A 57,671-nucleotide genomic window follows, 5' to 3' on the forward strand; every position below is an offset into this window, starting at 1 on the left:
GATGTCGCGATTGCCGGTGCGCTGGAACGGAAGTAGTGGTCGAAGACGCTGGCGGTGCGGGCATCCAACTCGGCCGCAGCGAGCCCGGCGAATGCGGCGACGTCACTCATGGCGGGCAGCCACCGGTTCTCCATCACCGCCCCCAGACGGTGCGCGAATTGCTGGCGCCGCTCGGCCTCATCGAGGAACGGCGGCAGGAAGCAGCCGAAGATCAGTCGCAGTGAGAGGCCACCCAGACCGAGGAAATACAACCAGTAGGGAAACTCACCGTCGAGCCGTCGCACGAAATGACGGACCGGTTCCATCTCGAACAGTTCGGTCGGGATGTGCTCGTAGCCTTCGATGACCAGTTCGACTGCGCCCATAGCGGTTCGGGCGCGTTCTGGCGAAACGAAGCACGAGTTGAGGGCCTCGAGGACGGGCCCCAGGTCCCCGCTTTCGATGTCCTCGCGGGGTATCACGACAACCAGCTGATCGGGAGAGAACACCAAGCTTCCTTATGGTTCGAGTGGTCCGCCGATCACCCTACCGAGGCTGCCGCGCATACGGATGCATCCGACGACCGCTGATTGGAAAACACCAGCTCGAGTGCCTTCTCGCTGAATCGGTCACTGTATCGGTCGATCTCGCCGACGCTAGTATTCGCACAGTTGTCCGGCCACGGAAAAGGTGAACATGGTCGCGGAGATCACGGTGCGGCACGCCGCCGAGAACACTGCGAGAGCAGCCCTGACGCGCCGGATCGCGGTCGCGCTGCTGGGCACGCCGTGCCAGTCTGCGCAACAACTCAGCGTCAGCCTTGGCCTGACGAACGTCACTCCCACCGTGGTGACCCAACTGCTCTACAGCGAACCGAATGTCTTCGAGATCCTGGGTCCTGAGCAGCCCGCGATCTGGGCAGTTCGTGAGGCAGCCGCCGAACTGGTCACGCAATGGGCGCAACCGGAGACACCGCGATCGGTGACACCGCAACCGGATTCGGAGCAGGCCACCCCGGCCGCCCCGCGGACCGGCTATGCCGGGCCGCCCCTACGCGCCTGGCAGTCGGAGGCCCTGGCGGAGTGGGCGCGGCGGGACCGGCGCGGAATCGTCGAGGCAGTCACCGGGTCGGGCAAGACCGCGGTCGGGATCCACGCTGCCGCCACCGCACTGGACGAGCGCCGGCAGGCAGTGGTCCTGGTGCCCGGTATCGACCTGCAGACCCAGTGGCTGGAACGCCTGCGCTCGGCGCTGCCCGGGCACCGGATCGACCGGGTCGGCGGCAAGGGCCCGGCTCGGCCGCCGGCGCAGTGGGATGTCCTGGTGGCGACGGTACAGACGGTGTCCAGCACCCCGCTCAAAGTGCCGCCCGGCGCGCTGCTGGTGGCTGACGAGGTGCACCGTTACGGTGCGGGAAGTTACGCGAAAGCCCTGACCGAGCACTATGAATGGCGCCTGGGCCTGACGGCCACGCTCGAACGCAACGACAATGCGGTGGAGCAGATCCTGCTCCCCTATTTCGGGGGCCTGGTACCCGGCTGCGATTACGCGCGCGCCCGTGCGGACGGCATTCTCGCACCTGTGCGCCTTGCGCTGGCGGGTGTCCATTTCACCCCGCGCGAACGCGCGAAGTACGACCGCGCGGACGAGGCGGCACGTAAGGCCAAATCGGTGCTCATCGACGGGTACGGCGCACCAGAGGATTCCTTCGGTGAATTCATGGCCTTCGCACAGCGCCTGGCCGAGCAGAAGACCGGTGAGGCGGCCCGCCAGGCGCGGCGCTTCCTGAAGTACTTCGCCGAACGCCGCGAGGTGCTGGCCGACTGCCAGGGCAAGCTCGATCTGGTCAGCGCCCTACCCATCGCGGAACTCCGTGCTACCCAATCGATCTTCTTCGCCGAGCGGACTTCGACAGCCGGGCATATCCAGTCCACGCTCCAACAGTTGGACCTTTCGTGCGGATTTGTCGGGTCCGGTCTGCAGCCCACCGAGCGCGAGCGGATCATCGCCGATTTCCGGCGTGGGGAACTCCGTGCGCTGGCCGCACCACGCGTCCTCGATGAGGGCATCGACATTCCCGACGCCCAGCTGGGCATGGTGTTGGCCGCCAGTCGCAGCAGACGGCAGATGATCCAACGCATGGGCCGGGTGGTACGCCCCAAATCTACTGGCAGTGCTGCACTTTTCGTGGTGGCCTACGTCTACGGCACGCCCGAGGACCCCGCGCTGGGCGCGCACGAGGCATTCCTCAGTGATCTGGAATCCGTTGCCGAGGAACGCGTCACGACTGATGCCGCCGGACTCCCGTCGATCCTGCGTTCCTGGCTGTCCGACCCGAGTGCCCAGCAGGCCGCTGCCACCGATTCTCGACACTCCTTCGAATCGGCCACGGCTACAACCGCACCCCAGCCTTCTACCGAATCCGGCACGGCCCCGGGCGAACCCCACCAGATCCCGCATCCGACCCCTGCCGACTTTCGCACACCGGTACGCGAAGTTCCTCGCAGCCCGCAACACCCGACGAGTGCTCCCTCGGAACAGGCGCCGACCCCACCCGCAGCCGATGTGTACACCGGCGTGCCCACACCGCTCGAGGCGATGGCCCAGATGCCGACGCGGCGGTACCTCTCCAGTGACCGGCAAGCCCCGCAGTCACCCGCAGCACAAATACCGAAGTCCCCGCCCACTGACCCACGTGCACCTGCCTTCATGCCGCCACTTCACCGGACCGAAACCGGGGCTACGACAGGTGTTCCCGGGACCAGCGAGGTCGAGGCACTGGCCGCTGGAACCTCCGCTGCCTCGTCTTCCGCAGCCGCCGACGCCGCCGGTGCCGCTGCGGCGGCGTTCGAAACTCGGACAAACGCGAAGACAGCCCCCGCAGCGGAGTTCGAATCCCAATCGGGCGCCGAAATCTCCGATGCCGCGTCCGCCGATCGGGCCGCCGAACCGACCGCGCGTCGTTCCGCAGTGAGTCCACCCACTACCGGCGACACCCCAGCGCGACACCAGGCCGACGCCGAGAATGATGCGGCAGATTCGGTTCCGGTCGTGTCCGATTCGCACGCGTACAGAGGGTCTGGACCATCAACGCAGCCCACTGCTCCTGCCGGGCCGGTGCCTTCCGGGCCCACATATCGCGAGCGAGTGGCCGAGCTTCTGGGCGCGCCCGACGTGTCCGGCTACTGGAAAGATGCGGGCCACTCCTTCTCGAAGGCAGACTTCGACAGCTTCGTGGAGTGGCAGGCCGACACCCTCTATTACCTGTCGCGTCCGTGGGATGGCGACACCGCAACCTGGCGACGGACCATGCGCGCCATCATCAATTGGGCGGCCTCGCCCGACGACCCGATCGACACCTTCCTCGAGGTGTCCCGGGCCGTGAGCGAGGTCGGGCCGAATCGGACGGAGCTGCTGCGGTTCGCGGCCACCATGCGCGGACGCGAGCTGGCGGACTTGCTCTAGTAGAAGCTCGATTCAGTCGTTCGCGCCGAGCCGCCGCGCCAATGGCACCACCAATGCGAGCGCGGCAATGGTGTTGTCGGTCAATCGTGTCTGCCCGACCGCGTTGATGACCGCGCGGAACAGCGTTGCGCGATCGGACCATCCGTGGCGCTCGGCCTGATGAGCCATCACCTCCGCCAGTTCGAGCGGCGGAATCTGCTCGACCTTGCGGGGACCCAGTCCACGCCAGCGGGATGCCGGCTGCTCGGGCAGCCGATAGGTCAGCAGCGCCGGGTCGTCCAGCTCGAGCGCGTTGTCCACCACCAGGTTTCCCCGGGCGACCGCCGCGCGCAGCGCGATATCCAGCTTCTTGCGAACGTGGTCCCGTTCCCGGGTCCGCGCCGAGGCCACGTAGGCAGCCCGCAACCGCGCTGCGGTCACCGGGCCCTCGACGGCCACGATGCGCAGGAAGTCCCCGACGATCGTGGCATGGTCGGCGATGGTCGGGCTCTCCAGCTGCTCGGCGAAGGCAACATAGGATTCGATGACGAACCGCCGCCCATCCGGCATTGCACCGTTCGCTGTCGACTCGAGACCGCCCGGACCGGCCACCGGCTCGTGGTCGTCGGCGAATCCGTTGTGCCCAGCCATAACCGGGTCGATCCTGCCGTCCAAAACCGGACCGTTGTGGCCGTTCGCCGCGGTTTCACCATTACGAACCGCAGCTCCGCCGTTTCTCGATGCTCTTTCGGGAAACTCATCCGTCGAACCGGCCCAGCCATTCGCCGCCAAGGGCACGTTGCCGAGCGCTGCGGCAACGATCGACGGTGCGGAATCGATCTCCGACGAACCACGGGCTGCCGCATATGTGCCGGTTCCGCTCGAGCCAGCAGAGGCGGATGCCGCGGATTCACTTACCGGCTCGGCGGTCTCACTCATCTGAAGCGCTGCCTCGGCAGTACCGCCTCCCACCGTCCCGGTAGCCGGTGCTTCTACCGAGGAGGGGATCGAATCTGCGTCGTCTCCCCAATCCCCTGGCCGGTTGGCCGATAGCGAACTCGCCTCTGGCACTGTCCAATCGCCAGCGAACGCGTCCAGCTCGCCAGTCCTCGGAGGTTCTGCATACCCGGTGGATGCCTCACGATGGAGTCCGGAAGGAGCCGGATCATCGCCCACCGACTGGTCGGCCTCCTCCTTACTTCCCAACCACACCGTCAGACGTGAATCGACAAGTTCCTCCGTCGTCCACACTGATTCGACCGGTACCAGCGACACTCGTTCTCGCAGTTCGGGACTTGCCGGTTCGACCGGCTCCGGACCGGCGGCGGCCAGCAATTTGGCCAGGCGACGCTGTTCCTCCTCGCCTATCGGATAGATCCCCTGGTCTTCCAGCAGCAACCAGAGCTCTTCCAAACAGGCATCCGGGTCGACGATGAAGTCCGCCAAGCGGATTCGATGAAACGGCCAGCCGCACCGTTCCAGATCGCGTTGCCTGGCAAGATCCTCCCGATACTGGTCGGGACCGTTCCAATGATCGCCGTCGCAATGCACGGCGAGCTGGCCGCCTCCGCCGGTGACGACCATATCGATGTCGTAGCCGGTTTCGGTGTGGTGCGGGGTGACTCGGTAACCGCGGTCGACGATGCGGTTGTAGACCTGCTGCTCGAACAGATACTCGAACGGCTCGACGAGGTAATCGTCGGAAAACCGTTGCGGCGGTTCGGCGTCCACGTGGGTGCGGGCTTCGATGCCCTGGCAGTATTCGAGCAGCCGCAGCCGGAGGTCTGCGCTGTTGTGCAAATGCTCTGCAGTCACAGAGTGGTACAGCCACAGCTGGTCACGGGCACGCGACACAGCGACGTTGTAGCGCTGCGCGGCGCTGTCGGTGGTCTGCGCCGCCAGCCGCCGGTCCGGGCCGGGCGCGGCCACCAGCGACAGAAAGATCACGTCGCGTTCCGCACCCTGGAAGTCGGCCGCGTCGCCGCAGTGCAGCTCGCGTCGCTGCATCTCCTCCGGGCCGATGCGCGCCACGAGTTTCTGCGTAATGTGCTTGGCCTGCGAGGTACCCAGCAGCGAGATGACGCCGAAGGATTTGCCGTCGTAGCGCGCATCGGCGAGGCAGTTCTCGATCTGCTCGACGATCCGATCGGCCTCGGCCGGATTGACCTGGCTGGACACCTCATGGCCGTCGGCCACGTGCACGGTGCGAATCGGGTCGAGCCGATCGCTACCGTAGCGGCGCACCGGCAAGAGCGGCACACCCTCATCCTCGTAGGCGATCTTGTTCGAGAATCCGATGATCTCGGGCACACAGCGGCGGTGCTCGATCAAGGTGAGCTTCGTCGGGTATCGCATGGAGGCGTCGTCGAACAAGCTGTGCTTGGGGTTGTGCCACGAGGATATGTAAGTGTCGTCGTAGAGGTACTGCTTGGCCAGCCGTTCCAGCTCGCCCGCGTCGACGCCGACCGCCGAGGGCGACACCTGCTTGTCATCGCCGATCACGACGATGCGCGGGGCGAGGTATTGCAGGAACACCGCCTCCGCCCCGGCCTGTGAGGCCTCATCGACCACCACCACGTCGAACATGTCGGCGGTGACCGAAAACTGTTCGACCACACGGTAGATCGGCATGATCCACACCGGCACCGCGGCACGGCAGTTGCCCAGCGCCCGCTGAATATCGGCCCGATCGCGGTCGGCGTACTTGCCGGTGCCGCGGCCGAGCCTCTTCACAAGTTGCGCGTAATGCCGCAGGTCCGCCCGGGCGCGATTGGTCAGCCGCCCGACCGCCAGATCCCACGCGGTGGTGGCCGCACGCGCGGCCGCCAGCTCACGTAGCTCGGCCTCGACATTGTCCAGGCTGCGGCACAATTCGTTGACTCCGCCGACATTGTTGGTAGTCAACCAGCGCCCGACCGTGGCCCAGCGCCAGGCCATCTCGAAGCCGGCGAGCCGGGCATCCCAGTCCGGGTCCACGGGATCGGCAGTGATCGCGTCGCGCAGCAGTGGCAGGGCGGTCAGGTCCGCATCGATCTCGTGCCTGCGAGCGAGCCTGCGGCGCAATTGATTCAGCTCGGCCAGCCGGTCGTGGGCCTGACGGTAGGCTGCCGTGTCCCGGTCGTGGGCGGCGACAGCGAGCTGATCCACGGTCACGGTGACCCGGGGATCCTCGCGCAGCGCGTCCAGCCGACGAGTCAGCTCGTCGAGTGGCACGACCGCGCGGTCGAGCACCTCCCGCGCGTCCACCGCGTCGAATGCTTCCCGCGCGCCGCGCACGCCGATCGGGTCGGCCCAATCCGGTACGGGCAGTGCGAGATCCCGCAGGCAGGTCGCGGTGTGATCGAGCCTGCCAGCGTAATCCAGCACCTGTGCCAGCACCGTGAATGCCGCACGATGCCGGGCGACGCGGTCGCGCAGCACACCCGGCGCGGTAGCCTGCCCGCCACCAGGCCAGGCCAGGTCGAGCTGCTCGAGGAGTCGCCGGCCAAGTTGTGCGTTCAGGAAATGGGTGAGCTGTTCGACGGTGACGGGGATGCGACCGTCGATCCGGACCTGTTCGAACAGCGGCTCGGAGAGTTTGACCACGCGAGGCGCAGTCAGCCCGGTCTTCGGGCGGCCGTCTGGATGGAGTTTCAGTGCGCCATGGGTTTCGATGTGCGACTTCAGGTTTTCGGCAAGGCCGAGCAGCGTCGCCGGGTCATCGACGGTCACCTGGACGGTCGCGTAGCCGAGCGCGGCCACCACCGCGTCGGCCTGCGTGAGCAGATCCGCGACGGCCGCGGCTCGGGAACGCCATTCGAAGTCACGTCCGCTGTGTATATCGGCGAGGGCGGTGGCGGTCCAGGGTTCGGTCCGGTGGCTCAGGTGCCGTAACCGGTCGGTGAGCTCGTCGAGCAGTGCGCACACCCGGCGGCGTTCGTCGCCGGACAGCCCGGCGATCCGCGCGGCGGCCGGGTCGGCGTCGTAGTGCGCGTAGCCGTGGCGGTATTGCGCCGCTTGCTGTTCGGCCGCACACCATTGGCCGAACAGATCCGCCGGCGGCAGCGCCGTGGCTGCGACGATGTCGGGTGCGGCGACTTCCGGATCGTCGAGACTGTTGTCCAGCAACAACGTTCGCCATTCGGTGACGAGCTCGCCGGCAATCGGGCAATCCTGCTCGACCTCGTCGACTACCAGCTCGGAAAGCCAGCCGAACTCCGATCGTGCCTCGCGCCAACGCAGTGCGATATCGGCGATGGTTCCCGTATAGCCCCCGACCGAGTGCGTGGTGACATCGCGCTCACGCAGCGTCAGCAGTTCCTGCTGGATTGCCGCCCGCTGCTCCCGTGCCAGCGCGATCGCCTGGTCGTTGGCAGCGACCGCGGCCGCACCAGCCGCCGGATCATGCTCGTCGGCGGCGTGTGAGATGCGATTGACCGAGGCCTTGAGGTCCTCGAGTTCGCGCCGCGAGTCGCCGACCACCGCGACGGACAGCGGTTTGATCTGCTCGGGCAGTTTGGCGCGCACCTCGTGCAGCGCGCGGTCGGTGTGCGCGGTGATCAGGACCCGCTTGCCCTGTGCGAGCAGGTGCGTGATGAGGGCCGCCGCGGTGTGGGTCTTACCGGTTCCCGGCGGACCCTGCACCAGTGTGTGCGCGTGCTTGTCCACATGCTCGAGGATCCGCAGCTGAACATCGTTGAGCTGCAAGGGCAGAAACTGATCCGAGCCGTCGCGGACGATCGCACCATCGCCCGCGGTGGGCGCCGGCACGGGCTCGAAGTTCGGGTCGACCAGATTGTGGATGCCCGAGGGCAGTTCACCGGTGGCGCGAATAGTCTCCGCGATGGTGCGCAGTGCGGTCACCATGCCCCGATTGCCACGTTTGCGGAGGATGACGGCCGGTGCATAACCGGCCGTCGGATGCGCCACTGGATCTCCAGGTCGAATGTCATCGGCGTACACCGCGTCCGGGTTGATGCAGTTGATGAACATGCGCACCAGCGCGCCGACGTTCTCCCGATCGAAGGGGTCGATCTGACCGTCCCGCGCCTCGGTCTCGGCACGCTGCAGATCGCCCGCGGCCGACATCTGCGACGGGTCGAGAATCTCCTGCAACTCTGCGGTGTATCCCGTGACGCCCGGATCGATCGACGCCGAGATCGCACCGTAGTCGGAATCGAACCCCAGTACCACCGGCATGGTGAGCACATGGCGGCGCACGAGACCGACCTCGCTGTTACGCCACGTCAGAAAGCCCAGGGCGAGAACGGCTTCGAGGGTTTCGGTGGCCCCGCCGTAGCGGGTGTACATCTCGTACATGGTCTGATAGAGACGCCGCACAGCCACTTTCGGCAGCGCCTCCCGCGCCCATTCCTGCCAGCGCGGCAACCATTCTCCGAATGCCTTGCGAATCTCCGGATGGTCATCGAGCCGAAGCACCTCGCCCGCTTCACCATTCCGGGTGAGGCGCAATCCCGGCTCACGTTCCGGGTTGTCCCATGCTTTGTCGAGCCAGCGGCCCAGTTGCGAATCCGGTTCCGGCGCGGAACCGATCGTCACCTTCTGCACCATGAGAAACGGCTTGCCCGGATCGGCCTGCTGATAGCTGACGGCCGGATGTTCGGGCAGGTCGGCAACCCAGATGACCTCGCCGTCCCGCTGATACGCGGCAATGTCCTGAATGCGGGACATGCGCAGCGTCTGGGCTTTCGCCAGATATTCGAACAATCGCGCGCCGCGATCGGCGAGATCGTTCATGACGGGCGTCCGGTCCGCTCCCATACTCGGCACCTACTCCTCCATCAACTTCCCTGAAATCGCGGCCACGGCAAGCTATCGACGGTCGCCGCGCATCCGCTACTCGGCATGTCCGCTCGGTCCGGAACTACCGAATTCACTGCGCTACGGCTTTATGTCGCTTATCTGCCCGGCGAGCTCGATCACCCGACGATCCTGTTCGCCGTAACGGACCGCCATTTGGCTGTGCAGCCGCTTCAATCGGGTCAGGGCATTGCGGGTGTCGCCGAGCTGCACATGACAGGTGGCGAGCTGCCGTTGGCAGTACATGACCTGGTCGTCATAGGGGCCGCGCTCGGCGGTCAGATCGTCGATCAGCGCGCGGTACATGTCGGCGGCCGACGAGTAGTCGCCGCTCTCGAAACGCAGATCGGCCAGTTTCACCCGGGCCTCGACCACATCCGCGTCGCGCGAACCCAGCAGCGGGACAGCCGCTTCCATCACGGTCTGCAACTCGTGGATCGCCGGGTCGTAGCGGGATTCGTCGGCGAAATCGCGTGCCCGGCGCACGGCCCGCTGCAGGTCGGCCCGGCTGAAATCGCCGACCGGGGCGATGAGGGGCTGGGGCGCCTCGGGTTTGGGCAGCTGGTGCGTGGGAGCGACGAGGGTCATGGCCGTGCGCGCGGAAACCATCGAGCCGACGGCGAGTGCGTACATTCGTGCGGGGCTGTGATTGTCGTTGACCTCGGGTAGCTCACCGAGATCGGTCGCGTACCGCACCAGCACCGCGTGCACCGACGCGGCGTCGTCGGGCCGCCGGTCCGGCGACTTGGCCAGCATGCTCATGATCAGCCGGGCCATCTCGACCGGTACTTCGGGGCGCTCGTGCCGGATATCGAGCGGTTGCAGTTGAACCTGGTTCTGCCACACCGCATACGGCGAACTGCCCGTCATAACCCGGTCGCCGGTGAGTAGCTCGTGAAGGACGAGTCCCAGTGCGTAGAGGTCGGTCTGTGGCACCACCTCACCGCCCTCGACCTGCTCGGGAGCCATGAACGCCGGGGTACCGAGGGTATGACCGGTCATGGTGTAGCGGGTCATATCCGAGTCGGGTGCGACCGCGAGACCGAAATCCAGCACCTTCACTGTGCCGTCGGCGCACAGCATCAGGTTGGACGGCTTCAGGTCCCGGTGAAAGATGCGGTTGCGGTGTGCCGCCGCGAGCACCGCCGCAGCCTGCCCACCCAGGTTGGCGACGACTCCGACCGGTTGTGGTCCACGTTCGGCCAGCAGCTTGTCGAGGGTCTTGCCCTCGATGAATTCCATGACGAGATAGGGACGTTCGGTCCCCCCCTGGGTCGGCGAGCCGGTCCCGGCATCGTGAATCACGGGTAGCCCTGGGTGATTGAACCTGGCCATCAGCTCCGCTTCGCGGAAAAAGCGCTTGTCCCAGTCAGGATCGTGGTCGAGGCTCGGGTGGGTGAACTTCACCGCGATGCGTCGCTTGAGGTGCCGGTCGAACCCCTCGTAGACCTGCCCCATGCCACCCGCGCCGATCTCGTCGAGCAGCTCGTACCGGCCGCCCACAACCTGCGGTTGTACTGTTCCTACCACCGTGACTCCTGACAAGCCGACACGCCAACCTACTTGTCGCCGACTACGGGACGAAGCTTGCCCTGAGCCAGCCCACCGAATCCGGTTCGCAGCAATTGTCCGATATTCGCCCGCTGCCTCTGCAAGGCGGACTCGAGAGCGGTCAACTGCTCGAATGCCTTGCCGTATCGATGTTGCTCGGCCAGCGGGATGCGCGGAAGGGCGACTTCGTAGATGTCGATGTGGTTCCCGTCGGCCGCTTCGACTGCCGCGCGCAGGATCCCGGCCAGGAAACGCGGATCGATGACGCCGGCGTCGGCGCGCACAAGGCGGATGCCCGGCCCGAGCAGCACACCGTCATCGGCGCAGACCCGGACCGCTGGCTCGGTGCTGATCGCCACCGCGACGTCACCGGCGCGGATGATGATCGCTCCCGGCGCGGTGGCATCGCCACAGCGGGATGGCGCGCGACCGAGACGAACATCCTTGGCGGACAACATCGGAGTGTCACCACCGGTGGCGCCGACGGTCGGTGGGGCCTCGCGGACAATGATCGCGCCCGCTTCGACGAGATCCTCGAGGGGGATCGACGGGTGCGAACAGGGGTCGGGCTCCAAAGCCGGTGGCTTCCACTCTGCTTGCGCGAGTAGCGCCGAGCAGCATGTGGCGTATTCGTCGAACGGGTGCGGGCGGCGGGCTATCTCGGGTGCGTCCTCGGCTTCGCCCCGGTCGACAACGCCGTGCTGCTGCCCCACGGCATCACGCATCATGACCCCTGCTCTCCCACCACCCACATCAACTCTCCGACCGGGAGCAACCCTAGCAGCGCGATAGCCCGGACGACCCGGTGCGCACGACAAATGGCACTTATTGTCGGTCTTCGCTGTCTTCGGGAACCAGCGCGCCGGCGGTGAGTCCCGTGGTCACGAGTTCCGCGACGTTCTCAGCAGCGTAGGCAGCACGCCGCGCGGCGGTGCGCAGCAGGAACAGTAGCCGGAACATCTCGCCGTAGCGTTGCTGCTCGGCCAGTCCCAGCACCGGGATGCGCAGCCGGGACGGATCGAAACGAACGGTGGATGTCCGTGTCGCCGAGACATTCTCGGCGCCGGTCAGGAATCCGGCGAGGAACCAGGGATCGAGCCGGTCCGGATCAACTCGCAAGGTGTGGATGTGCGGGCCGCGGATCGACCCAGCATCCTCCGCGGTTGCCACCCGGGCGCTGCGCCCGCCGGTGCGGTCGCTCCGCACGGTTGGAATCAGGACGTCGCCGATTTCGACATCAATGTTGGTCGCCGGTGCGGAGGACGCTGCGGCACCCGAGGCTGGGACGCCGGTTGCGATGTCCGGAGCAGTGAGAATACGGCGCTGATCGTCCGGCACTGCAGGTTCCGCGCTCGGCGGCTCGGACCGAATCCATTCCAGCTGACCGTGATTCGACAGGTCGGCAATGGTCATATAGCGCCACGACTTGCCTGGCGAGGCCGACCATCCACCCAAGTCGCCTGTAACCGAGGACAATTCCGACGCCGTGCTATCGAGTCGGCGAATCGCCTCCTCGACCTCATCGGAGACGGTGTCCGCGTCCAGCGAGGATCTCATATATCTGGCGGGCGTGAGGTCGACCTCTTCGGTCAGCACATCCACCAGTCGGACCGGCACAGCCAAACCCGATTCGGTCGCATCCTCTGGCCTCGGGCCGTCGAAGGCTCGCCAGGCCCTGAGCACTGCGTCGCCGAGCGCACGGTCCTCACCATCCGTGCTCGAGGGAAGGCCGGTGGTGTCGACGAACAACACCGAATCCGGCACCGGCGCCCCCGGTTGCGGGCGACGCAGGATCCAGATCTGCAGGCCCACATGCCAAGGCTGGGCGGCACCCGGAGCCAGGCCGATCACGGCGCGCAAGGCGCCGGTGCGCACCAGGTTGGCACGGATCTTGCGGCCGGATCCACGCGTCGCCACAGCGGGCGGGAGCAATAGGACGGCGGTCCCGTCCGGACGTAGGTGCGCGAGCGCATGCTGAACCCAGGCGAGCTCCGACTCCGCCCGAGGGGGCAGACCATAATCCCATCGCGGGTCGAAGGCCAGCTCCGCTGATCCCCAGTCACGTTGACCGTACGGCGGATTGCACAACACGGCATCGGCGCGCAGGTCGGGAAAGGCGTCGGCGGTGAGGCTGTCGCCCGCTCGCACTACCGGCCGCGCGCTGGCTTCTGCCTCCAGTAGCAGCCGGGTGCGCTGCACCTGCACCGGCAGGGTGTCCTGCCCGTACAGCTCACTCGCACCCGCCTGGGCGGCCGCGAGCAGTACCGAGCCACTGCCGCAAGCCGGATCCAGTACGACGTGCGCGGCACCCGCTCCTGGGGAATTCGCCAGTGCTGCCAGCAATTCCGCCACCCGCGGCGGGGTTACATACAGGCCGGTCGCCGTGGTGTCCTCGAGCGCTCGCTCTCCCAGGATGTCGATGGCCGTTCGGGCGCCTTCCGTGTCCGCCGCGCGCTCGAAGACATCCACCGCCTCGTCAGCGAAGTCCTCCGTGAGATCGGGGGCTGCCCAGCCTGCCCCGGTAGGACTCAGTGCTTCCAGCACACGCATGGCCGCGTCGGGTGTGGTGCGTGCGCGGGCAAACGCGCGCAGCTCGTTCACCGCCGACGTTTCGGAGCCGAGCCGATGGTCGGCCAGCCATTGCTGGACCTCGTGCAGGTCGAACTCCGGACGAGCCTCAGTGCCCGCGATGGACTTTGGAAAGTCGGCGTGCCGTCGACGCCAGTTGCTGACGGTGGCGCGGGTGACGCCCGCCAGCCGGGAGATCTCCGCAGCACTGACTGTTGACACGGGCTTCGGCATGCCCCTCCTCTCGTGTACCTTCCTCCACCCTGGTCGACCGATGAGCAAAAATCAATCTTGGGATTCTGGTTGACAATGCTTTCACGTCATTTTAGTGTTTTGCATCGCACAGACATCGAGCTCGGTGAAACCACCGCTCGCCGATCGGGGAGGAAGACATGACTCGGCAACGCCATCTCCGCAACCGCTCTCACCGCCGAGTGACCCGGACCCACGGCCGCGAGCTATCCCTCCGAGTTGCCGGCACTCACAACGTTCAGCCCGACTACACCGCGATCCCCCGCTGCGCCGACTGCGGCAAGATCCGCTACGCCACCCAGCGCGAGGCCGATCTCGCCCTGGCAACCTTGGACCGCACCAATCCGGCACGGCGGGAAAAGAACTCCTACCGCTGCACCGCGTGCGACGGCTGGCACCTCACCAGCTGGACGACCACGGAGCACGGGGACTACGTGGCCGTCGCATTCTCGACCGCGGCTTCGCACTACCGGGTATTCCCGCTCGCGGACTATGTCCCAGCGTCGGAAATCACCAGGGAGCCACTGGATCTGAGCAGCATCGCGGCCGACAGTGCCGCCGTCCCGACACCGGCCGAGGTAGCTATGCGGACCGCTTCCGCGCCTATCGAGGCACAGCTGGCGGAACTGCTCGCGCCCGAACACGCCGCAACGCCCATGCCAGCGATAACCGCACCGCCTGGGTCCGTGACAACGGAACGGCCCGAGATCGCGATGACTGCATCGCCCGAGGTCACGCCGCGTACGCCGCTCGAGACCGTGGTGCAGGCGCTTGCCGTGCCTGCCGAGGCGTCGCCCTCACCTGCGGAGCCGCGCGCACCGCAATCAGCAATGCCGCTACCGAACGCGGCGCCAGCGCTCGGTGCTCTGCCTCCGCGCACCGTGCCATCACCTGCCGAGGTGGCCGCACGCACGGTACCGATCAAGCGTGCTGAGGCGGCCCGCCGACAGGCCGAGGCGACCACAAAGGCGAACGCTGCTGCCACACAGCGGAACCCGGCTCCGGCTCCCACCAAGCCTCGAAACATGCTGCGCGCCATGCTGCGCCGCCTCGTACGGCGACTCCGCCGCAGCTGAATCGCGATCTCACGTCCCGGGGCCGGCGCTCCCGGCCGCGGCGACCCCGCACGCCCGTCGGGCGTCGCGATCCCCCATCAACCCCGTTTCACGAAGGAATCATGCGCACCCTCTCGACCTTGCTCGCCGCAAGCGCCACCGCCGTCGCCCTCTCCGCCGCAGCGCCCGCCGCCCTGGCCGCTCCCGACACCGGCTCCGCAAGCGGCTCCTCCAACGGCTCCTCGAGCCCCGGCTGCGGCCCCCGCAGCGCCGCCGACCTGCGCTTCCTGCGCGCCTCCCACGAGAACGAGCACACCTGTGCCGTCCAGGATGCGGCAATCGGCCTCGCACAGTCCCAGTGCCAGTGGCTCGATGCCTACGGCAACTCCGCGCACAACCAGATCGTGCTCGCCGAGAAGGCCCGCAACACCTTGAAGTACCCCTACACCTTCCTCGACGCCGCCATCAGCGCGTACTGCCCGCAGGACAAGCTCTGACCCTCGTCACCCGAAATCACACGAAGGAACTGAAACACCATGCGCCACAACTTCATCGCCACTCTCGCCGCAACCGCTATCGCCGCGACCTGCACCGTCCTCGCCACCACCGGTACCGCCAACGCCGACCCCGCCACCCGGCTCCATGAGGGCATGCAGGTGGTCGGGCAGGATGTCGCGCCCGGCACGTACTCCACGCCCGGTCCCCGTGACCAGGACTACGGGGCCTGCTTCATCACCTGGCTGCCCTACAAGGGGGCCAAGGACTCCGAGGCCACCGATATCCAGGCCTACTCCGGCGCGTCCTACGTGCGCCTCAAGGCCGGCGACGTCATCACCGTCCAGGGTTGCGCCTGGACCCTCGAGTAACCGGCCCTGCGTAGCGAGGCGACTCGTTCGCCTCGCAGTAGCCGCCCAATATCCGACTTCTCGACGGGACAGTCTTCAGCCACCTGTCCCGCCAAACCCGCACCAGCGAGACACCAGGAACGCCAATGACATACCAGCCCCCACCGCCGCCCTACCCCCAGGGCAACGTCCCTCCGCAGTACCCGCAGGGCCAGTTCCCGCCCCAGTACCCCGTCCCGATTCCGCCCAAGAAGTCGAACGCCCTCAAGATCATTCTGCTGGTCTTGGCCGGCATCGTCGTCCTCTGCGGCGTCGGCAGCGCACTCGGCAGCAAGAGCACCAAAACCGCTCAGCCCCTGGCGACTTCGGCGACGGCCTCCCCCACCCCGGCGGGCAACGCCCCGGCCCCCGCCGCGGGCGCACCCGCCCCCACCACCGAAAAGCCGCCCGCCCCCGGCCTCAACGCTCCGGTCCGCGACGGCAAGTTCGAGTTCGTCGTCACCGACATCCAAACCGGCATCAAGCAAGTCGGCACCAACCCCTACCTCCGCAAAACCGCCCAGGGCAGCTACACCATCATCTCCCTCACCGTCCGCAACATCGGCAAGGTTCCCTACGGCTTCTCCCCCTCCGACCAGGACGTCTACGACGCCCAGAACCGCAAGTTCTCCAACGACGCCGCAGCCGCGATGAACCTCCAGTCCGACACCAGCCTCTACGCCAACCTCAACCCGGGCAATTCCATTACGGCCCAGGTGGTCTACGACCTCCCCGCCGACTCCACCCCGGACCACATCGTCCTGCACGACTCGATGTTCTCTGGCGGCGCGACGGTGTCGCTGCGGTAGCGGCAAAGCCGCAGCGAAATCACTCATCCGAGGCACTGGCGAATTCGGCTCACGACCATCGATAGAGCTGTTCAGAACGTGCTGCAACGCAGGCAGATTCATTCAGTCTGCCAGCAACTCTTGCACACCTTGACATTTCATGTGAGGCGCACCCGATGGATCATTGGGCAGACGTATCAGGTCCGGGTTGGAGACCTCCCGAGGATTGGGGCCCGTATGTGTCGGGACGGTGGGGCTATTCGAGACGCGACCCCGGAAACTACCGGCCCACACAAGCCAATCCGATCTCTCCCGACGAGGTGGTGTGGGTACTGGTAGCCCCGGGCTCTCCCGCCGTCGCTGTACACCATTCCGCTCGGGACTGCGATGTTCTCGCAGTCGACCGCGCCCTGGCTCACCGTTGCGGCGGCAGCCCAGCCATCGAACCTCGCCAGTACAAGAAAGTATGTTCTCGCGCAACACCGCTCGCCTGCCCCGCGTGCGACCGCAGTCGGACCGACGAATCCTTGCTACGGGACTGCACGATCGCTACCCACGAGGGCATGCGGTACGGGAGCATCGTGCGCTGGCGCGAGACGCCGGACCGTCGATGGTTCGCAATAGTCCGCTACCGCAATTCAACCGGAGACCTGATCGTCGGCGTGCTGCCGAGCGAACGGCTGGAACCGGACCCCGACTGAACAACCCACGCCGGCCCGGACCGGTGCACCCAATTACTCCCGAACGAAAGGACTCTCGATGACCGGCAACCCTATGGGACTGATGGAGCACGATGGCCTCGATCACGCACTGGCGGCCGCATCTGCCGATGCCGCCGCGGCCGGCGCTCGCGTCTTCCCGTGCACCGTCTTCCAGCAGGGCGCTCGGACAATGATCTCGACCTCCTTCCCGTATTCGTTCCTCACCCGTCAGGTGGTCGCCGAATCCGCCGACAAGGGTGGTGATCCCGCGAATACGACGAACCGCCCGCTGATGACCGACCACGTCAAGAGCATCAACCACTACGTCCGCGAGAACCGGGGCAACTACATCCTCCCGCCGGTCACCTTGAACGCCCGCCAGCTGCCGGCACTGCACGTACCCCGGGGCAACTTCAAGAATCGCCTCGGTTTCATGGTCGTCGGCGACAGCGTGCGGTTCTATGTCACCGACGGCCAGCACCGCATCACCGCGATCAAGGGGCACGGCACCGGCCGCAGCGCTATCCCCGGTCTGCTCGACCTGGAGATCGGTTTCGAGGACGACAGTCTCGCGGTGCTCATCGTCGTCGAGGACGATCTCAAGCGGATTCATCAGGATTTCGCGGATGCCGCACAGACCAAGCAGATTCCGGCGAGCCTGCTCGCGGTGTACAACACCCGCGAACCCATCAACGGCGTCCTCGCTGATCTCGTCGACCGGACCCGGCTGTTCCGCGGCCGGGTCGACGCCACCTCCAGCAAGCTGCCCAAGGCCTCGCAGGCGGTGTTCCTGCTCAACCAGGTTCGCCAGTTCGTCAAGGAACTGCTGTTCAGCGACTACGCCCTCAGTGAGGAGTCGGTCGCCAAGCAGAGCGCACAGCTGATCAATGACAAGACGGCACGCGACGAATTTGTCGCGGACGCAGTAACTCTCGTCGATATTCTCTCCGAGCACATGGATCCTTGGCGCGAGATCTGTGAGCTGCCCACCAGCGGCGGACCCGCAAACCAGGTCGCAGACTTCCGGCAGAAGTACATCAACCTGACCGCGACCGGACTCGTCGTTATCGGCCGGGTCGCCTACGAGATCCGCAAGAGCCCGGATCTCGACTGGCGGCTGGAACAGTACAAGCGCCTCGCCACGGAGATCGATTGGCGTCGGGGCGCGTCGATCTGGCTCAATACCATCATCTCGGCGGACGGCAAGGTCGCGACCCAGCGTGGTCCGGTCCGGGATGCGGCGAACCGCGTCATGGAACAGCTGGGCCTGCAGGTGGATGTGGGCCTGTAGCGAATCCGGTTCGGGAAACTGGATTCGCGGGTCTGACCAATGGGCGCCATCGTCGGTCGCGATGCCAGGCGAGCCCGGCGAATATTCCATTACGCCAGCACAGCGATGTTCAATGCCATACTGTCGCACCGTCGGTGGAGGAAGGCTGTGCCAGCAGAGTTGAACTCAATCATCCGGGTCGCTCTCATTGACGACCATGACGTAATCCACGAGGGCATCTCCAGTTGGTGCGCCGTGGCCGATCCACCCATCCGCGTCGTCGGTGAATATCAATCGCCGGCGGAGTTCACCGATGACGCGGGCTCGGTCGATGTGGTCATCCTGGACCTGCAGTTCGGCACCGGCGCGCCCCACCTGCGTTCGGTGACGGACCTATGTGATCGGGGGCATCGAGTCGTGATCTATAGCCAGTACACCGACGCGCGGCTGGTCGGCAACTGCCTGGAGGCAGGGGTTGCGAGCTATGTGGCGAAAACCGAGGGACGCGAACCACTTCTGAAAGCGGTCCGTGCTGCGGCCGGCGCGGAACTGCATATGACTTTGACGATGGCCAACGCGATGTCGTCGGTGTCGATGCCGGTGCGTCCGCGACTGTCCACACGCGAGCAGCAGGTTCTTCTGCTCTGGTTCCAGTCGGGATCGAAATCCCTTGTCGCCAAACAGCTATACCTTTCCGAGAGTGCCGTCGAAACCTACATCGCCCGCGTTCGCGCCAAATACGCGGCGGTCGGCCGGCCCGCACGTACCAAGGCCGCGCTTGTGACACGGGCCATCCAGGACGGAATCGTGAGTCCCGACGAATTGCCATGACCGGTTCCGCGGGTGGCGCGGTCGAACCGCAGCTGATGACGACCCGCCTCACCGATGAGATCGCGCTGTCCGCGCTGCTGCTGCGCCATCTACCGTTTCTCTTGGCTGCGGTCATCTACCCGCTGCAGCCGGAGCACACTCCGGTGGGATTGCTGCTCAACACCGGTTTCGGGAGTTGGTCAGCGTTTCGGCTCTGGACCCGGCGCCGCGGATCGGCCTGGGTTCTCGCTGACGTCATCGCGGTCCTCGCCTACCTGGTGTGCACCCCGTTCGTCGTCGCCAGTTCCGAACTGTCGGACCCGAACACCCCGAATGCCGCGCAGATCGTCGCCGGACAATCCGCGGTATCAACGGGGATCGGCATCATCGGAGCCGCCGGTGCGGCCACGCTCATCGCCACCGGTCTCGCTTGCCTGCTCGGCTACACCCTCGATGGCCTGGCCCACCCGTTCTCGGTGCTCTCGATCTATTTTCTCGCCGTTCAGTGGGCGTTGGCGGTTATCTTGCGCCGCTTGATGATTCGAGTCGCCCATACCGTCGATGACGAGGAAGACCGCCTTCACGACGCGCAACTCGCGGCGGCGGTGGCCGACGAGCTCTACAGCTATGACTGCGAGCAACGCCGGCTCCTGCACGACACCGCCACCGCGACCCTGCTGATGGTCGGTCACGATGCGGCGTCCGACACCGACCGGCTGGCTCGCCAAGCCGAGCGCGACCTGGCCGCTCTGGCCCGCAGTCCCGCGCCCGACAATCACACCGATGTCGAACTCACCGATGCGCTGGCACCGATCTGCGCCGAATCAGCACTACCCGTATCCCTTCTCGGTGCACCGGTACTCGTCGACCACCGCACGGCCCACGCGCTGACTGCGGCGACACGAGAAGCGCTGACCAACGTGGAACGCCACGCCAATGCGACCGCGGTCACCGTCACCGTCGAATCGGGGCGACTCGCCATCACCGACAACGGGACTGGGCTCACCGCATCCTCCGACGGCGCCCACGGACGTCACGGCGTCCGGCAGTCGATCATCGCGCGCATGCGCGACATCGGCGGCGATGCAACCCTCGACTCCTCGGCCGCTGGTACCAACGTCACACTGACCTGGCCGGCGGCAGCACCATGCCAGATCCCAGCAACGGATCCATCGCGCACAGCCCAAAAGATCGTCCGACTTCGCACCAGCTACGGGTATGGTCTGGTCGCCATCTCGATCACCCTCACAATCACCGCGATCGCGCGAATGCCGTTTGCCCATCCGCCGCACCTCCCCACACAACTGGCGTTGGTCATCGGGCATCTGGTCTGCGGGTGCGTCGCCGGACTGAATATCCGATGGAGAATCCCGTGGTCAGGATTCGCTGTCGCGGTGGTGATTGCCATCGCGCCGATCCAGATACTGATTCTTCCCGCCGGCGATGTATTCGGTGGCGTGAACTGGGCACTGGCCGATATCGGGTGGACGGTCGTCGCGCTGATGGTTCGTGCTCGCCCGGCGGTCCTCTACGGCACGCTGGGCCTATCCTGGCTCGTCTCGGGGACCATACTGCTGTTGCACAGCCCCACCGGCGAAAACCTGATCAGGCTCACCTATCTCGTGGCGAGCGTCGCGGTGATGCAGGCACTCGCGATCACATTCCTCACCTCGATCCGGCGGGCAACGACGGCTGCCCAGGCCCTCGCAGACGAACACGCCGAACTCACACGTCGACAAGCCGTCCATCTAGCATTGACCCGCCGATTTCAGCGGCGCAACGAAGAGATCATGGCGCGGGTGACACCGCTCTTGCGGGGCTTCGCCGCCCGGAGAGTCTCACCGAAAGACCCTGCCGTGCAGGCTACGTGCCTCGTGGAAGCATCCCGGTTGCGTCGGCTGTTCGTCCTGGCCGATGTCCTCGACCATCCTGTGCTGCGCCAACTTCACACCGATATCGAGTCCGCCGAGTACCGGGGCGTCACCGTCGATATCGCTGTCGCCCCCGGGCTCCCTGACGTCGCCGCCGATCACCATCTCGTGGCCTGCCCCCGAATTGTCTTGTCCACCAGCACGTCCACTGCCCGACTGGTGGTCTCGGCGAACGAATTCGATGTCATAGTGAGCATCGTCGGCGACCAGCCCGCCAAAGCACGCCGACAGCTCGACGCTCTCGGCAAGATCAGCGATCTCATGGTGCTCGACACCGACGACCAGATCTGGGTTCAGGTTCGCGCGCGGCGGCGGTGAGCTCCCCCGATCACGTTGCGCCGGCGTCAAACCGATGTCTGTCGGGTCAACACCCGACAGACATCGGCCCAGCGCAACAGCGACCATGGGCGCATGTGCGCAATCGAGGCGGCAGCATCCGTCGCCCTGTTTCAGGGACCTGCGGGTCGCAGATCGGTCGGCGCGACTCTGTGGGACTCGATAAAACTCATCACGCGAGGACGGTGAAGGAATGTTTGCCGTATTCATCTTCATGGTCACGTATCTGCTGGTAGGAGTCGTTGTTGCCAATAACAACTACCAGAAGCGACATGGCCTTCGGGTTCGCATGTTCGTGGACGCGAATCCTTTCAACATCGCAATCTCGATCATGCCCCGTGCGTTCATTTGGCCACTGTTGCTGGCGGTGCCTTCCATGGCGAACCCGGAGCCGTGCACTCACGAAAGGCATATCGAGGCCAAGCGCCGAGGCGTGCGGTTCATCGAGGACATATGAGCTTTGCATCGGAATCCCGGTCGATGCCCGACCCTACCGTAGGCGCGGGCTCTGACCGATACGTCGAGACTCATCGAAATGGACTGCGAAAAGGAGAGAATGAAGTGGCCCAATCCGAGCAAGACGTCCGCAACGCAATCGCTCGCGTGAAAAACTCACCCGCGAATGCGAGCAAGGAAGACTGGAAGGTAGTCAACGATTTCGCGCGCATTGCCGGCCCGCTCGGAAATCTCGCACGCGAGGCGATCAAGGGCCGCTGAGTCGCCGGCGGGGCGAGACCGCGCCCTGTCGGCATCTTCGACCGCGTCTTGCGGGTCGCGAGCCGGCACGGTGGCGGAGCCAACCTTCCGCGGTCGGTGAAGTTCATCCGAGACCACGCGGCATGATCAGGCCACCGAAAGCCTCAGCGGCTCCGCAGGATCGGCGGCGGTGCAACTGGTCCGACACCACGAGCCCACTGCCCGGTAGGGAATTGACACTCGGCCAGACCAGACAGAGGCTCTGGGTGATCGCTTCCTGGTAATGTTCCAGCTCGATTGATCTTGCTCATGCGTGAAAAGCGTTGCGGGTGAACTCAATATGACGAGGGGGCGGCATGGAGGTGTCGGCACAGGAGTTGCGGGAAGCCGCGACGACGATCGACGGGTTCGCAGACGCGGTGGGGAAGCTACCCACTTTCGGCGGTCTGTTTGCTCCCTCAGGGCTACTGGGTACCTTGGGCTCGGATCTGGCGGGATCGGCGACCGCGGTCCAGCTCGACAGGGTCGAGGCGGTCCGATCCAAAGCGATGGGTGTGGTGAAGGGCCGCTATCAGGAATTCGCCGGGCTGCTGCGCACGTCTGCCGACACCTATCACGGCACCGACGAGGATGCCGCAGCCCGGTTCGTGGCTCTCGGAGATCTCAACAGCGGGACGCGCTGAGCATGGCCACGCCCAGCAAATCTACGGTGATGGGCTGGATCGTCGACCTCGGGAATCTCGCGCCGACGATCGAGTCGATCGCGAAGGGCGTCAGGGACAACGCCTCGTCGATGCACAAAACCATCGACGGCATGAACTGGTCCGGGAAAGGGCGTGACGGCGCTGACGGGCGGGTCGATCGCGAACGCCAGCAGATGGGCGTGGTCGCGGACGCCTTCGACGATCTTGCGACGGCGTGTCGAAACGGTCAGTCGGCGTTGGAGCCGATGGTCGCCTCGGCCCGTCAAACGGTGACCCACCTGAACGGCGATTTCTACAAGGTCTCCGAGGATTGGTACGTCGAGGACACATACAACTACGCGGAAGCTCTGCTCCTGGCCGGAAGCGAGCAAGTGAAGGACCAGATCAACCAGTTGCAGATCGACCGGAAGAACGAGGCCGCGAATCAGACGGTCGCCCTACAACGGCTGGCGGCCGATATCGGGGCGGCCGATGACGCCATCGCCACCGCGCTGAGCACGGCGCTGGCCTCGATCGAGCAGCTGACTCCGGCCTCGGCGGGGCTGAATCCCGTAGCCGCACAGCAGGATCTGGACGCGTGGAAGAACGGGAAGGCGACCCCTGATCAGCTCGAGCGGTTGCAGCTGGCAACCCAGCTGACCCCGGACCAGCTCCAGGATCTCCTCAACGGCAAGGATGTGGATCTGCCGCAGGAGCGATTCGACTACCTGCGCAGCCTGATGCGAGGCATGGACGGGATGAGCGTCGCCGACATCTCGCAGCTCGGCGACAAACTACCGGCCGACCAGCAGGGAAAGCTCAAATCGGGCGCGGTCGACGCGATGCAGCTGATGTCCAACCCGCAGATCAAGACTGTCGGCGACGAAAAGGTCGAGGACCAGGGCGGGATGATCCAGTTGCCCACCCAGGTGCAAACACTGCTGAAGGAGAACCCGGTCCGGCGCAGCGAGAAAGCGCCGGCAAGCGAGTTCGCCGCCAACCTCATCGATATCCCTCACGAAGGCGACTTCAACACGTTCGTCGATCTGCTGGGCAAGGGGAATCCGGGACTGGCCCAGGGCAGCGACCTCGACCGCGGGCTGCTCAAACAGGGCGCGGAGATCGGCGCGGCGACCGCTAACAACCTTGTGCTGGAGCCGAAACCACACGGCGCGACCGACCTCGCCGACCGCATGCTGAATCAGGCCGGCGGTGACCGGCTGGCGGTCCACGACCTGCTGTACGGCACCAATATGCAGTGCACGGTCACCGACGGCGGGCACTACGACGCACCCTCGCACGTGGCCGACCTGCTCGGTCGGGACTGGCACGGTCACGAGGACGGCGTCAGCAAGGTCATCGAGACCGCCGGCCGATATGCCACCTCGGCTGATCCCACCCTGAATCAGCAATCGGGCGAGGCATCCTGGGCGCTGGCGAACTATGCGAGCACCCACGCCCACGACCTGCTCCACCTCGACGGCGGTGATCAGTCGATCGGGATGGTGGACCCGAAGATGACCAAGGCGCTCGGCCAAACCCTGGCGTCGTATATTCCTGACATGGTCGGCACTACCGAGGGCAGCTTCGGCACACACGGTTTCGGTGCGATCGACCAGGCGAATGTGAAGAACATCTTCGCTGTCATCGATTCCAACAAGGACGCCGCCGTCGACTTCAACCGCGCCGCGTACGTGTCGATCGCACAGATGAACCAGGCCTTCGGGGCGCACGGCGGCACCAATTACGCGCTCGGCGAATGGGCCGGAAGGATCGATGCCGCCGCCCAGTCCGGAATGCAGCTCGAACTCGACGGCCGGAAAATGGATCAGGCCACCCAGCTCAAATACGAGCAGACGATCTTCGATTCGGTGAAGGACATCGCCGCGTTCGGAGGCAAGCACATCCCCCGGCTCGGCATACCCGCACTCGGCGGATCAAATAGTCTGCCAATGGGTTTCAGTATCAGCGACTTCACCGAGCTGGGCGTCAAGGTCGCGGCTCCGGAGGTGAAGAACTGGTTGTTGGGGGCCGTGCCCGAGCTCGACCCGAACGCCGACCTGGACGGGTACGGCAGTCAGTCGAAACAGTTCTACAACATTCTTCAAGGCATGACGCTGACCTCCGACCACCCCGACTACTCGAAAGACCCGAACATAGGCCGATACTTCGACAGCAACGGCAATTTGATGTCATTCGACGACATCAAACGGCTCGATGGCATGAACGGAGCAAATAGCCTCCCCGTGTTCAAAGGGAACATGAAGAATTTTCTCCCGGGGCTCGTCGCATACGACGACGGCTGGACCGCAGCTCACAATAAATCGGAGTGGCATCCACGATGACAGCGTCGCGATTCAACAGTGCATGGAGGCTAGTAGGCGCGGCCTTGGGGATCACAGCACTGCTGGCTGCCTGCACGAACAGCGCACCGGCATATCGGATTCCAGACGAGCTCGAGTTCAGCTTCCTTTGGTCCGCCGAACCCGGGATAGGGCTGACGTCGGATGCTGCGATCATCGCTCGGGCATATATGGAATCGGCGTTCATCTCGTATCGGACAGACCGACGCGGTTGGCCGATGTCGATGCCGAGCAAGTACTCTTATCCCGGCTACGCTGCGGCTTCACCCGAAACAGGTGATCATTATATCCGCGGCGACGGTCTATCAATGGCATACCTCGAACCCCCAGGCACTCGAACCGTGGGAACCTTTTACGCGCGCTTGTTGGAGTTGAAAACTGGCGACTCCACACAGTCCGGGGTGCCGCAGACTACACCGCCCACATGGAATGCCACGATGTGCGTCTGGGTCGACGGACTGGACTTGAAATCGTCTCCAGCCGAGAAGGATCCGTTCAATGGTCAGTATCACCCATTCGTGAATGTCAGCGGTGCCGGGACCCTGCCAGATGGCGGCCGCACTGTTCGACTCGCCATGCAGCCACCGCCAACCGGCCAGCCGACACGTCTCTCCGCAGGTGAGGGTCCGGCACGGTATCCGACCACCGACGTGTTCGGCGACTGGAAAATCACCGACGCGAAGATGACCGACCCCGGAACCAATTCCCCTGGCGAACAGAACCTCTGTGCCGATCGCTTCGACAACCCCGTGCCGACCGCATTACGAGGCCGGGACTCCCGTAAGGGATCCGACGTGCCTGCGCCCACACTCGACCCGTATCCAGGCTGGCCGGGGAGCAAACAGTAGCCCATCAGCAAAGTCACTCGTTCGGAGCGTGCAGTGAGCTGGTTGAATCTACCGGAAGAGATCAGAGCCGCCCTCACGAAACCCCCTGGGGTATCGAGTAACTCGCCGAATACGACGGATACCGACGACGAAGACCAGAACGTGGCCGGGGCACCGGAATTCACCAACGCCATCAGTTATGAGGACTGGAAGCGCGACCGTGAGTGGACAATCCTGGCGCCGCCGTGGTGATGAGCATCCGGCGCTGGGACTGCGGCGCAGACTGCCCTCACATCCTGACCTGCGGGAACGGATTGCCGCTCGCGGTGGCGCTGTCGGGCGCCGATGTCAACGACCATCTGCTGTTGCCCACACTGCTCGGCCAGGTTCGACCCCCGTGCGGGCGTGCGGGCCGACCCAGACATCGGATCACGAACCTGATCGCGGACAGGGATACGGCTACCCCAGCGTGTATTCCGAACTGCGGCAACGACGTATCACCGGCTACATCGCGCGCCGCGGCACCCGCGACAACGTCACCGACCGGCCGCTGGATCGCCGAACAATCCTTTGTCTTGCTCCACCAGTACCAGCGGCTGGCCATCCGATGGGAACGACGCACCGACATCCACCACGGATTCCTCGACCTCGCCGCAGCACTGATCTGCTGGCGATGACTCAGCAACAGAACCCGATAGACGTCCCAGGAGCCTGAATGTCAAGCAGCAGATGGTTGAGCGGGACCTGGCCAGGCCGTGGCTTCGTTGTAGTAGGTTCCGGTTTTGAGGCAGCTGTGCAGGATGCCGACGAGTCGGTTGGCGAGCTGGCGCAGGGCGGCGTTGTGGCCGGCACCGCGGGCTCGGTGGTGGTCGTAGTAGGCGCGAGAGCCCCTGGACCACAACAGTGCGGATTTCGCTTGGGTGGTGAGGGCGTCGATGAGGCGGTCGTTGTGCACGAACGTGGGCCAGTGCGATCTTCTTCTTGCCCGAAGCGCGGGTAATCGGGGAGGTGCCCGCGTAGTTCTTGCGGGCCTTGGCGCTGGCGTAGCGGTAGGGGTCGTCACCGAACTCGGCGAGCACCCCGGCACCCAGGACCGATCCCAGCCCCGGCTGGGACAGGATGATCTCAGCGGCCGGGTGCTGCACAAAATGGGCGTCGACCTGCCCGTTCAGGATCTTGATCTGAGCGTTGAGAACGGCCAGCAACGCCTGCACCGCCGCGGCGTATGCCTCGGTCACGACGTTCGAGGTGCTCGCAGCGCAACGCGGCTCGGACACGGGCGGCCTTGTCCGCGACATTCTTGCGGCGCGCGCGTTTGAGCGCCGCGCCGATCTGCGCGATGGTCAGCCGTGCCGCCTGGGCCGGGGTGGGTGCTTTGGCCAGCAGTTCCAGGGTGTGGGCGGCGTCGAGATCCTCGAAAGCGACCAGCGCGGCCGGGAAGTAGTCACGCAACGCATGCCGCAGCCGCTGCGTGTGGCGGGTCCGTTCCCAGATCATCGTCTTGTGCGTGCGGGCCACGACCTTGACCGCCTCGGCCCGCGCGGAATCTCCTGCGACCATCCGCAGTTCGTGAGCGTGGGTGCGGACCATGTCCGCCAGGACATGAGCGTCGCCGGCATCGCTCTTGGCTCCGATACCCCCAGCCGGTCGCGAAACCTGGACGTCTGCAACGGGTTTACCGTCATCACCGAAAATCCGGCCGCGACCAGCGCCACGACCCAGGGACCCCCGGTCGGTCTCGATCCCGACGATCACCTCGACCTCGTCGGCGTCCTCGCCGACCAGATCCCCGACAATCGCGTGCAACCTCGCCATCCCGGCGACGCCATGGGGCAGTCGTGCCTTGGTCAGACGGCGACCGGACCCGTCCATCACCTCCACATCGTGGTGGTCCTCGGCCCAGCAGCGATCAACTCTCCCGACCTACCAGCAAGGGCACGGTCTATCGTCCGGACTCGAAGTCCAGGAGCTCGGAGTGCTCACCCGCCGGTCGGCTACCACAAGGAGTTTGCCGGATGGCTCACTCCCCGAACTGATTAGAAGTTCTGAGCGTGACTCTTCTCGGCACTGGCCCGGCCAGTCTCACGGGCCGAAGTCGAGATCGTCGAGCGCCGTCGGCGACGCACGATCACCACCTCGCACGCTCGTGCCCGGTCCTCACATTCACCTCGCCGGTGACCCCCGTGGCCCGGTGTCCGAGCTGGCGGCCTCCGCTTCACACCCAGCCGGGCTGATCGTGCCCGGCCGGGTAGCCGCCTACTCGCCCGACCCGTCGCCGATGGCGGTGATCAGCTGCGTGACGTCGGTGCCACCGAAGTTGTTGTTCGCCCCTGCCAGGGACGCGGCCAAGAAGATGTTAATAACCTGCTGCGCAGCCACATTCACTTCGTCCGGCACCCCCACCTCACCGACGTCCGGGGCCACAAGCTCCAACTCCAAGGCCAGATCCAGGGCCCTGTTCCGCACGGCGTCGAGCACAGTTTCGAAGGGCCGCCGACCAACTGCGGCCATGACTTTCGTGCAGTTGAGGGAGGGTTCGACCCCGCCCTCTTCTCGCTTGATACGCCCGTTGAACACCGCGACCGCCTCGGTCGTCCACCAGATGCCGACGCCACCGTCTGCGGCCAACACCTCGATCTCCCCGATGGGGTGCGTGCGCGGAAACTCGAACTGTGGTGCGGTACGCCAATTTTCCGGCATCGCATCACGGTGCACCGGCAGGTACAAGCCATCCGTAAAATACCCCAACGGATCTAGTGGGATCGGCTGCCGATAGTCGGGTACTTCGACGTCCGGTGGATAGCCTTCCAGCTCCCGAATCACCCAGGGCAGCAATGTGTTCTCCGCGCCGATGCGCTTGGCGGCTACCTTCAGACGGCGCAGAATACCCGACACCGACCCGTCCCCTGCCGCGTCCTCGATGATCTGTTGCAGCAATGCCACAGTGCACCCCGGTGTTCAGGTAGCCGGGAGGCCGAGCTGGGTGGTGGCGATACTCCACAGGCCGGTCAGCACCGTCGCTGTCACCTGCTGGCGCACCTCGGCCCACCAACCCGAAACAGCCGGGCCAGCACTACCATCGCCCGCCCGGCCGCCGTCCGCGTCCAACGCCGCCTCCAGGGCCTCGACCTGCTCATCGGACAGGCCAGCCTCACGCAACGCGTCGAACAGGTCCGCGCGGTCATCCTCCGAGCCGTTGTTGACAATGGACTGGGTGACGTTATTGCCGCCGAAATTGTTATTCGAGCCGGTGAAGTCGCCGCCACCGAAATTGAACGTATTCCCGCTAATGGTGCTCAACCCTCCGAAACACGCGAAACGCCTACCGAACGACAAGGCTATTCACGAGCGTACCGTGTGTCGGCGACAAGGGAATCCTGATTCTGTCAGGAAGTACAAAGTCGGCGCGGCTGATTCTGGCCGTGGTCGTCACCCCCGCATCGATCCAGGACCGCGACGCCGCGCACCTGCTGCTGGCCGCGGTGGCCGCCGCTTCGCGGCGATCACGATCGTGTGGGCTGGATGGCTGCTATGCCGGGCGACTGGTCGAGTGGGCGAAAATCGTTCTGGCACTGACGGTCCAGATCGTCAAACGCAGTGACACCGCCACCAGGTTCGAGGTCCTGCCGCAACGTTGGGCGGTAGAGCGAACGTTCGGGTGGCTGGTCAAACACCGCCGCTTGATCCCGCGACTACGAGACCCGCCCCGACCATCGCGAAGCCGTGGTCTACATCGCCGCCATCCACACCCTCACCCGACGGCTGGCCCGCGACAGCGGGCCTGCCACCTGAGTTCTCAGATAGGCTCTGAGACAAGGCAATCGAGTTCATCGAAGTCAGTGGAACCCAGGACTCGACCCGCACCTACGGGAGATCGAAACTGCCCGCCTTCACGGCGCTCGTGAAGCTGTCCCACGCCGGGCCATCGAAGACCAGGATCGGGCTGGAGTCCCCCAACTTCGAATCCCGGACGCCGACACCGCCCCCGTTTAGGTGTGCGGCTTCCACGCAGGTTTCCCCTCCCTGACTTCGGCTGCTCTTGAACCAGTATGCGTCCGATAGATCGTTCACGCCTCATACTCCTTTGCCACACACCTCAGAAGGTGTTTGGTATCAGCTTCATTCAACGCGATCCGCCCGATCCTCGTGTAGGCGTCGCGGTAACGAGAAACGTCGATCTCGCTGTCGTAGTAGATCCGGGAACCGTAGGACTCGACGTAGACGGTCGACGGCTCAACGGGCGTATCTGTCGCGGAGTCTGCAGGAAAGTCCAGGATGACGAACGGGCCGACATGCCCTCCCAGCGGGAAGCCGCCACTGAATGGGAGGACTCGCACCTTGACATGCGGCGGCGTGTCGGCCAAGCGGCGGAGTTGGCCGGCCATGACCCTTCGCGAACCGGCAACCCGCCTCAAGGCGGCCTCATCGATGAGCAGATCTACCTCGAGGGGAGACAACCGACGCGTGATCGCGGTCTGCCGTTGCATCCGAACCTGCACGCGCTGTTCCAATTCCATGGCCGTATCGGAGGTGAAGAACACTCGATTCAACTCCCTCGCGTAGTCGGCAGTCTGGACGATGCCAGGCACCGTGTCGGGTTGGTAGGTGATCATCCGCTCAGCCGCCATCTCCAACGACATGTAGGTCTCGAACTCGGCCGGAATCAGATCCTCATACCTTGCCCACCAATGCGATTCGTCAGTCGGCCGAGTGCGGCGATCCGCTTGCAGCGCAAGAGCCTTCATCTGCTGCGTGCGCTCCTCCGGCACACCGTAGAGCTTGCACAGCGCGTCGATGTCGAGCTGCCGAATCCGGGGATTCTCCCCCTTCTCCAACCGTTGAAGCGTCCCGGCGCCCCGCTCGATCAGCCTGGCGGCGTCGACCAGGGATAGACCCACCGCCTGCCGCAACTCCCGCAGTTGCCTCCCCAACTGCCGCCGAGGAATCGTCGTCGGGTTCTTGCTCATCAGCCCTACTCCCGATTTTTGGATGGCGCGCACGCCCGATCGTGGGTGACTGCTTGGCGAACTATGGATTTCATTGTCGCGCATCGTGGAACCGGCGCAGGAAGAACGGGCGGATTTCTTTGGTTCGCCCAATTCCCGCTGACGTCAGAGGCCATCGAGCCATCTACTGGGCCGAAACCGGACGACGCCGACCACTACTGCTCGGCACGATCACCAGGAGGTCGTAATGCCATGGGACGTATGGGCGATGCTGTCGATCATCGCGCTCTGCATCACCGTGATCCTCTGGTCCTGTTGGGGCTTTTACTCGGACAGCCGTCCGGAAAGTCGCGATTCCCTTCGACTTCCGCTCACCGGAGGCGGACATCTGGACGTCCCCCGCCCGAGCGGTCACCCCGCCGGAAGACACCGATCCCGAACTCGGAAGGTAGCCGCATCGTGAACCCCGCTGAAGTAGCCGTGCTGGCGGCACTCAACCCGGACCGTGCCCTGACCGCCGGCCAAATCCAGCAAGCCTCCGCCCTGACGAGCTGGCGCACCCGAAATGCCCTCGCACAGCTCGAATCCCGAGGTCTGATCATCCCCAGTCGGCCGCGCGGACGCTGGCGAATCACCAGCCGCGGCCGGATCACACTCAGCACGAAAGGCGACAGATTCGGGGGATAGCCGGAAGAGCCCGGCCACATGAGAACCTACGCGGGGCTGCCCAAGATGCCGCTGACGCACATCGATCGTCAGCGCCGCTTCCGTAACCGGCTGACCGAACCATGGTGCGACGCGCCCGTTGCTGGGACGCTGACCGACGCCGGAGGATGAGGGGCTCACTCGGGCCGGATGCGCGAATACCACCTGATAGACAGGTGCGATGACCATCGAATGCCTTCAGCAGTTGGTTGCCGATCTCGGGTCGAGGCGAAGCTGCGCAAGAACGAGCAGAGGCATCCGGTGAAGGCTGCGAGGGGCCAGGCGGTGAAGTGCACCGAATTGGGTCGGCCCTCAGTCACCTTGTGTCAGCGGGTGATTCGTTCCAGGAACTGGTCCGCTACTCCTCGGCCAGTTCCTGGAAGATCCTGGTCCGGTGCCATGCGAAATACGGTTCGCGCGCACTCGTCCACCACGGGCTCACCCGGCCGCGCAGATGATCGTCAACGTGTTGCCGGACATCGCCGGATCTCTGAGTTGCGTTGCTGACCAGGAGCTTCCCTCCGTAGTCCACCCCGATGTAGCCGTGTTCGAACAAGCTGTCGCAGCCGACCGCGCAAGCCAGCATGCCGATATTCTCGAGGTCCTTGCGCTCGTCCTCGGTACACTGCCCACGCCGTTTGATATGTGCCGCGATGAGGAGCTGATCAGGGAAAGCACGCCCGCACAGTGCACATCGACCACTCCCCAGCTGTCGTAGCCTGTGCTTGAGTGCCCGCTGTTCGCGACGAAAGGTCGTCTCGCGAGTCCCGTCCGTCGCCCCTTCGGGCACTGCCACCGACGACGGCACGCGCTTGGATACCGGGCTCTCCGAGTAGCCGAGGTCGGTCTCCAGATTGACAAGATCCGCGAGATTCTCGGCAGGAGCCCCCTCGACGACCGTGAACCCCGGGATCGCGCCGTCACCGCGCCACCCGATTGCTCGACGGACCTCCTGAACCGGTACGTCAACGGTCCGCAGCTCCCCGAGCGCGAACATGTTCGCCCACGATCTACCGTCGGCATCGCGACCCCATAGTCGCTCGGCGAGCGCCTCGTTCTGGAACCGCGCAGCGATGTGGCTGAGAGCGTGCAGCTTGTTGTCGCCGCAGAAGGCAACGGGATCACCGGGTTCCAGCTTTGCCCACTTCCCCGTGTTCACCCCCGGGGTCACTGCCCACATTCGAGCCGCACCATCGGGGAAGATCCGTAGAAGATTCGACAGGGTCTCGGTGTCCAAGAGGTCGAGGTGGTCATCGAAGCGAACTTTGGCCCGGATGGTGGTCTCGAAATGCTCTCGAACTGGTCGGTTGCTGAGGCGGGCTGGCAGCAGCGCGATTCTCACATTTCTCCGTTACGACCGATCCGGCGTTGACCACAGGACACAGCACCGACGCTTCATCCCATTTGACCGATTCTGCCAGACTGGTCGGACATGTGCATCCACGTACTCTGTTGTTGCCCAGCCTCTTTCACGACACCCACGGCTCCCGCCGAAGTAGTTCCTCGACGATCCCGCTCACCGAAATCTGCTATGTCGACGTGACGTCTGTGCCGGTGGCGATTCCGCCGCACGCTGGGCGTCCCCGGTTCGGCGGAGAAGGCACCACGGTAATCGGCGTGGCGTGGCGCTGTTGCTCCAAGCGATCCGCGAGCCCGCCCGTCTCGCCCGGTGTCGAGCCATCGGCAACCGATCGGGAAAGAAGGGTCGACGGTTCCGGTGATGAACCGCTCGAAACCACATCACTCGATTCCTGTGCTCCGATTCTCATCTCCCGCAGTTGCAGCACTTGCTGTAGACGCCGCTTTGGGCCCTCCGGCGATCTCGACACGTATCCGCAGTGAGCCGCAGCCGCATCGTTCGGGGTGCTGACCGGTGCCTGGCACTCCACGGACGTTGCGCCGCAGTGATTGCCGGCGCACCGCCTGGGCGAGCGCGGAGTGGTCGGTTCGGAGCAGCAGGCCCGGGGTTCGGCCGAGGATCGGCGCCTGCGCGGCCCAGACGACGGAGTCGGTGATCACCAGCGATTCACGGCATCGTTTCAGTGGATGCATGGTCGCGTGGTGATCGCGCAGCGCGCGTTCGACTTCGGAGCCGATTCCGGCGGGGCCGAACCAGAACCCGATCTTGACCTGGTCGGGCAGGTCGGCGAGCACCTCGAGGACCTTGCGCGTGGCCGAGCCGTCCACGTGTGCCGAGAAGATCTCGACATTCTCTGTGGCCGAAGCGATGTCGTCGGTCAAGGTTCGCAGGTTGTGCTCGATCCGGGTGGGCCCGGGAGCGGCGGCGACCTGCCGCCACGTCCACTGGTGCGCGTGACGATCCAACTGCTGGAGGGACTCTCGCGTCGGTGTCGGCTGTGCGGGACGGCCGCGGTGGATGCGGCCCATGTCGGCGAGCATGATCGCCTGCTCGCGAGCCCGGCTCATGGCGACGTTCAGTAGTCGCGCGCCTTCGCTGCCCGCCGAGGTCTCGGCGAACCAGGAGTGCAGTTCGAAGTCACCGCCGCTGCTTTCGACCGCGTCGTAGAGCACGACGTCGGTCTCACCACCCTGGAACCGGTGGACCGTGGAGGCCAGCACTCTCGGATCATGCTCGGGCACCAGGGCTTGCAACAGCCCGGGCCTGCGGCGCGAACGGACTGATGAGGCCGATGCTGCCGGGTTCGGTGGCGCTCCACAGGCGGTCGGAGACCACGTTCGCCGCCAGTTGCGCGTGCATCACGTTGTATCGCGACGACATGCCCTCTCGGCGGGCCAGCGGTGCGTGCAGATCGCTGGTGTCGATCAGAATCGTCTCGGCGTGCCGAGGAGGAATCGTCCGGGCCGGTCGAGTCAGAACCGATGCGGCCGTCTCCAGTCCAACCTCGGGGTAGAAGGCCCGTCCGATGGATTCACCGATCCGCGGACGCATCCGATGCTGGGTGTCGAGTGCGACCAGATTCGCGGGCGCTCGCCCGGCCCGCACGGCGCGCGCTATCCCGGACTTCTCGAACGCGCTCTGCCCCAGCCATTCCCGGGCGTCCGGTTCCTGGGATTGCACGATCGGCGACAGCTGCCGGAAGTCGCCGGCCACGATCGTATGGCCGACGCCCATGCCCGCGACGAGCATGGTCATGGCCGCGGTCATCATGCTGGCCTCGTAGACGACGACCACATCGAACCCCTTGCGGCGCACCGCCTCTTTCAGCACCACCTGATGCGAGGTGCACGCGAGCAGCCGGCCCTCTCCGATCACGTGATCGCGCACGTCACCGAGCAGCGCGGTCAGGCCCTTCGCGAACCCTTCGAGATCAGCGATCTTGCGGGTCAGGGCAACCGCCTCCTGACGGCGGGCAATATCGCTCTTGGGGATGGCGTGATGCGCCTTTCGTAGGTCCGCGAGTTCGTCGCGAGCCTCCACCAGGCGGCGCGCAGGCTCCGCACCCTGGTCCGCGGCGATCTCGTCCAGGAGAACCGCCCGGGCGCGACCGGACAGGAAGTCGTTGTCGGTCGGCCCGATTCGGACGATCTCCCCGCTCTTCACCGGCGGACGGCGTTTCAGCAGGGCGCTCAACGCCACGTCGATGGCCGCGTTGGTCGGTGCGGCCAGCAGCACCGTCTTGCCCGCGTCGAGAAGTTCGGCGAGCAGCACGGCGAGGGTTGTCGTCTTCCCGGTACCGGGCGGACCCCACAGCCAGGTGAGGCGCGGGCACAGGCCGTGGGCGACGGCCAGACGTTGCCGTTCATTCAGCCCCGCAACGGGATACGGCTCGATCGGCGGCACCGCGTCGAGCATGCCCGCCGCCGAGACCGGCTGCATCGCCGCGGCGGAATCGAAGCCCGGCATCGGCCCCGACAACAACTCGGCGAACCTCATGACCTGCTCGGTCACGAGATACGACAGATCACAGCGCAGCCGTGCCTGCTCCCAGAAGGGTTCGCCGGCCGCGACACCCAGCGTGATGTCGGACCCGTATTGGGTGAGAACCTCCGCGTTGACGCCGCTGTGCGTGGTCGCCCTCTCCTGCGGCGGCAGCAAGGTCGCCGTCGTGCCCTCCCGCACGTTCTCGCTGCCCTGGATTTCGTAACGCACGATGCGCCGAGTCGGAGTCTCTTCCAGGATCTCCCCGTCGATCAGTTCGACGTTCTGCCATCCGGATCGGCTGACCGCCGTGCTTCGCTCCAGGACCAGCGCGGCCCGCGCGGCGGCGGCCATGTCCTTCCAGCCGGGTGCGATCGGGTGGGCGATCGGTTCGGGGGCCCTGACCGGCTCGACGACCCTATCGCGCAGGCTTCGAAGCTCCCGCCGCAGTGCCGCACTCGTTTTGAAGGTCTCCTGCGGGTCCCGGGATGTCTTGCGGCCCTCACCGCCGGTGGTCGGCTCGCTCGCCGGGTCCCCCGGATCCCGCCAGCATCCGCTCGCGTCGTCCAGTTCAGCGATGTGGTGTTCGTGGCACAGCATGAACAGCTCTGAGAGGTCCGGACGCCGAAATCCCCTGGCCTCGAGACGATCCAGCAATTCGGCTGTACTGATCGGCCCCTGCGCGACGATGTCGCCGATCACCTTCGACAGCCCATGGTTGCGGCCTTGTTTCACCATTCTCTCGACAGACTCTTCCGTTTGAAAGGATCATGGTCACACTGCTTCACGGACGAGAACCGAGAACACATGCCCACTCGTGTACGTTCCCTACACACTGCTCGAGTAGTGAGCAAAATACAATCGATTTTTAGTGATTGACAACGCTTTCAGCCCCGCCTACCGTTCCTGTCATCCGGGGCTGAGCCGTTGCCGATTCACCGACCGATGTGCGATGGCAGCGCCCGCAGTAGCGTCGACCGGTTCGGCCGCGAACTGAGGTGGGTTGGCAAACAACGAGATACAAGGAGAAGTCGTCTGCGAGCGTTGTCCGGTCCGAGTGGTTCAGCGGCGACGCCGCGCCTGTTGACCAGGCCGAATTCCCTACGCGCACTCGGCAACGAGCTCATCGTGGCGGCCGACGGCGCCGGGATGCCACCGGATCACACCGATTTCGAGAGTATCGACATCCCTCGCTCTCGCTACCGACGGGAAACATGTGGCAAACCACCGGGGGTACTAAGTTGTTTGATCGGACCGTTGACCTATCAGGAGCACCATCCATGACCGTTGTCGCAGCGCCGGATCTGCGTGTCGCCCCCGGCTCCATCGTTGTCGTTCGCGATGAGGAATGGTTGGTGACCGCCGCGGAGCAGGGTTCGGACGGGTGGCTACTACGGGTGCGCGGTCTGTCGGAGTTGGTGGCCGATACGACGGCGACGTTCTATTCGAGTCTCGACGCCATCGAGGTGCAGGATCCGGCCGATGCCGAGGTGGTCTCGGATGGCTCGCCCGGCTACCGGGATTCGCGGTTGTGGCTGGAGTCGCTGCTGCGTAAGACGCCGTTCCCGTACGGCGATCAGACATTGACGGTATCGACGCGCATGCTCGCCGATTCGCTCGCCTATCAGCGGGCGTCGGTGGCCAAAGCGCTTGATCCGCAACATATTCGGCCGCGCATCCTGCTGGCCGACGCGGTCGGTCTGGGTAAGACCCTCGAGATCGGCATGATCCTGTCGGAGCTGGTGCGGCGCGGGCGCGGGGAGCGCATCCTGATCGTCACGCCCAAGCATGTGCTGGAGCAGATGCAGCACGAGCTGTGGTGCCGGTTCGCGCTGCCGTTCGTGCGCCTGGACTCGGCCGGTATTCAGAAGGTGCGCCAGAAGCTGCCCGCGACGCGGAATCCGTTCACCTATTACAAGCGCGCGATCATCTCGATCGACACCTTGAAAAGCCCGCGCTACAAGGAGCATTTGAAGCGGCATCACTGGGATGCGGTGGTGATCGACGAGTCGCACAACCTCACCAATGTCGGTACCCAGAACAACGAGCTGGCGCGGGTGCTGGCCCCGAACACCGAGGCGCTGATCCTGGCGTCGGCGACGCCGCACAACGGCCGGGAGGAGTCGTTCGCGGAGTTGCTGCGGCTGCTGGATCCGACGGCGGTGGCCGCGGACGGTTCGTTCACCAAAGACGATGTGTCGACCCTGCTGATCCGGCGGCACCGCCATCATCCGGAAGTGTCGGCGGAGGTGGGCAGCGACTGGGCGGAGCGGGCCGAGCCGGTGCACCGGCTGGTGACCCCGTCCGACGCGGAAGACAATGTGGCACGGGAGCTTTCGCAGGTATGGCTACATCCCGAGTCGGGAGGTTCACCGTACTCGGGTGAGACGAAGGCATTGTTCCCGTGGACCCTGGCCAAGGCGTTCCTTTCCTCCCCGGCCGCGTTGGCAGAGTCGATCAACCAGCGGCGCAACACCCTCCGCAAGGACGGCGGCCCGAGCGGGCCCGCCCAACTGGGTGAGATGGCGGCGTTGAACACCCTGGCGGAGTTGAACGACAAGGCGCTGGGCGATTCCTCGGGCAAGCAGGCGGCCCTGGTGGAGTTGTTGCGCGAGATCGGGGTCGGCCCGAAGTCGTCGATGCGGGCGGTGGTGTTCGCCGAGCGCGTCGCCACGTTGAAGTGGCTGACCGAGGTGCTGCCGGCGGCGCTGGGCTTGAAGCCGGAGAACGTGGCGATGCTGCACGGCGGCCTGTCCGACACCGATCAGACCGATATCGTGGACAGCTTCAAGGTGGAGACCTCCCCGATCCGCGTGCTGGTCACCGGTGATGTGGCGTCGGAGGGTGTGAACCTGCACGCCCACTGCCACAACCTGATCCACTACGACATCCCGTGGTCGCTGATCCGCATCGAGCAGCGCAACGGCCGTATCGACAGGTATGGGCAGCAGCATCCGCCGGTGATCTCGTCGCTGATCCTGCAACCGTCGGACACCGAGTTCTCCGGTGATCTGCGGGTGCTGTCGCGGCTGCTGGAGCGGGAGAACCTCGCGCACACCACCCTCGGTGACATGGCCTCGCTGATGGGCAAACACAGTGTGGGCGAGGAGGAAGAGGCGATCCGCAAGGTGCTGGCCGGGCAGTCGCCCCTCGAGGAGCAGGTGCGCGGCATCGATGAGATCGCCGCCGGCAACGACGTGGACGCCTTCTTCGCCCAGTTCGATCTGTCCGAGGACGAGCCCGCGGCCCTGCCGGAACTACCACGCCAGAGCCTCTACGCCGACGACATCGGTTTCCTCGACGAGGCTCTGCGCGCCGCCTTCGACGATGTCCCGCACGCCGATCCGGTCGCAGGCGGCGTCGGCTGGCAGGTGCACGCCAATCACGGCATCGCCGAACTGATTCCGCCCCGGGATCTGCGACAGCGGCTGGGTCAGCTGCCGCAGAACTACTTGCAGGCGGGCAAGGTGCTCGAGCGCCTCAAGCTGGCCACCTCGCCGGTGGTCGGCAACGCGCAGCTGTCGGCGGCCCGCCAGGGTAAGGGTGTCGCGGATTCGACGTGGCCGGAGGCGCATTTCCTCGGTCCCCTGCATCCGGTGCTGGATTGGGCGAGCGATCGCGCGTTGAGCGCGCTGGGCCGCAATCAGATCTTCGTCATTCGCGGTGACGTCGAGACCCCGACGGTGCTGTTGATGGGCACGCTAATGAACCGTCGCGGACAACTCATTTCGCGAGTCTTCGCGACCGCCGAGTTCCCGAAACCGAAAAATCCGGCATTCTGCCTGGTCGAGCCGGTGGCCGACCTAGACTTCCTGACCTCGAGCACCGGTCTGAAGCCGGGCACCGCCAATCCGGGGCCGGTTCCGGATCCGGGCCGCTACCGCGCCTTGATCCCAGTGGCCGTCGACCATGCCGCCGACACGTTGACCGTGACTCTCGACGAACAGCGCGCATCCGCCCAGGCGCGGCTGGCGCACTGGCGTGAGCGCGCCGACCGCTGGTATGCGGGCGCGGGCCAGCTCGAACTGTTCGGCAGCCAGAAGAAAAAGGTGGACAAGCTGTCCGAGCGTATCGCCGAAGAGCAGCGCCTCGCCGAATCCCTCGCCCCCACCCAGCAGCTGGTGCGCCCGCTGCTGGTGATCGTCCCCGGTAAGGATCAGTAACCATGGCCTCTTTCGATTCCATCGTCATCGGCGAGGACTGGATCAGCGAGCACTACTTCACTACCGATTCGGTGAAGGAGTCCTTCCAGGGCAAGGTCATGGAGCTGCGCAAGTTCTGGGACGCCGAGGCCAAGGAGGGCCGCGGCACCGTCCGCGCCACCCTGCTCGCCGCCACCCGCGACCTGCAATCGGCGCTGGCCGCGCTCGCCGAGAACCCCCAGGACGCGCCAAAGGCGCACGCCGAGGTGCGTAAGGCGTTCGGCTACCAGGGTGAACTGACCGCCTTCGCCACCGAACGCGCGGGCTCGGATCTGGTGATCCCCGACGCCCAGCTCCCCACCGTCGCGAATGTGCTATTCCTGCAAGCGAACCCGGTGTCCTCCATCGAGGACCTCCTGGACCCGGAGTCCGGGCGGCTGATCACCCCCGCGACCGAGGACGGCAAACCAATCCCCTCTGCGTCCAAGGCGGTGTCGGCGGCCTTCCGTTCCGACGCCCCGCCCGCGTTCGTGGTGGTGCAGGCCGGTCAGTGGCTGCTGCTCGCCGAGGCCGAACGCTGGGCCGAGGGCCGCTACCTGGCCGTCGACCTGCTGGTGGTGACCGAACGCCGCCATGAGGCACGCGGCGGCGAAATCGACCGCGCCGCTGCCATCTTCGGCCGCCAAGCCCTCACCGAGGACGCCAACGGCAACCTGTGGTGGACCGGCGTCCTGGAGGATTCGGTCAAACACACCGTCGGAGTCTCGAAGGATCTGCGCGAAGGCATCCGCCTGTCCATCGAGATCATCGCCAACAACGTGGTGGAACGCCGCCGCGCCAAAGGCGAGACAATGGACGGCATCGACGGCCAGGACCTGGCCAAACACTCCCTGCGCTTCCTCTACCGAATCCTGTTCCTCCTCTACGCAGAGGCCTCCCCCGAAATGCGGGTCCTCCCCACCGGCGCCGCCGAATACGAGGAAGGCTACGGCCTCGACCGCCTGCGCGAACTCACCCTCACCGAACTGGTCTCTCCCCGCGCCCGCAACGGCACCCACCTCTACGAATCCCTGAAAAAACTCTTCGACCTCGTAGAAAACGGCCACGCCCCCACCATCCGCGACCGCAACCCCGACAACCCTGCCCCGGGCCTCGAATTCAACCCCCTGCGCGCGGACCTGTTCTCCCCCAAAGCCACCCAGCTCATCGACGACGTCGGCCTCGCCAACGAAGCCGTCCAGCGAGTCCTCGAACACCTACTGCTCACAAAGGAATCCAAGGGCCGCAAGGGAGCCGACCGCGGCTTCATCAGCTACGCCGAACTCGGCATCAACCAGCTGGGCGCGGTCTACGAGGGCCTCATGTCCTACACCGGCTTCTTCGCCGACGAAGACCTCTACGAGGTGGCTCGCAACGGCGACCCCGAAAAAGGCTCCTGGGTAGTCCCCATCGACCGCGCCGACCACCTCGCCGAATCCGACTTCGTCCGCACCGAAGATCCGGACACCCACGAACCCCGCCCGGTCATCCACCGCAAGGGCACCTTCGTCTTCCGCCTCGCCGGCCGCGAACGCCAGCAATCCGCCTCCTACTACACCCCCGAAGTCCTCACGAAATTCGTCGTCTCCCAAGCTCTCGAGGAACTCCTCGACCAGAACGACACCCGCACCACGCCGGAGGAAATCCTCCAACTCACCATCTGCGAACCCGCCCTCGGGTCCGGAGCCTTCGCCATCGAAGCCGTCCGGCAGCTGGCCGCCGAATACCTCAAACGCAAACAAGAAGACCTCGGCAAGACCATCGACGCCGACAAATACACGACCGAACTGCAAAAGGTGAAGGCCCACATCGCCCTGCACCAGGTCTACGGCGTCGACCTCAACGCCACCGCCGTCGAACTCGCCGAAATCTCGTTGTGGCTGGACACCATGGTCGAGGGGCTTCAGGCACCCTGGTTCGGTCTGCATCTGCGGCGCGGCAATTCCCTGATCGGAGCCCGGCGCGCGGTGTACACCCCGAACGAGCTGACGAAAAAGGCGTGGCTCAAAACGGTTCCGAAGGATGTGCCCCTGGGCGAGGACATCGGCACCGGCATCCACCACTTCCTGCTGCCCGCCGAAGGCTGGGGCGCGGTCATTGACACCGCCGAAGCAAAAACCTACGCCCCCGACCAGCGTGAAGCACTCCGCCTGTGGCGCAACGAAATCCGCAAGTCCCCCAGCAAGGCCATCGCAAAACGCCTGGCAGCCCTGGCCCAACGTGTCGAAACCCTCTGGGACTTCACCCTCCGCCGCCTGACCATCGCAGAATCCGAAATCCGGCGAGACCTTCATCTCTGGGAGTCCGAACCGGTTGAACACACCCCGGCGGTGACCCGAGAACAGATCGAGTCCGTACTCACCAACCCGAACGGGGCGTACCAGCGCCTGCGCCGTGTAATGGACGCATGGTGCGCGATCTGGTCGTGGCCGCTGACCACGGACAAGGAACCACCGGACTGGGATACTTGGGTCGGTGGGCTGGAGGCAGTCCTTGGAGTCGCACCGAAAGAGACCGCAGCCGAACGTCGCGGACAGCTCAGCCTTGGGCGGGATACAAGTTGGCAGGAACTCGATTTCGCCGAGGAGAACGACCTACTGCTGTCCCGAGCCATGGTGGTGGGGCATGCTTGGCACCAATTCCCTTGGCTCTCGGTCACACAGGAGATTTCTGACCGAGCCGGATTCTTTCACTGGGAGTTGGGCTTCGGACCTGTGTTCGCGCGCGGCGGATTCGACCTGCAGGTAGGCAATCCGCCATGGGTGCGGCCGGACTGGGACGAGGCAGGCGCACTGGCGGAGGTAGATCCATGGTGGCAGCTCGTCGATAAGCCGTCAGAACTCGTGAAACGTCGCAAACAGGAAGAGACGCTCGCGTTCCCTGGATCGCTAACAGCGTTTCTCGATGAACGGTCGGATCAAGCCGGAAATAAGGAACATCTCGGCTCAGGGGTTGAGCGCCCAGCACTGTCCGACCTGCGACCAGACCTGTACCGGTGCTTCATGGAACGCACCTGGCGGACATCTCGACCGAGCGGCACAATTGGCCTAATCCACCCGGACAGTCATTTCACGGAACTTCGCGCCCGAAAGCTTCGACGGGAGACATATCGAAGAATTCGCCGCCATTGGGAGTTCCGGAATTCACTGAATCTGTTTTCAGAAATCGATCGCCATATCCACTATGGGGTGCATGTTTACGGCTCATATCAACAAGAGCCGCAGTTCATCCAGGCCGTGTCCTTATTTCATCCGGATACGGTGGAACGTTCACTGGTCCACGATGGATCCGGCGCCGAACCGGGCCTAAAGAATGATTCAGGCAATTGGAACACCACACCTCACGCTGGCCGAATCGTGCATGTTACAACACCAGTACTCGCCAGCTGGGCAGCTCTCATCGATGAACCCGGTACAGCTAGCCACGAAGCACGCATGCTGTACCCAATCAACCAAGCCAGCTCTGCCACACTCGACAAGATCTCTTCTGCACCACGCCTGGGTAACATCGAGTTCGAATGGACGACGGGATGGAATGAGACAACCGACCGAAAGTTGGGTTATTTCGAATCAGCTTCGGAGATACCCGATCGATGGGAAAATGCAATCCTTCAGGGACCACATCTGACAGTTGCAACGCCTCTCAATCAGCAGCCTTACGAGGAGATGAAGAGCAACCGAGACTATTCACCTATTGATCTCGAAGTTATCACCGAGGACTTCATTCCCAGAACAAATTACCAGCTAGCTAAACCATACATTGATTACATCGCCGCCTACCCGAAATGGGATGGCAAGTCAAGCTCCACCTTTTTCCGGCTCGCTTGGCGCGAGATGGCAGATATCGCTACCGTCCGCACGCTCCAAGCAGCGGTCTTGCCCCCCGGACCAACACACGTCCATGCTGTGCACACGCTGACGCTGCCAAATAACAATCGCGCTCTCGCGGCACTCAGCGGAGTTAGCCATTCCATCGTGGCCGACTTCATGATCAAGGCTATCGGCAGCTCACATATCAAGGCTTCTACCTGGCCCCAACTCCCATTGCCGATTGACCACGCGCTGATCACAATACTCAACTTTCGCACGCTGCGGCTAAACTGCCTCACCCGCCCTTATGCCCCGCTGTGGCAAGAGTTGTATTCCTCCTCCTGGCAACAGGATTCGTGGGTCTCAGACATTGGAGTCGATTATGTCGACCGCGTCCCTCTGGGCTCGGTCGGTCGCGACTGGACCTGGTCTACTCCACTCCGCCGCGCAGCCGACCGACGCCAGGCGTTGGTGGAGATCGACGCCGTTGTCGCGGTCATGCTCGGCATCACCGCCGAGGAGCTGCTGACCATCTACCGCACCCAGTTCCCGGTCTTGCACCGATATGAGTCTGAAGCCCTTTACGACGCGAACGGACGCCAGCTCCCAACGAAACTGGCATCGGAGTACCGCAAGAAGGGCAGCCTGAAGCCCGCCGATCTCACCGCCGACGGCATCACCTATCAGGAGCCTTTCGTCGGTGTCGACCGTGAACGCGATATGAAGCTCGCCCACAAGCACTTCTCCCAGCTCATGGATAGCGAGCAGCGGTGAGGCAGCAGCGAACTGAACCCGGTGGCGGTTACACCATGTACCCGCTGTGGACACTCGGCGTCGGCGGTTGGGCCGGTCAGGAAGTGGTTGGGACCTTCGCCTATATCCCGAATGTGCTGTGGATGCTCGGGGGTGAGTTCGATCCTCGGGGTGCGGAGGTGTCGCGCACGGTCGAGCTGATCCCGGAGCCACAGAATTCGCATGATCCGAATGCGGTGTCGGTCAGGTTCCAGGCCAAGACGATCGGGTATCTGCCGCGGGAGGATGCGGTTCGATATCAGGGGCGGCTGCTGGAGTTGATGGCGGGTGGGTTCATTCCGACCGTGGGGGCTCGGATTTGGGCTTCGGAGCATCCCGAGTGGGATGAGCGGGGTCGTGAGCGGAAGGTGGTGCAAGCTCAGATTCATTTGTATTTGGCGAGTCCGGACACCATGGCGCCGGTGAATGATACGCCCGCCGGACCGTACACGATGCTGCCGGAAGGGGGTTCGGTGCAGGTCGGGAAGACGGGCGAGCATTTCGAGTGGCTCGACCGGTACCGGACGGGGAGCGGGACGGCGCTGGTGCTGGTGACCTTGGTTCCCCGGGAGGAACGAACCGCGCGGACGGTGAAGCGGGTGGCGGAGATTCGGCTCGATGGGGTTCGGATCGGGCAGTTGACGCCGGCGATGAGCGAGAAGTTCCTGCCCGCCGTGGATCATCTGCTGGCGCGCGGACTGGAGGTGGTCGCGCCCGCGGTGATCACGGCGTCGCCGGTGTCGGCCACGGTGTCGTTGCGGGCGAAGAAGGCATTCGAGCTGCCACCAGAGGCGTTGAACGGTCCCCCGGTAACGGTGCTCGCCCTGGGCATCGATCCGCCGGCCCGGCCCGCGATATCCGGGGAACTTGATCCAGCGAGTTCGACGCGAACATCGAATTCCATTGAACTCCAGAGCAATACGATCGATCTCGATGGCCTGCGGGACGAGGTACAGACGGCGGTGACGGCGTCGGGTAGCCGGATCACCGTCACCGAGTCTCCGGCGGAGAAGACGGTGACGGTGGTGCTCGAGTTCGCCCAGCCGCTCACCACCTGGCAGTCGCGCATGGCGTCGGAAGTGATCGCCACCGGGCGGCGCCTGTTGGTGAACGGGAACGGTTCGAGCGCGCGGGACACCGAGTTGACCGACCGGCTCCTGTCCGCCGTCGCGCCGCTGGATCGGGCTCAGCAGTTCGTGGACGCGTTGCTCGGGATTGATGACTCGGATTTCGCGGCCGCTCAACGCTTCAACGCTCAGTAGAAGGGACGACTTCGATCATGGGGGCACTGCTTCCCACCTTGCAGGCTGATCGCCTGTGGGAGGGGTTGACCGACTACCTGGCGACCACGTTCGCGCTGACCGATCCGGATGCGCAGGGTGCGTTGTCGGATTTCATCGGGCATCCGGTGTCGGGGATGTTCAAGGGGCCGTATGTGCGGTTGCGGTTGCCGTTCGCGCCGGCGCGGGGGAATTGGGGGATGCGGCTGGATTGGTTGCCGGACGGGTTCGTGCCGTATCAGCATCAGGCGGAAGCGTTCGGGCGGTTGTCCACGAAGTTTCAGGACCGGCCGTTGCCGACGCTGGTGACGACGGGTACCGGGTCGGGAAAGACGGAGTCGTTCCTGTATCCGATTCTGGATCATGTGCTGCGCGCGAATAAGTCGGGTGTGGCGGGGATGAAGGCGCTGATCATCTATCCGATGAACGCGCTGGCCAATGATCAGGAATTGCGGTTGGCGCGGATCATCGCGAAGGATCCGCGGCTGGCAGGGGTGACGGCCGGGTTGTATACCGGGGAGCAGTCCTCGGGTGGGCGGACGATGGTGTCGGCGGAGGGGCTGATCACCGATCGGCGGTTGATGCACGATTCGCCGCCGGACATTCTGCTCACCAACTACAAGATGCTCGATCATCTGCTGCTGCGGCCGGATCGGGCGGCGATGTGGCGGCAGTCGGCGGAGTCGCTGCAATACGTGGTGCTGGATGAGTTCCACACCTATGACGGTGCGCAGGGCACCGATGTGGCGATGCTGTTGCGGCGGTTGGGGTTGGCGGTCAAGTCGTATTGGACCGCGGATTCGGCTGTGACGGAACAGGATCGGGGCCGGCCGCTGGGGAAGATCACCCCGGTGGCGACGTCGGCGACGCTCGGGTCCAAGGATAAGCCCACCGAGATGCTGGAATTCGCGCACACCGTGTTCGGGGAGGTGTTCGAGGAGAAGGCCGCGATCGGGGAGACGCGGCTGACCGCCGAACAGTGGCTGGACGACCGCAGTCCCGCCCTCGACGGGCAGTGGCGGCAGAACCGGCCGACCGCGTTCGAGGAGATCGTGGTGTGGCTCGACAAGTTCGCGCAGATCGCGCCGTCGAACGCGACCCTGGCGGCGGGCGTGCTGGCCACCATGTTCAAACGCGCCGACGACAGCGGCAAGGACCTGCGGCGGGTGGCCGCCGATCTGCGGATGCTCGACGATATCGAGAAGCTGGACCTGTTGAAGGGTCACGCCACCGTCATCGCGCTGCTCGAAAAGGCGGTCGACGCAAGGGCTCTCGCCGATCTCGCCGAGGAGCTGTTGCCCGCGCCGGAACCCGACACCCCCGGTGCGCGCACCGCCCGGCAGCGGTATCTCGCCTACATTGTCGCCGCCCTGTCCCACCTGCGGGCCGAGATCGGCCGGGCCGCGTTGAACGTCGATGTGCACCTGTGGATTCGGGAGCTGTCGCGCATCGACCGCGCGCTGTCGGCGACCACCGAATACCACTGGAGCGATGACGGTCCGGTTGACAATCGCAGCAAGGAATTCCAGACGGCCGTCTATTGCCGCCATTGTGGCCGCTCCGGGTGGGGTGTGCGGCTGGCTCCGACCGGCAGCACCCTCGACCCGATCGAGGAGTCGGTGCGCGCGTATCACGCCACCGGCGGCCCGCGGTTCCGGGCGCTGATCTCCGCGCCGGTCGAAGCGCATCTCGGCACGGAGGTTGAGGGCCTGCGCTGGCTGCGCGTCGAGGATCGCGAAATCAGTGACGAGACACCGGATCCCGAAAGCGTCGAGGTCCTCGAAGGCCACGTGCTGCCGGTGCTGGTACTGACCGGGCCCGAGGCCGATACCAACTCACAGAAGGATCTGTGCCCGGCCTGCGGCAGCGCCGACGGCATCCGGTTCCTCGGTAGCGCGGTGGCGACCCAGCTGTCGGTGGCGCTCTCGAATCTGTTCGGTGACGCCGAACTCGACGCCGACGAGAAGAAGGCGCTGATGTTCACCGACAGCGTGCAGGACGCGGCCCATCGCGCGGGCTTCGTGCAGTCGCGGTCGCACACGCTGAGCCTGCGCTCCACCCTGCGGAACGCATTGTCCGACAGTGCGTCCGACGGCGAGATGATGACGCTGGCCGAACTGTGTGAGCGGGTCGTCGACCGGGCCGGTGAGGACCCGATGCGCCGGTATCACCTGCTGGCCCCCGACATCGTCGAGCATGAGGCGTTCACGGCGTTCTGGCAGTCCGACCGGACCAAGGAGGACCGCCGCAAGGCGCTGCGGAATGTGAAGCGCCGCCTGCAATTCGACATCGACCTCGAATTCGGACTGCAATCGCGGCTCGGCCGCACCCTGGAACTGACCGGCAGCGTGGTCGCCGAAGTCGACCTCGGCGACGCCGACCGCGTGATCAAGCTGGGCCGCGCGGCCGTGGCCTCCACCCAGCATCAGACCAGCATCGGAGAATCCGCGGCCGGCCCCGCCCCGGAAGCGATCACCCGGTGGGTGCGCGGCACGATCGAGCGAATGCGGACCCAAGGCGCGATCCGTCACGAATGGCTCGACCGGTTCGTAGCCCGCGACGCCAACCGCCGGTGGATCTGGGGTGGCCGCCCCAAGGGGCAGGGCATGCCCGCCTTCCCCAAAGGCCGTCCGGCCCCGGCGTTCCCGGCGATCGGGGCGCGCACGGTCCCGGAGGGTTTCGACGCCATCACCGCCCCTTCCTCCTGGTATGCCAGGTGGGCGTCGCAATGCCTGGACGTGTCCTCCTTCGAGGGCGGATTCCTCGCCCGCACCCTGTTCGCGACCCTCGCCGAACAGCGCGTCCTGAGCACGGTGTCGACCGAGAAGGACCTCACCGCCTATCAGCTCAGTGAGTCCGCGATCCTGGTCGGCGTCCCCGAATACGACGATCTCATCGACTCCCGGCACCTGCTGGTGTGCGATGTGTGCCAAACCCAGAATCCGGGCACGATCGCGGTCATCGACCAACTCGACGGCGCACCCTGCCTGCTCGTCCGCTGCCCCGGCACCCTGCGGCGCGGGCCGCGCAAACAGAACTTCTACCGCAAGCTCTACGACTCCTCGGAGATGAAGCGGGTGGTGGCGCGCGAACACACCTCGCTGCTGCCCACCGCGACCCGCCTCGACTACGAGTCCAAATTCAAGAGCACCGTCCCCGACCCGGCCGCACCCAATGTGCTGGTCGCGACACCCACCCTCGAAATGGGTATCGACATCGGCGATCTGTCGACGGTGATGCTCGGCTCCATGCCGCGCACCGTGTCGTCGTATCTGCAGCGGGTCGGCCGCGCGGGCCGTCTCACCGGCAACTCGCTGGTGCTGGCGTTCGTGCGGGGGCGCGGGGAGCACCTGCCGAAACTGCACGACCCGACCTCGGTCATCCAGGGTGATGTCCGCCCACCCGCCGCCTTCCTCACCGCCGAGGAGATCCTGCAACGGCAGTATGTGGCGCACCTGGTCGACCGGATCGCACGGGAACCGGGCGCACAGGATCCGGGCGACGCGCGGGCCGTGCTCGGCAGTTTCGACGAGAACAGTTGGATGGCGGCGCTTCTCGACCTCGCCGACCAGCAGGCCGAGAAACTCGTCGATGAATTCCTCGGACAGTTCAGCGAGCTTCTCACCCCCGCCGCGCGGGAAGCGTTGCGCGCGTGGGCGATACCGTCCGAGGTGGACGCCCCCAGCGTGCTGGTGGCGTACCTGCGGGAGGCGGTGCACCGCTGGAATCGGGACGTCACCGAACTGTCCGCGCGCCGCAAGGCCGTCGACGCCGTCGTCCCGGAACTGGAGAAGCGCGCCAACTCCCCAGCCGCCACCGACGACGACAAGCGGGACCTGCGCACCGCGCGCGGCACCCTGCGCCTGCTGCAAACCCACATCAAGGACCTCACCACCGAGCATTGGGTGGGCGTCCTCGAACGCTATGGCGTCCTGCCGAACTACACCCTGCTCGACGATTCGGTAACCCTCGACGTCGGTATCACCTGGATCGACCCGGACACCAACCAGTACGACGGGGACACCGCCATCTACCAGCGTGGCTCCCGGGTGGCGCTCACCGAATTGGCTCCCGGCTCAACGTTTTACGCCCAGGGCCTCGCCGTCGAGATCGACGCCATCGACCTCGGCCCCGGCGAGTCCAGCATCCACACCTGGCGGATGTGCCCGCAGTGCGGCTGGGCCGCCATCGCGCACGCCGGCGAGGAGACCGCACCGCCCATCCAGTGCCCGCGCTGCCATACCGGGGCGATCGCCGACATTAGTCAGCGGTTGCAGGTGGTGGAAATGTCGAAGGTGTCCGCCGAGGTCAAACGCGACGAGGCGGCCATCGGCGATTCCCGCGACGAACGCCGCCGCGAGACGTACACCGTCCTCACCGCCGCCGACATCGACCCCGACAATATCGTGTCCCGCTGGTTCGTCGCCGACCGCGACTTCGGGGCGGAATACCTGCGCAGCATGGATATTCGCTGGCTCAATATGGGGCGCCGCACCTCGCAGGGCGGTAAACGGACCATCGCCGGGGAGGAGACGACCGCCGGACTGTTCCGGGTGTGCTCGGGGTGCGGTCGCCTCGACAAGGTCGCCGGACAGAACCTCGCCTACGAGCATCGGGCCTGGTGCAAGTTCCGCACCGCCACCGATGAACAGCATGTGCGGGAGATCGCGCTCGCCCGCACCCTGCGCACCCAGGCGGTGCTGCTGCACCTGCCGAACTGGCTCGAATTCGACACCTTCGCCTATCCGAGCCTGAGCGCGGCGATCCTGCTCGGCCTGCGTCAGGTCATCGGCGGCTCCCCTGAGCACCTCGACGTCGTCACCATCACCGACGCCCTGCATGCGCCGAATCAGCACGCGCTGCTCATCCACGACACCGTGCCCGGCGGCACCGGCTACCTCGCCGAGTTCGCCGATGCCGCGAAGGTGTGGTCGGTGCTGGTCGCGGCGCGCAAGCTGTGCCGCGAATGCGAATGCGCGCAACAGGATCGGCGGGCCTGCCACAAGTGCCTGCTGCCGTTCGCGCCGCCGCATCAGCTCGACAAGGTGTCGCGCGTGGCCGCGCTGCACGTGCTCGACTCACTGCTCGGTGCCAAAGGCGATGTCGAACCCGACTGGGAGACCTGGCAGCAGTCGATCACCAGGGAGGAACCGGGCAAGAAGGTCGGCAGCCCGGAATCACCGCTGGAACGGGAGTTCTACGTCGAGTTCGTGAAGCGGTTGCGGACCATGGGCGCGACCGTGACGGAGAAGCCCGGTACTCACTCGCCCTCGGCGAAGATCACCATGCCCGGCAGCAAGATTCGCACCTGGAACCTCATCCCCCAGGTGCAGTACGGCAATGTCAAACCGGATTTCGAGTTGAGCACCCTCGACGCGAACATCCCCGATATCGCGATCTTCGCGGACGGCCGCAGATTCCACGCCACCCCCGACAAAAACCGGGTCACCGACGACGCCCGCAAACGCGCGAGCCTGCGGTCCGGGCACGTGATCGTGTGGTCCTTCGGTTACGAGGACCTGCAGCGGTTCAAAACCAACCAACCGGTGAAACCGCCGTGGCATCAAGCCAAAGCCGCGAACGTGACCATGCAGATGGGCAAACTCAAACCGGCCGTCATGCGCCACCTCACCGAATCCGATCCGATCACCCAGCTGCTCGAGTTCATGAGCGACCCCGACGCCGAGGTGTGGCGTGAAGCCGGCCGCTGGCTGCCGCTGATGTTCGTGCGCGACAAGCAGTTCAAGGGCGACGGCACCGCCATCGCCGCCTGGGCCCTCGACATCCTCGACGGCCAGAAGACCCCGATCCCGGCGGGTCCGCACCCGTGCTGGTCCTACTCCGACGGCCCGCTCACCGTGACCGCGACAATGCGCAAGGACCGCGGGATCACCGAGATCAGCGCCGTCCTCGCCGTCGACGACCGCGACCGCAAACTCGAAGCGCACGGCGGGCAGGGCTGGAAGGAGTGGGTGCGGCTGTCGAACTGGTTCGGGCTCAGCGACACCAATATCGTCACCACCCGCACCCTGCTGGCCGCCGACACCTCCACACCGGACCGCACGGCGATCAGCAGCGGAGTACACCTGTCCGCCGCCTGGCAGCAGCTGCTCGGCGAAACCGTCTCCGCGGCCGAGAAAGAACTCGTCCTCGCCCTCGCCGAGGCCGGCGCGCCGCCCCCGGTGCTGGGCCTGGAAACCGACAACGGCGAAGTGGTGGACCTCGGCTGGCCAGACAGCCAGATCGCGGTCCTGCTCTACGACAACGAAGAAACCGCCACCCTCATGTCCGAACTCGGCTGGACCATGTGCCCGCCCAGTCCCGAACAGATCGTGGCGGTCCTGAAGACTAACGGGGTGATGTGATGCCGAATATCGTGATGGCGACCAATACCAAAGCCATGGGCAAACTCGACGGGTCGGTCAAACGGAAGGTCTACGACTTCCTGGAGAAGCTGCAAGCCGACGACACTGCCTCCGGGCTGCACATCGAACCGATGAAGGGCGCGGCTGACTCTCGCGTCCGCACCGGGCGCGTCGACATCCAGTACCGGGCCGTCCTGTTCCGGGTCGACCCGAAGGGCGGCGACACCACCTACATCTACATGGGCACCTGGAATCATGACGAGGCCAATGCCCTCGCCGAACGCTCGACCCTGCGCGTCAACCCGATCACCGGCACCCTCGAAGGCATCATCGGGGAACTCAACGGCGAAGCCGACCGCAAAAAGCGGACGATCGTCCGCGACCCGGACGGGGCGCTCGGCAAAGCTGTTTCCGCGCAAGAGAAGTCGTTCCTCACCCAGCTCGGTTTCACCGTCGCGGATCTGACCGCAAGCCTGGGCCTCGATCCGGAACTCGCCGAACGCGCCCTCGCGGCGATGGACGAGGACGCCATCAACGAGCTCGCCGCCGAGGCCGAGGCCACCGGCAGCTGGCAGGGTCTGGCCCTGTTCGAACTGGCATTGGGCGTCAGCATCGACGACATCCGCGACAAGCTCGCGCTCACCGAGAACCCCGTCGACAACACCCTCGACGAGGACTCGCAGATCATCGCGGCCCTCGACCACCCGGTGTCGAAGATGCAGTTCACCTACGTCGGCGACAACACCGAGGAACTGCGCCGCGTCATCGAAGGCGGCGACTTCGCGGCCTGGCGCACCTTCCTGCACCCCGAACAGCGGGAGTACGCGGAGAAGAACTTCAGCGGCGCGGCCCGAATCTCCGGCGGCGCGGGCACCGGCAAGACCGTGGTCGCGATCCACCGCGCTCGCAACCTATGGAAACGCAACCCCGAGGCCCGAATCATCCTGACCACCTTCAACAAAACCCTCGCCATGGACCTGCGGGCCGCGCTGAAGGTCCTCGAACCCGGCATCCGCATCGCCCAGAAGCCCGGCGACACCGGCGTCTACGTCGAAGGCATCGACAAACTGGCCAGCGACATCCTCAACCGCGCCACCGACCTCGGCCCCGCCTCCACCACCCTGTTCGGCACTCCCATCCAACCGACCTCGGCCCGCACCAACACCAACCGACTGTGGCGCGACGTCGTCGAAACCGTCAACAGCGGCCTCGACGCCCGCCTCGCCACCCCTGCGTTCCTCGACAACGAGTACGTGAGCGTCGTCCTCGCCAACCGAGTCACCACCCTCGAGCAGTATGCGAAGGTGGCGCGCGCCGGCCGCGGCGTCCGCCTCAGCCGCCCGCAGCGGATCGCGGTGTGGAAACTGGTGGAGGGCTTCCGCAAACAGAGCCGCACCGACGGCACCCTCAGCTTCCCCGAGGTGCTCGCCCTCGCCGCCGAATACCTGAAGGCACGCGCCGCGAGCGGCCACGTCGTCGCCGACCACGTCCTCGTCGACGAAGCCCAGGACCTGCACGCCACCCACTGGGCGCTACTGCGCGCCCTGGTCGCCGACGGCCCCAACGACCTATTCATCGCCGAAGACTCCCACCAGCGCATCTACGGCCAGCCGGTCGTGCTCAAGCGCATGGGAATCCAGATCGTCGGCCGCGCCAAACGCCTCACCCTCAACTACCGGACCACCGCCGAGAACCTCGACTTCGCAGTCAAGATCCTCCAGGGCGGCCAATACCAGGACATCCAGGGCGACGCGGAATCCACCAAGGGCTACCGTTCGGCCCGCAACGGCCCCATCCCCCAACTGCTGCAAACCGATTCGGCGTTCAATGAACTGGAAGTCGTCGCCGACAAGGTCCGAGGGTGGCTCGCCGCCAAGGTGGAACCCTCCACCGTCGCCATCCTCACCCGAGGCCAGAACGAACGCACCCAATTCGTCCGCGCCCTCGGCGAACGCGGCATCGAAGCCCGAGCCCTCGACGACAACCCCGCCACCTCCGGCCACGTCCAGGTCCTCACCATGCATCGCTCAAAAGGCATGGAATTCTCCCGCGTCATCCTCGCCGGCATCGACGAATCCCACGTCCCGTCCCGCTCGGTGACCAAGTCGGTCCCCGAAGAGGAACAGGCCGAAGCCCTCCTCCGCGAACGCTCCCTGCTCTACGTCGCCGCCAGCCGCGCCCGCGACGAACTCGTGGTGACGTGGAGCGGCAAGAAGTCCGAACTGCTGGACTGAGCAGGCCGCCGGGCGTATCCGAACCCACGGATACGCCCGGCGCCCCGTGTGTCCGACAATGGTTCAGCCCCGCCAGATCTCGCTGGCGAGGAAGCGGTCCCACTGGTCGCCGGAGAACACCAGCGCGGGGCCGTGCGGGTCCTTCGAGTCGCGCACTCCGACCGACCCGGCCGAAAGATGAGCGATCTCGACACAGGTGTCAGCGTTTGGACTCTTGCTGGACTTGAACCAGCGCGCATTCGATAGATCGGTCACGCCTCGCACTCCTCTGCGACCCTCGAAAACAGTTGCCTGGTATCGCTTTCGCTCAACGCTACCTGCTCGATTCCAGCGATCGCCCGGCGATGTCGGTCGATCACACTGCCGTGTTCGAGGTACAGCGCACCCTCGTATCCCTCGACATAGACGACCGGGGGTTCGGTCAGATTTCTACTCGGCAGCGGCGGGAACTCCAGCAACGTGAAGGACTGGACTACAAGCCCGAGATGGTCCCCGGCGTCCAACGGCACCACTTGAAGAGAGATGTTGGGTCGCCCAGCCAGGTCCACGAGATAACGAGCCTGCTCGGCCATAACCGTACGGCCACCGGGCTTGTGCCCTAGAACCGCCTCCGACAAAAGACATTTCATGCTGAGTGTGTCCGACCGCTCAGCGAGCATGGCCTGCCTGCGCGCCGCCAGTTCGAGGCGCCTTTCGACGTCGACGGCGGACAGGCCGGGATCGGCGATCCGGATCATGGCACGTCGATAGTTGGGGTGCTGCAACAGTCCGGGAATCAGCGCTAGATGGAAGATCGTGATCCTGCGCGCGGTGGCCTCCAACGACAGGTACTGATCGAAGTGGTAGGCGTACTGGTCGGAATACGCTCGCCACCAACCGGCCGACGACCCGCTTCGCTTCGCGGAGCGAATCTCTTGCTTGACCTCATCCCACAATCCGAGTACCTCGGAACGCTCCGCACTTGGGTCACCAATTCCGTAAAAGTCGAGCAGCGAAGCAATCTGGACGGTCGAGATCTTTATCTTCTGTCCATCCTCCATCCGGCCGAGAGTCTGCGGGGAGATCTCGATGTGCAGACCGGCAGCCAACTGACTCTTACCTGCGCAAACCCGATGCTTCCGCAGCATCCGCCCGAGAGCTCTGAGCGGGAGAGTTGATCCAGCCATTCGTTAGCCTCGCTATCCGGGGCGCTCCAAAATGATTGCTCCATACTGGGTTACCGGTTGAAATTCTCGATTCACTGGTTTCGACATTCCAATTCTATTGGCGCAGGTGTCTACTGAACTCACGATCACGAAAAGCCGAGGGGAGCAACCAATGACCATCCAGCTGCCGTCCAAAGATCTGCTCCTGCACGCCTGCGCCGGAACCATCACCCAGCCCCACCCGCTCCTCCAGGCCGCCTACGAACTGGCCAGTCTCCACGAAGCCCGCCATGCCGCCACCCCGGCCGACATCACCGAAATCGATTGCGCCCGCGACCGATTGATCCACGACATCGACCTCTGGACCGCACGCGAACTCCCCCGCCCCTTCGCCACCGCCACCCTGCACACCGAAACCCTCGGCATGGTCATCGACCGCCTCGCCCGCTTCTCGGTCGCCGCCCGCACCGCCCTCGCCGACCCCGCCACCGGCCTCTACTCCCACGACGCCTGGACCCGCCTGGCCGAACTCTCCCTCGCCTACGCCGACCTCACCCACGACCTGACCGCCCGCACCCGCCGGATCCCCCACTCCGTCACCGCCCAGCCGGACAACCTCCCCCACCCCTGAATCCGACTACCCACCAGCGGATCTCACCGACCGTTACCGGCCCGATCGACTCACACAATCTGGTCGATTCCCCGAAAGAGGTGCATGATGACGACCCTCTGGCTTCCCTTCCTCCTCGGCCTTGCCGCCGGCATCACCCTCACTTGCCTACTCCCTCTCATCACCCGCCCCAGCCGCCCACCCACCACCAACGGCTGGACCGTCGCCGCCATTACCTCCCGCCTCGAACGCGAACACCGCGCCCGCGACGAATCCGGCTACACGCGACCGTCATCCCGTACCCGGCACAACAGACCGCAGCCCGCCCAGCGATGAACGGCCGATCCGGCCCGCCGTCAGGCTCCCCGCACCGGCACGACCCCGCCGGACATCTCCCTGATCTGCCTAACGAGCGCTCGGACGAACTGGTCATCGAAAGGCCGGAAACCGCCATCGAAGTGATGGTCTGCGGCCAGGTAGAAGATGTAGCCACGCAATGCCGACAACTCACCCGGCAGCTGCCCGCTCTCTTTCCACGACGCCGGCAAACCCCCTGACGGGCTCCCTGAGCCCATACAGGTCACCACCCATTCCCGACACGTTGTACGTGTCAGCGAACTCGGTCATTTTCGCTCATCCGCGCCCTCCGGCGGTACAGCGCAACTCTCCGCAATTCGGCTGCCTGAATCATCGAGGCGACGTCACAACGAATGGGTTATGCGGAGCGGATTCAATTCTTCCCACTCCGTGGCCCCGGACCGTGGGTCCGGTGAGACCTTCCCTGTGGACGCCTCGGGCTGATCCCGCAACTCCGCGAAAACCCTGGTGGCCTCTGCCTGCGCTCGTTCCCTGGCTTCTTGGTGGCATTGCGTGATGGCCTGTGCCAACCGGGCCGGCTCAACCGACATCGCCGACTGTTCGATACGGAGGTCGGTGATCGTTCCGTTCACGTCCGTTTCGACAGCCACTGTCCCGCCGGGGGTTTCGGCCCGACCGCGAACCTCTACGATCGCGCTGTGGAGGCGCGCGTTGTCTTCGGCCAGCTGTTCGAGTTCGGCACTCATCGGCAACCCCTTCATCGAGGCGCGAAGCCGCGATCTCGCCGGAACGCGCCGATCAAGAACCTAGCGGTCCATCTGAGTTCGCGACAAGCGAGATGCTGCCGGTGCCAGACCCTCAGCGCGCCAATCGATTGCGGGTAGGCTGGCACGGATTTCGTTGTGTGGGTTGAAAACCAAGGGGGCTTCATGACATCGAGCTCGGCTACGCCCGGGGAGGGCTTCCACGTTGTACCCGCCGACGTGACCGATGCCGGCCGTTTCGTGCAACTGACAGCCGAAGAGTTGATCCGCGGAGTCAAATCGCTCGATGCCGAAGTGACGAGCCTGTTGACCACGTGGAAGGGCAACTCCGCGGATCAGTACCGCCACGGCTGGGAAGAAGTCCATGCCGGAGCGCACGACGTGCTGGAGGCCCTGAAAACCATGGCCGAACTGCTGGGCGTCTCGGCCACCATGTACACGGACATGGATCAAGGCAACTCCGGCGACTTCTGCTCACTCTGAATCCGCCGCCGAACCGATCCCGCTGGGGAGGGAATGATGAACGACTCGCGAGCCTTTCAGGTGAATCTGTCTGAACTGGAAGGCATTCAGGATCAGATATCGTCCTTCACCAGCTTTCTCGCCGATAGCCTGTCGGGGCTACAGCAGCGGATCGCCTCGGTCCAGCAGAGCTGGACCGGACCCGCAGCGGACGCCCAGTCCGATGCCTTCCAGCAGTGGCTGACCGGCGCAGCCGAGGTCTCCGACGGGATCGAGGAGATG

Annotated in this window: 43 protein-coding genes and 1 pseudogene (1 of these 44 only partly in view); 26 read left to right on the plus strand and 18 right to left on the minus strand. The window is 65.2% G+C overall.

The features are described from left to right. Positions 1-488, minus strand: a 488-nt coding sequence (locus tag ACFXN1_RS10960) for a hypothetical protein (RefSeq protein WP_379463551.1), incomplete at its 3' end; no start/stop codon positions are given. A 187-nt stretch (positions 489-675) separates the two neighbouring features. Between ACFXN1_RS10960 and ACFXN1_RS10965 the strand changes: the two genes are divergently transcribed. Next, positions 676-3,444: a DEAD/DEAH box helicase family protein gene (locus tag ACFXN1_RS10965; RefSeq protein WP_379439870.1), complete on the plus strand. Its 2,769-nt coding sequence runs from the start codon at positions 676-678 to the stop codon at positions 3,442-3,444. Between the two features lie 12 nt (positions 3,445-3,456). Here ACFXN1_RS10965 and ACFXN1_RS10970 read toward each other — a convergent pair whose 3' ends face one another. From ACFXN1_RS10970 to ACFXN1_RS10985, 4 genes are all read right to left on the minus strand, one after another. Further along, positions 3,457-9,183, minus strand: a complete 5,727-nt coding sequence (locus ACFXN1_RS10970; protein WP_379439874.1) for an AAA domain-containing protein — start codon at positions 9,181-9,183, stop codon at positions 3,457-3,459. Positions 9,184-9,303: 120 nt separating this feature from the next. Beyond that, the gene (locus tag ACFXN1_RS10975) at positions 9,304-10,752 is read right to left on the minus strand and encodes a protein kinase (RefSeq protein WP_379439868.1); all 1,449 of its coding nucleotides are present in this window, start codon (positions 10,750-10,752) and stop codon (positions 9,304-9,306) included. 29 nt (positions 10,753-10,781) lie between these two features. Continuing rightward, positions 10,782-11,501 carry a hypothetical protein gene (locus ACFXN1_RS10980; protein WP_379439867.1) on the minus strand — a complete coding sequence of 240 codons (720 nt, stop codon included), beginning with the start codon at positions 11,499-11,501 and terminating at the stop codon, positions 10,782-10,784. Between the two features lie 97 nt (positions 11,502-11,598). Further along, positions 11,599-13,575 carry an N-6 DNA methylase gene (locus ACFXN1_RS10985; RefSeq protein WP_379439865.1) on the minus strand — a complete coding sequence of 659 codons (1,977 nt, stop codon included), beginning with the start codon at positions 13,573-13,575 and terminating at the stop codon, positions 11,599-11,601. A gap of 158 nt (positions 13,576-13,733) precedes the next feature. On the opposite strand from ACFXN1_RS10985, the gene ACFXN1_RS10990 reads away from it, so the two are divergent. From ACFXN1_RS10990 to ACFXN1_RS11055, 14 genes are all read left to right on the plus strand, one after another. Further along, the gene (locus ACFXN1_RS10990; protein WP_379439864.1) at positions 13,734-14,669 is read left to right on the plus strand and encodes a hypothetical protein; all 936 of its coding nucleotides are present in this window, start codon (positions 13,734-13,736) and stop codon (positions 14,667-14,669) included. A gap of 101 nt (positions 14,670-14,770) precedes the next feature. Beyond that, positions 14,771-15,145 carry a DUF732 domain-containing protein gene (locus ACFXN1_RS10995; RefSeq protein ID WP_379439862.1) on the plus strand — a complete coding sequence of 125 codons (375 nt, stop codon included), beginning with the start codon at positions 14,771-14,773 and terminating at the stop codon, positions 15,143-15,145. A 39-nt stretch (positions 15,146-15,184) separates the two neighbouring features. After that, positions 15,185-15,514 (plus strand): hypothetical protein, encoded by a 330-nt coding sequence (locus tag ACFXN1_RS11000; RefSeq protein WP_379439861.1) that lies wholly within the window; start codon positions 15,185-15,187, stop codon positions 15,512-15,514. A gap of 125 nt (positions 15,515-15,639) precedes the next feature. Then, positions 15,640-16,341 carry a DUF4352 domain-containing protein gene (locus ACFXN1_RS11005; protein WP_379439859.1) on the plus strand — a complete coding sequence of 234 codons (702 nt, stop codon included), beginning with the start codon at positions 15,640-15,642 and terminating at the stop codon, positions 16,339-16,341. Positions 16,342-16,883: 542 nt separating this feature from the next. After that, complete coding sequence (locus tag ACFXN1_RS11010) at positions 16,884-17,021, plus strand: hypothetical protein (protein WP_379439858.1); 138 nt, start codon at positions 16,884-16,886, stop codon at positions 17,019-17,021. A gap of 58 nt (positions 17,022-17,079) precedes the next feature. Beyond that, positions 17,080-18,312: a DNA sulfur modification protein DndB gene (locus tag ACFXN1_RS11015; RefSeq protein ID WP_379439857.1), complete on the plus strand. Its 1,233-nt coding sequence runs from the start codon at positions 17,080-17,082 to the stop codon at positions 18,310-18,312. Positions 18,313-18,459: 147 nt separating this feature from the next. Further along, positions 18,460-19,122 (plus strand): response regulator, encoded by a 663-nt coding sequence (locus ACFXN1_RS11020; RefSeq protein ID WP_379439855.1) that lies wholly within the window; start codon positions 18,460-18,462, stop codon positions 19,120-19,122. Then, the gene (locus tag ACFXN1_RS11025) at positions 19,119-21,350 is read left to right on the plus strand and encodes a sensor histidine kinase (protein WP_379439853.1); all 2,232 of its coding nucleotides are present in this window, start codon (positions 19,119-19,121) and stop codon (positions 21,348-21,350) included. Before ACFXN1_RS11020 ends, ACFXN1_RS11025 begins: the two co-directional genes overlap by 4 nt. A 211-nt stretch (positions 21,351-21,561) precedes the next feature. Beyond that, positions 21,562-21,825 carry a hypothetical protein gene (locus ACFXN1_RS11030; protein ID WP_379439852.1) on the plus strand — a complete coding sequence of 88 codons (264 nt, stop codon included), beginning with the start codon at positions 21,562-21,564 and terminating at the stop codon, positions 21,823-21,825. A gap of 104 nt (positions 21,826-21,929) precedes the next feature. Further along, a complete protein-coding gene (locus tag ACFXN1_RS11035; protein WP_379439851.1) occupies positions 21,930-22,085 on the plus strand; it encodes a hypothetical protein in 156 nt (51 codons plus the stop codon). Positions 22,086-22,420: 335 nt separating this feature from the next. After that, complete coding sequence (locus tag ACFXN1_RS11040) at positions 22,421-22,747, plus strand: type VII secretion target (protein ID WP_379439849.1); 327 nt, start codon at positions 22,421-22,423, stop codon at positions 22,745-22,747. Between the two features lie 2 nt (positions 22,748-22,749). Beyond that, the gene (locus ACFXN1_RS11045; protein WP_379439848.1) at positions 22,750-25,092 is read left to right on the plus strand and encodes a hypothetical protein; all 2,343 of its coding nucleotides are present in this window, start codon (positions 22,750-22,752) and stop codon (positions 25,090-25,092) included. 455 nt (positions 25,093-25,547) lie between these two features. Beyond that, the gene (locus tag ACFXN1_RS11050) at positions 25,548-25,958 is read left to right on the plus strand and encodes a hypothetical protein (protein ID WP_379439847.1); all 411 of its coding nucleotides are present in this window, start codon (positions 25,548-25,550) and stop codon (positions 25,956-25,958) included. A 33-nt stretch (positions 25,959-25,991) separates the two neighbouring features. Next, the gene (locus ACFXN1_RS11055) at positions 25,992-26,189 is read left to right on the plus strand and encodes a hypothetical protein (RefSeq protein ID WP_379439845.1); all 198 of its coding nucleotides are present in this window, start codon (positions 25,992-25,994) and stop codon (positions 26,187-26,189) included. A 466-nt stretch (positions 26,190-26,655) separates the two neighbouring features. Here the strand turns inward: ACFXN1_RS11055 and ACFXN1_RS11060 are convergent, their stop codons facing one another. From ACFXN1_RS11060 to ACFXN1_RS11080, 5 genes and pseudogenes are all read right to left on the minus strand, one after another. Continuing rightward, on the minus strand, positions 26,656-26,892 hold the full coding sequence (locus tag ACFXN1_RS11060; RefSeq protein ID WP_379439876.1) for a hypothetical protein: 237 nt from the start codon (positions 26,890-26,892) through the stop codon (positions 26,656-26,658). 76 nt (positions 26,893-26,968) lie between these two features. Beyond that, positions 26,969-27,151: pseudogene (locus tag ACFXN1_RS11065) on the minus strand (IS110 family transposase); the annotation flags it as partial. Further along, complete coding sequence (locus ACFXN1_RS11070) at positions 27,063-27,809, minus strand: transposase (RefSeq protein ID WP_379439844.1); 747 nt, start codon at positions 27,807-27,809, stop codon at positions 27,063-27,065. The pseudogene ACFXN1_RS11065 and the gene ACFXN1_RS11070, both read right to left, overlap by 89 nt. A 384-nt stretch (positions 27,810-28,193) precedes the next feature. Continuing rightward, positions 28,194-28,880 (minus strand): hypothetical protein, encoded by a 687-nt coding sequence (locus ACFXN1_RS11075; protein ID WP_379439843.1) that lies wholly within the window; start codon positions 28,878-28,880, stop codon positions 28,194-28,196. A 15-nt stretch (positions 28,881-28,895) separates the two neighbouring features. Beyond that, a complete protein-coding gene (locus tag ACFXN1_RS11080) occupies positions 28,896-29,237 on the minus strand; it encodes a hypothetical protein (protein ID WP_379439842.1) in 342 nt (113 codons plus the stop codon). A 122-nt stretch (positions 29,238-29,359) separates the two neighbouring features. Here ACFXN1_RS11080 and ACFXN1_RS11085 point away from each other — a divergent pair, with 122 nt between their 5' ends. Further along, a complete protein-coding gene (locus ACFXN1_RS11085; protein ID WP_379439841.1) occupies positions 29,360-29,842 on the plus strand; it encodes a transposase in 483 nt (160 codons plus the stop codon). Here the strand turns inward: ACFXN1_RS11085 and ACFXN1_RS11090 are convergent. Together ACFXN1_RS11090 and ACFXN1_RS11095 are read right to left on the minus strand one after the other, a co-directional pair. Beyond that, a complete protein-coding gene (locus ACFXN1_RS11090; protein ID WP_379439840.1) occupies positions 29,802-30,008 on the minus strand; it encodes a DUF397 domain-containing protein in 207 nt (68 codons plus the stop codon). The genes ACFXN1_RS11085 and ACFXN1_RS11090 overlap by 41 nt on opposite strands. Beyond that, on the minus strand, positions 30,005-30,904 hold the full coding sequence (locus ACFXN1_RS11095; protein ID WP_379439839.1) for a helix-turn-helix domain-containing protein: 900 nt from the start codon (positions 30,902-30,904) through the stop codon (positions 30,005-30,007). Before ACFXN1_RS11095 ends, ACFXN1_RS11090 begins: the two co-directional genes overlap by 4 nt. Positions 30,905-31,588: 684 nt before the next feature. On the opposite strand from ACFXN1_RS11095, the gene ACFXN1_RS11100 reads away from it, so the two are divergent. Next, complete coding sequence (locus ACFXN1_RS11100; protein ID WP_379439838.1) at positions 31,589-31,720, plus strand: hypothetical protein; 132 nt, start codon at positions 31,589-31,591, stop codon at positions 31,718-31,720. Positions 31,721-31,946: 226 nt separating this feature from the next. On the opposite strand, the gene ACFXN1_RS11105 is transcribed toward ACFXN1_RS11100, so the two are convergent. The 3 genes from ACFXN1_RS11105 to ACFXN1_RS11115 all read right to left on the minus strand — a co-directional run bounded on the left by ACFXN1_RS11105 (position 31,947) and on the right by ACFXN1_RS11115 (position 36,167). Further along, positions 31,947-32,585: a hypothetical protein gene (locus ACFXN1_RS11105; RefSeq protein WP_379439837.1), complete on the minus strand. Its 639-nt coding sequence runs from the start codon at positions 32,583-32,585 to the stop codon at positions 31,947-31,949. 743 nt (positions 32,586-33,328) lie between these two features. After that, positions 33,329-34,168 (minus strand): hypothetical protein, encoded by an 840-nt coding sequence (locus ACFXN1_RS11110; protein ID WP_379439836.1) that lies wholly within the window; start codon positions 34,166-34,168, stop codon positions 33,329-33,331. Between the two features lie 7 nt (positions 34,169-34,175). Continuing rightward, complete coding sequence (locus tag ACFXN1_RS11115; protein ID WP_379439835.1) at positions 34,176-36,167, minus strand: AAA domain-containing protein; 1,992 nt, start codon at positions 36,165-36,167, stop codon at positions 34,176-34,178. 542 nt (positions 36,168-36,709) lie between these two features. On the opposite strand from ACFXN1_RS11115, the gene ACFXN1_RS11120 reads away from it, so the two are divergent. From ACFXN1_RS11120 to ACFXN1_RS11140, 5 genes are read left to right on the plus strand one after another with little or no spacing between them, the layout of a single operon-like run. Continuing rightward, complete coding sequence (locus tag ACFXN1_RS11120; RefSeq protein WP_379439873.1) at positions 36,710-39,592, plus strand: helicase-related protein; 2,883 nt, start codon at positions 36,710-36,712, stop codon at positions 39,590-39,592. 2 nt (positions 39,593-39,594) lie between these two features. Beyond that, entirely contained in the window at positions 39,595-44,193 is a 4,599-nt protein-coding gene (locus ACFXN1_RS11125; protein WP_379439833.1) for a DNA methyltransferase, read from the plus strand. Continuing rightward, positions 44,190-45,473: an HIRAN domain-containing protein gene (locus tag ACFXN1_RS11130; RefSeq protein ID WP_379439831.1), complete on the plus strand. Its 1,284-nt coding sequence runs from the start codon at positions 44,190-44,192 to the stop codon at positions 45,471-45,473. The genes ACFXN1_RS11125 and ACFXN1_RS11130 overlap by 4 nt, the downstream gene beginning before the upstream one ends. A 17-nt stretch (positions 45,474-45,490) precedes the next feature. Beyond that, on the plus strand, positions 45,491-51,856 hold the full coding sequence (locus ACFXN1_RS11135; RefSeq protein WP_379439830.1) for a DEAD/DEAH box helicase: 6,366 nt from the start codon (positions 45,491-45,493) through the stop codon (positions 51,854-51,856). Further along, positions 51,856-54,090, plus strand: a complete 2,235-nt coding sequence (locus tag ACFXN1_RS11140; RefSeq protein WP_379439829.1) for a 3'-5' exonuclease — start codon at positions 51,856-51,858, stop codon at positions 54,088-54,090. Before ACFXN1_RS11135 ends, ACFXN1_RS11140 begins: the two co-directional genes overlap by 1 nt. Before the next feature lie 63 nt (positions 54,091-54,153). Here ACFXN1_RS11140 and ACFXN1_RS11145 read toward each other — a convergent pair whose 3' ends face one another. After that, the gene (locus ACFXN1_RS11145; RefSeq protein ID WP_379439827.1) at positions 54,154-54,345 is read right to left on the minus strand and encodes a DUF397 domain-containing protein; all 192 of its coding nucleotides are present in this window, start codon (positions 54,343-54,345) and stop codon (positions 54,154-54,156) included. Further along, the gene (locus ACFXN1_RS11150) at positions 54,342-55,256 is read right to left on the minus strand and encodes a helix-turn-helix domain-containing protein (protein ID WP_379463552.1); all 915 of its coding nucleotides are present in this window, start codon (positions 55,254-55,256) and stop codon (positions 54,342-54,344) included. Before ACFXN1_RS11150 ends, ACFXN1_RS11145 begins: the two co-directional genes overlap by 4 nt. Positions 55,257-55,407: 151 nt before the next feature. Here ACFXN1_RS11150 and ACFXN1_RS11155 point away from each other — a divergent pair, with 151 nt between their 5' ends. After that, the gene (locus ACFXN1_RS11155; protein WP_379439824.1) at positions 55,408-55,866 is read left to right on the plus strand and encodes a DUF4254 domain-containing protein; all 459 of its coding nucleotides are present in this window, start codon (positions 55,408-55,410) and stop codon (positions 55,864-55,866) included. Between the two features lie 87 nt (positions 55,867-55,953). Next, positions 55,954-56,181, plus strand: coding sequence for a hypothetical protein (locus tag ACFXN1_RS11160; RefSeq protein ID WP_379439823.1), 228 nt, complete (start codon positions 55,954-55,956; stop codon positions 56,179-56,181). Positions 56,182-56,546: 365 nt separating this feature from the next. Here the strand turns inward: ACFXN1_RS11160 and ACFXN1_RS11165 are convergent, their stop codons facing one another. After that, positions 56,547-56,909, minus strand: coding sequence for a YbaB/EbfC family nucleoid-associated protein (locus ACFXN1_RS11165; protein ID WP_379439821.1), 363 nt, complete (start codon positions 56,907-56,909; stop codon positions 56,547-56,549). Positions 56,910-57,092: 183 nt separating this feature from the next. Between ACFXN1_RS11165 and ACFXN1_RS11170 the strand changes: the two genes are divergently transcribed. After that, a complete protein-coding gene (locus tag ACFXN1_RS11170; RefSeq protein ID WP_379439820.1) occupies positions 57,093-57,410 on the plus strand; it encodes a WXG100 family type VII secretion target in 318 nt (105 codons plus the stop codon). Positions 57,411-57,443: 33 nt separating this feature from the next. Next, a protein-coding gene (locus ACFXN1_RS11175) for a WXG100 family type VII secretion target (protein WP_379439818.1) crosses the window boundary here: on the plus strand, positions 57,444-57,671 show its 5' portion. The gene runs 78 nt beyond the window's last position; 228 of the gene's 306 nt are visible here — the first part of the coding sequence; it begins with the start codon at positions 57,444-57,446; its stop codon lies off the right edge, out of view.

The organism is Nocardia sp. NPDC059154, assembly GCF_042755705.1.
Taxonomy (GTDB): Bacteria; Actinomycetota; Actinomycetes; order Mycobacteriales; family Mycobacteriaceae; genus Nocardia.

What these genes read in the sequence shown, in the direction of transcription:
- ACFXN1_RS11030 (WP_379439852.1), top strand. Translation starts at nt 21,562, where the DNA reads ATGTTTGCCGTATTCATCTTCATGGTCACGTATCTGCTGGTAGGAGTC.
- ACFXN1_RS11025 (WP_379439853.1), top strand. Translation starts at nt 19,119, where the DNA reads ATGACCGGTTCCGCGGGTGGCGCGGTCGAACCGCAGCTGATGACGACC.
- ACFXN1_RS11100 (WP_379439838.1), top strand. Translation starts at nt 31,589, where the DNA reads ATGAGAACCTACGCGGGGCTGCCCAAGATGCCGCTGACGCACATCGAT.
- ACFXN1_RS11170 (WP_379439820.1), top strand. Translation starts at nt 57,093, where the DNA reads ATGACATCGAGCTCGGCTACGCCCGGGGAGGGCTTCCACGTTGTACCC.
- ACFXN1_RS11040 (WP_379439849.1), top strand. Translation starts at nt 22,421, where the DNA reads ATGGAGGTGTCGGCACAGGAGTTGCGGGAAGCCGCGACGACGATCGAC.
- ACFXN1_RS11045 (WP_379439848.1), top strand. Translation starts at nt 22,750, where the DNA reads ATGGCCACGCCCAGCAAATCTACGGTGATGGGCTGGATCGTCGACCTC.
- ACFXN1_RS10970 (WP_379439874.1), bottom strand. Translation starts at nt 9,183, where the DNA reads ATGGGAGCGGACCGGACGCCCGTCATGAACGATCTCGCCGATCGCGGC.
- ACFXN1_RS11135 (WP_379439830.1), top strand. Translation starts at nt 45,491, where the DNA reads ATGGGGGCACTGCTTCCCACCTTGCAGGCTGATCGCCTGTGGGAGGGG.
- ACFXN1_RS11105 (WP_379439837.1), bottom strand. Translation starts at nt 32,585, where the DNA reads ATGTTCGCGCTCGGGGAGCTGCGGACCGTTGACGTACCGGTTCAGGAG.
- ACFXN1_RS11050 (WP_379439847.1), top strand. Translation starts at nt 25,548, where the DNA reads ATGTGCGTCTGGGTCGACGGACTGGACTTGAAATCGTCTCCAGCCGAG.
- ACFXN1_RS11125 (WP_379439833.1), top strand. Translation starts at nt 39,595, where the DNA reads ATGGCCTCTTTCGATTCCATCGTCATCGGCGAGGACTGGATCAGCGAG.
- ACFXN1_RS11005 (WP_379439859.1), top strand. Translation starts at nt 15,640, where the DNA reads ATGACATACCAGCCCCCACCGCCGCCCTACCCCCAGGGCAACGTCCCT.
- ACFXN1_RS11015 (WP_379439857.1), top strand. Translation starts at nt 17,080, where the DNA reads ATGACCGGCAACCCTATGGGACTGATGGAGCACGATGGCCTCGATCAC.
- ACFXN1_RS11150 (WP_379463552.1), bottom strand. Translation starts at nt 55,256, where the DNA reads ATGGCTGGATCAACTCTCCCGCTCAGAGCTCTCGGGCGGATGCTGCGG.
- ACFXN1_RS11120 (WP_379439873.1), top strand. Translation starts at nt 36,710, where the DNA reads ATGACCGTTGTCGCAGCGCCGGATCTGCGTGTCGCCCCCGGCTCCATC.
- ACFXN1_RS10990 (WP_379439864.1), top strand. Translation starts at nt 13,734, where the DNA reads ATGACTCGGCAACGCCATCTCCGCAACCGCTCTCACCGCCGAGTGACC.
- ACFXN1_RS10995 (WP_379439862.1), top strand. Translation starts at nt 14,771, where the DNA reads ATGCGCACCCTCTCGACCTTGCTCGCCGCAAGCGCCACCGCCGTCGCC.
- ACFXN1_RS11115 (WP_379439835.1), bottom strand. Translation starts at nt 36,167, where the DNA reads ATGGTGAAACAAGGCCGCAACCATGGGCTGTCGAAGGTGATCGGCGAC.
- ACFXN1_RS11000 (WP_379439861.1), top strand. Translation starts at nt 15,185, where the DNA reads ATGCGCCACAACTTCATCGCCACTCTCGCCGCAACCGCTATCGCCGCG.
- ACFXN1_RS11095 (WP_379439839.1), bottom strand. Translation starts at nt 30,904, where the DNA reads ATGAGCAAGAACCCGACGACGATTCCTCGGCGGCAGTTGGGGAGGCAA.
- ACFXN1_RS11070 (WP_379439844.1), bottom strand. Translation starts at nt 27,809, where the DNA reads ATGGACGGGTCCGGTCGCCGTCTGACCAAGGCACGACTGCCCCATGGC.
- ACFXN1_RS11155 (WP_379439824.1), top strand. Translation starts at nt 55,408, where the DNA reads ATGACCATCCAGCTGCCGTCCAAAGATCTGCTCCTGCACGCCTGCGCC.
- ACFXN1_RS10965 (WP_379439870.1), top strand. Translation starts at nt 676, where the DNA reads ATGGTCGCGGAGATCACGGTGCGGCACGCCGCCGAGAACACTGCGAGA.
- ACFXN1_RS10980 (WP_379439867.1), bottom strand. Translation starts at nt 11,501, where the DNA reads ATGATGCGTGATGCCGTGGGGCAGCAGCACGGCGTTGTCGACCGGGGC.
- ACFXN1_RS11160 (WP_379439823.1), top strand. Translation starts at nt 55,954, where the DNA reads ATGACGACCCTCTGGCTTCCCTTCCTCCTCGGCCTTGCCGCCGGCATC.
- ACFXN1_RS11140 (WP_379439829.1), top strand. Translation starts at nt 51,856, where the DNA reads ATGCCGAATATCGTGATGGCGACCAATACCAAAGCCATGGGCAAACTC.
- ACFXN1_RS10985 (WP_379439865.1), bottom strand. Translation starts at nt 13,575, where the DNA reads ATGCCGAAGCCCGTGTCAACAGTCAGTGCTGCGGAGATCTCCCGGCTG.
- ACFXN1_RS11165 (WP_379439821.1), bottom strand. Translation starts at nt 56,909, where the DNA reads ATGAGTGCCGAACTCGAACAGCTGGCCGAAGACAACGCGCGCCTCCAC.
- ACFXN1_RS11010 (WP_379439858.1), top strand. Translation starts at nt 16,884, where the DNA reads ATGCGGTACGGGAGCATCGTGCGCTGGCGCGAGACGCCGGACCGTCGA.